This window comes from Alistipes sp. i18-0019-D1, assembly GCF_042852885.1.
In the GTDB taxonomy this organism is placed as follows: domain Bacteria; phylum Bacteroidota; class Bacteroidia; order Bacteroidales; family Rikenellaceae; genus Alistipes.
The window spans coordinates 403,701-461,371 of the sequence record NZ_AP031424.1; the positions used below are offsets into that span (position 1 = coordinate 403,701).

General features: G+C 61.3%; 50 protein-coding genes and 1 tRNA gene (2 of these 51 cut by a window edge). 30 read left to right on the plus strand and 21 right to left on the minus strand.

Features of this window, described 5'->3' with window-relative positions:
- On the plus strand, positions 1-1,312 hold the 3' portion of the coding sequence (locus ACGHP5_RS01640; protein ID WP_337656595.1) for a glycerol-3-phosphate dehydrogenase/oxidase. The gene continues 260 nt to the left of window position 1, outside the view; the window shows 1,312 of its 1,572 coding nt (coding positions 261-1,572); its start codon lies beyond the left edge, outside the window; it ends in the stop codon at positions 1,310-1,312.
- Positions 1,313-1,407: 95 nt separating this feature from the next.
- The gene (gene pgtP / locus ACGHP5_RS01645) at positions 1,408-2,796 is read left to right on the plus strand and encodes a phosphoglycerate transporter protein PgtP (protein WP_290531732.1); all 1,389 of its coding nucleotides are present in this window, start codon (positions 1,408-1,410) and stop codon (positions 2,794-2,796) included.
- Between the two features lie 19 nt (positions 2,797-2,815).
- Here the strand turns inward: pgtP and ACGHP5_RS01650 are convergent, their stop codons facing one another.
- From ACGHP5_RS01650 to abc-f, 4 genes are all read right to left on the minus strand, one after another.
- The gene (locus ACGHP5_RS01650) at positions 2,816-3,391 is read right to left on the minus strand and encodes a M48 family metallopeptidase (RefSeq protein ID WP_295901658.1); all 576 of its coding nucleotides are present in this window, start codon (positions 3,389-3,391) and stop codon (positions 2,816-2,818) included.
- Positions 3,388-5,121 (minus strand): DUF4153 domain-containing protein, encoded by a 1,734-nt coding sequence (locus ACGHP5_RS01655; RefSeq protein ID WP_390567895.1) that lies wholly within the window; start codon positions 5,119-5,121, stop codon positions 3,388-3,390. Before ACGHP5_RS01655 ends, ACGHP5_RS01650 begins: the two co-directional genes overlap by 4 nt.
- Before the next feature lie 146 nt (positions 5,122-5,267).
- A complete protein-coding gene (rlmB, locus tag ACGHP5_RS01660; RefSeq protein WP_295901652.1) occupies positions 5,268-6,008 on the minus strand; it encodes a 23S rRNA (guanosine(2251)-2'-O)-methyltransferase RlmB in 741 nt (246 codons plus the stop codon).
- Positions 6,009-6,123: 115 nt separating this feature from the next.
- The gene (gene abc-f / locus ACGHP5_RS01665; RefSeq protein WP_390567896.1) at positions 6,124-8,061 is read right to left on the minus strand and encodes a ribosomal protection-like ABC-F family protein; all 1,938 of its coding nucleotides are present in this window, start codon (positions 8,059-8,061) and stop codon (positions 6,124-6,126) included.
- 80 nt (positions 8,062-8,141) lie between these two features.
- Here abc-f and ACGHP5_RS01670 point away from each other — a divergent pair, with 80 nt between their 5' ends.
- Positions 8,142-8,702, plus strand: coding sequence for an HD domain-containing protein (locus ACGHP5_RS01670; RefSeq protein WP_015547195.1), 561 nt, complete (start codon positions 8,142-8,144; stop codon positions 8,700-8,702).
- Between the two features lie 55 nt (positions 8,703-8,757).
- On the opposite strand, the gene rpe is transcribed toward ACGHP5_RS01670, so the two are convergent.
- Positions 8,758-9,408 (minus strand): ribulose-phosphate 3-epimerase, encoded by a 651-nt coding sequence (gene rpe / locus ACGHP5_RS01675; protein WP_118406765.1) that lies wholly within the window; start codon positions 9,406-9,408, stop codon positions 8,758-8,760.
- 63 nt (positions 9,409-9,471) lie between these two features.
- Between rpe and ACGHP5_RS01680 the strand changes: the two genes are divergently transcribed.
- Both ACGHP5_RS01680 and ACGHP5_RS01685 read left to right on the plus strand, forming a co-directional pair.
- Complete coding sequence (locus ACGHP5_RS01680) at positions 9,472-10,833, plus strand: DNA recombination protein RmuC (protein WP_168949594.1); 1,362 nt, start codon at positions 9,472-9,474, stop codon at positions 10,831-10,833.
- 82 nt (positions 10,834-10,915) lie between these two features.
- Positions 10,916-13,531, plus strand: a complete 2,616-nt coding sequence (locus tag ACGHP5_RS01685) for a TIM-barrel domain-containing protein (protein ID WP_390567897.1) — start codon at positions 10,916-10,918, stop codon at positions 13,529-13,531.
- A gap of 63 nt (positions 13,532-13,594) precedes the next feature.
- On the opposite strand, the gene ACGHP5_RS01690 is transcribed toward ACGHP5_RS01685, so the two are convergent.
- The 5 genes from ACGHP5_RS01690 to dnaG form a co-directional block, all read right to left on the minus strand.
- On the minus strand, positions 13,595-14,149 hold the full coding sequence (locus ACGHP5_RS01690; RefSeq protein ID WP_337772017.1) for a hypothetical protein: 555 nt from the start codon (positions 14,147-14,149) through the stop codon (positions 13,595-13,597).
- An 8-nt stretch (positions 14,150-14,157) separates the two neighbouring features.
- On the minus strand, positions 14,158-14,865 hold the full coding sequence (gene tsaB, locus ACGHP5_RS01695) for a tRNA (adenosine(37)-N6)-threonylcarbamoyltransferase complex dimerization subunit type 1 TsaB (protein ID WP_337772015.1): 708 nt from the start codon (positions 14,863-14,865) through the stop codon (positions 14,158-14,160).
- A 5-nt stretch (positions 14,866-14,870) separates the two neighbouring features.
- Positions 14,871-15,656 (minus strand): Cof-type HAD-IIB family hydrolase, encoded by a 786-nt coding sequence (locus ACGHP5_RS01700; protein ID WP_337656582.1) that lies wholly within the window; start codon positions 15,654-15,656, stop codon positions 14,871-14,873.
- Complete coding sequence (gene smpB, locus ACGHP5_RS01705; RefSeq protein ID WP_295901627.1) at positions 15,653-16,117, minus strand: SsrA-binding protein SmpB; 465 nt, start codon at positions 16,115-16,117, stop codon at positions 15,653-15,655. Before smpB ends, ACGHP5_RS01700 begins: the two co-directional genes overlap by 4 nt.
- Positions 16,118-16,340: 223 nt before the next feature.
- Positions 16,341-18,314 carry a DNA primase gene (dnaG, locus tag ACGHP5_RS01710; protein WP_168949606.1) on the minus strand — a complete coding sequence of 658 codons (1,974 nt, stop codon included), beginning with the start codon at positions 18,312-18,314 and terminating at the stop codon, positions 16,341-16,343.
- Positions 18,315-18,491: 177 nt separating this feature from the next.
- On the opposite strand from dnaG, the gene uvrB reads away from it, so the two are divergent.
- Positions 18,492-20,537, plus strand: coding sequence for an excinuclease ABC subunit UvrB (uvrB, locus tag ACGHP5_RS01715; RefSeq protein WP_390567898.1), 2,046 nt, complete (start codon positions 18,492-18,494; stop codon positions 20,535-20,537).
- 48 nt (positions 20,538-20,585) lie between these two features.
- Here the strand turns inward: uvrB and ACGHP5_RS01720 are convergent, their stop codons facing one another.
- The 6 genes from ACGHP5_RS01720 to ACGHP5_RS01745 all read right to left on the minus strand — a co-directional run bounded on the left by ACGHP5_RS01720 (position 20,586) and on the right by ACGHP5_RS01745 (position 25,394).
- Entirely contained in the window at positions 20,586-21,077 is a 492-nt protein-coding gene (locus ACGHP5_RS01720) for a GtrA family protein (protein ID WP_290531855.1), read from the minus strand.
- Complete coding sequence (locus ACGHP5_RS01725) at positions 21,077-22,051, minus strand: hypothetical protein (protein WP_390567899.1); 975 nt, start codon at positions 22,049-22,051, stop codon at positions 21,077-21,079. The genes ACGHP5_RS01720 and ACGHP5_RS01725 overlap by 1 nt, the downstream gene beginning before the upstream one ends.
- Complete coding sequence (gene lgt / locus ACGHP5_RS01730) at positions 22,048-22,920, minus strand: prolipoprotein diacylglyceryl transferase (RefSeq protein ID WP_290531856.1); 873 nt, start codon at positions 22,918-22,920, stop codon at positions 22,048-22,050. The genes ACGHP5_RS01725 and lgt overlap by 4 nt, the downstream gene beginning before the upstream one ends.
- A 188-nt stretch (positions 22,921-23,108) precedes the next feature.
- Positions 23,109-24,158 carry a cell wall metabolism sensor histidine kinase WalK gene (locus tag ACGHP5_RS01735; protein ID WP_290531748.1) on the minus strand — a complete coding sequence of 350 codons (1,050 nt, stop codon included), beginning with the start codon at positions 24,156-24,158 and terminating at the stop codon, positions 23,109-23,111.
- Positions 24,159-24,162: 4 nt separating this feature from the next.
- Entirely contained in the window at positions 24,163-24,759 is a 597-nt protein-coding gene (locus ACGHP5_RS01740) for a riboflavin synthase (protein ID WP_390567900.1), read from the minus strand.
- 5 nt (positions 24,760-24,764) lie between these two features.
- A complete protein-coding gene (locus tag ACGHP5_RS01745) occupies positions 24,765-25,394 on the minus strand; it encodes a hypothetical protein (RefSeq protein ID WP_290531750.1) in 630 nt (209 codons plus the stop codon).
- A gap of 43 nt (positions 25,395-25,437) precedes the next feature.
- Here ACGHP5_RS01745 and ACGHP5_RS01750 point away from each other — a divergent pair.
- A tRNA-Arg gene (locus ACGHP5_RS01750) sits at positions 25,438-25,512 on the plus strand.
- Positions 25,513-25,757: 245 nt separating this feature from the next.
- On the opposite strand, the gene ACGHP5_RS01755 is transcribed toward ACGHP5_RS01750, so the two are convergent.
- Together ACGHP5_RS01755 and ACGHP5_RS01760 are read right to left on the minus strand one after the other, a co-directional pair.
- Positions 25,758-27,116 carry a hypothetical protein gene (locus ACGHP5_RS01755; protein ID WP_337772007.1) on the minus strand — a complete coding sequence of 453 codons (1,359 nt, stop codon included), beginning with the start codon at positions 27,114-27,116 and terminating at the stop codon, positions 25,758-25,760.
- A gap of 74 nt (positions 27,117-27,190) precedes the next feature.
- Positions 27,191-27,739, minus strand: a complete 549-nt coding sequence (locus ACGHP5_RS01760) for an RNA polymerase sigma factor (RefSeq protein WP_290531752.1) — start codon at positions 27,737-27,739, stop codon at positions 27,191-27,193.
- Positions 27,740-27,874: 135 nt separating this feature from the next.
- Here ACGHP5_RS01760 and ACGHP5_RS01765 point away from each other — a divergent pair, with 135 nt between their 5' ends.
- The 4 genes from ACGHP5_RS01765 to ACGHP5_RS01780 all read left to right on the plus strand — a co-directional run bounded on the left by ACGHP5_RS01765 (position 27,875) and on the right by ACGHP5_RS01780 (position 31,592).
- A complete protein-coding gene (locus ACGHP5_RS01765) occupies positions 27,875-28,585 on the plus strand; it encodes a NigD-like C-terminal domain-containing protein (protein ID WP_295901606.1) in 711 nt (236 codons plus the stop codon).
- A gap of 218 nt (positions 28,586-28,803) precedes the next feature.
- Entirely contained in the window at positions 28,804-29,811 is a 1,008-nt protein-coding gene (gene ruvB, locus ACGHP5_RS01770; protein WP_295901603.1) for a Holliday junction branch migration DNA helicase RuvB, read from the plus strand.
- Between the two features lie 69 nt (positions 29,812-29,880).
- Positions 29,881-30,243, plus strand: coding sequence for a hypothetical protein (locus ACGHP5_RS01775; protein WP_337658278.1), 363 nt, complete (start codon positions 29,881-29,883; stop codon positions 30,241-30,243).
- Positions 30,244-30,311: 68 nt separating this feature from the next.
- Positions 30,312-31,592, plus strand: coding sequence for a malic enzyme-like NAD(P)-binding protein (locus ACGHP5_RS01780; RefSeq protein ID WP_295901597.1), 1,281 nt, complete (start codon positions 30,312-30,314; stop codon positions 31,590-31,592).
- A gap of 80 nt (positions 31,593-31,672) precedes the next feature.
- Here the strand turns inward: ACGHP5_RS01780 and aroB are convergent, their stop codons facing one another.
- Positions 31,673-32,686, minus strand: a complete 1,014-nt coding sequence (gene aroB, locus ACGHP5_RS01785) for a 3-dehydroquinate synthase (RefSeq protein ID WP_337658220.1) — start codon at positions 32,684-32,686, stop codon at positions 31,673-31,675.
- An 80-nt stretch (positions 32,687-32,766) separates the two neighbouring features.
- On the opposite strand from aroB, the gene typA reads away from it, so the two are divergent.
- The 5 genes from typA (at position 32,767) to ACGHP5_RS01810 (ending at position 37,141) form a co-directional block, all read left to right on the plus strand.
- Positions 32,767-34,569, plus strand: coding sequence for a translational GTPase TypA (typA, locus tag ACGHP5_RS01790; protein WP_290531758.1), 1,803 nt, complete (start codon positions 32,767-32,769; stop codon positions 34,567-34,569).
- A gap of 2 nt (positions 34,570-34,571) precedes the next feature.
- Complete coding sequence (locus ACGHP5_RS01795) at positions 34,572-34,886, plus strand: hypothetical protein (protein ID WP_295901591.1); 315 nt, start codon at positions 34,572-34,574, stop codon at positions 34,884-34,886.
- Positions 34,887-35,083: 197 nt separating this feature from the next.
- On the plus strand, positions 35,084-35,335 hold the full coding sequence (locus ACGHP5_RS01800) for a hypothetical protein (RefSeq protein ID WP_390567901.1): 252 nt from the start codon (positions 35,084-35,086) through the stop codon (positions 35,333-35,335).
- Positions 35,329-36,375, plus strand: a complete 1,047-nt coding sequence (locus ACGHP5_RS01805; RefSeq protein WP_337756918.1) for a hypothetical protein — start codon at positions 35,329-35,331, stop codon at positions 36,373-36,375. The genes ACGHP5_RS01800 and ACGHP5_RS01805 overlap by 7 nt, the downstream gene beginning before the upstream one ends.
- Before the next feature lie 133 nt (positions 36,376-36,508).
- Positions 36,509-37,141: a DUF4377 domain-containing protein gene (locus tag ACGHP5_RS01810; protein WP_390567902.1), complete on the plus strand. Its 633-nt coding sequence runs from the start codon at positions 36,509-36,511 to the stop codon at positions 37,139-37,141.
- A 9-nt stretch (positions 37,142-37,150) separates the two neighbouring features.
- On the opposite strand, the gene ACGHP5_RS01815 is transcribed toward ACGHP5_RS01810, so the two are convergent.
- Complete coding sequence (locus tag ACGHP5_RS01815; RefSeq protein WP_290531763.1) at positions 37,151-37,516, minus strand: YbaN family protein; 366 nt, start codon at positions 37,514-37,516, stop codon at positions 37,151-37,153.
- Positions 37,517-37,611: 95 nt separating this feature from the next.
- Between ACGHP5_RS01815 and ACGHP5_RS01820 the strand changes: the two genes are divergently transcribed.
- Positions 37,612-38,055 (plus strand): RpiB/LacA/LacB family sugar-phosphate isomerase, encoded by a 444-nt coding sequence (locus ACGHP5_RS01820; RefSeq protein WP_290531764.1) that lies wholly within the window; start codon positions 37,612-37,614, stop codon positions 38,053-38,055.
- Positions 38,056-38,083: 28 nt separating this feature from the next.
- The gene (locus ACGHP5_RS01825) at positions 38,084-39,046 is read left to right on the plus strand and encodes a DUF3667 domain-containing protein (protein ID WP_390567903.1); all 963 of its coding nucleotides are present in this window, start codon (positions 38,084-38,086) and stop codon (positions 39,044-39,046) included.
- 34 nt (positions 39,047-39,080) lie between these two features.
- Here the strand turns inward: ACGHP5_RS01825 and ispE are convergent, their stop codons facing one another.
- Positions 39,081-39,893 carry a 4-(cytidine 5'-diphospho)-2-C-methyl-D-erythritol kinase gene (gene ispE / locus ACGHP5_RS01830; RefSeq protein ID WP_390567904.1) on the minus strand — a complete coding sequence of 271 codons (813 nt, stop codon included), beginning with the start codon at positions 39,891-39,893 and terminating at the stop codon, positions 39,081-39,083.
- A 36-nt stretch (positions 39,894-39,929) separates the two neighbouring features.
- On the opposite strand from ispE, the gene ACGHP5_RS01835 reads away from it, so the two are divergent.
- From ACGHP5_RS01835 to ACGHP5_RS01890, 12 genes are all read left to right on the plus strand, one after another.
- Complete coding sequence (locus ACGHP5_RS01835) at positions 39,930-40,895, plus strand: GSCFA domain-containing protein (protein WP_390567905.1); 966 nt, start codon at positions 39,930-39,932, stop codon at positions 40,893-40,895.
- A 24-nt stretch (positions 40,896-40,919) separates the two neighbouring features.
- Positions 40,920-42,485 carry an alkaline phosphatase family protein gene (locus ACGHP5_RS01840; protein WP_390567906.1) on the plus strand — a complete coding sequence of 522 codons (1,566 nt, stop codon included), beginning with the start codon at positions 40,920-40,922 and terminating at the stop codon, positions 42,483-42,485.
- A gap of 27 nt (positions 42,486-42,512) precedes the next feature.
- A complete protein-coding gene (locus ACGHP5_RS01845) occupies positions 42,513-42,929 on the plus strand; it encodes a SufE family protein (RefSeq protein WP_278433543.1) in 417 nt (138 codons plus the stop codon).
- A gap of 31 nt (positions 42,930-42,960) precedes the next feature.
- Entirely contained in the window at positions 42,961-43,281 is a 321-nt protein-coding gene (locus ACGHP5_RS01850) for a metal-sulfur cluster assembly factor (RefSeq protein ID WP_390567907.1), read from the plus strand.
- 1 nt (position 43,282) lies between these two features.
- Positions 43,283-44,233 (plus strand): DUF2851 family protein, encoded by a 951-nt coding sequence (locus ACGHP5_RS01855; RefSeq protein ID WP_278433548.1) that lies wholly within the window; start codon positions 43,283-43,285, stop codon positions 44,231-44,233.
- A 66-nt stretch (positions 44,234-44,299) separates the two neighbouring features.
- On the plus strand, positions 44,300-47,593 hold the full coding sequence (gene secA, locus ACGHP5_RS01860) for a preprotein translocase subunit SecA (RefSeq protein ID WP_390567908.1): 3,294 nt from the start codon (positions 44,300-44,302) through the stop codon (positions 47,591-47,593).
- A gap of 45 nt (positions 47,594-47,638) precedes the next feature.
- Entirely contained in the window at positions 47,639-48,067 is a 429-nt protein-coding gene (locus ACGHP5_RS01865) for a dCMP deaminase family protein (RefSeq protein ID WP_337657778.1), read from the plus strand.
- Positions 48,064-48,798, plus strand: a complete 735-nt coding sequence (locus ACGHP5_RS01870) for an SDR family NAD(P)-dependent oxidoreductase (protein ID WP_337756910.1) — start codon at positions 48,064-48,066, stop codon at positions 48,796-48,798. Before ACGHP5_RS01865 ends, ACGHP5_RS01870 begins: the two co-directional genes overlap by 4 nt.
- Positions 48,799-48,870: 72 nt before the next feature.
- Positions 48,871-50,412, plus strand: coding sequence for a histidine kinase (locus ACGHP5_RS01875; RefSeq protein WP_337658263.1), 1,542 nt, complete (start codon positions 48,871-48,873; stop codon positions 50,410-50,412).
- Between the two features lie 122 nt (positions 50,413-50,534).
- On the plus strand, positions 50,535-53,165 hold the full coding sequence (locus tag ACGHP5_RS01880; RefSeq protein ID WP_390567909.1) for a zinc-dependent metalloprotease: 2,631 nt from the start codon (positions 50,535-50,537) through the stop codon (positions 53,163-53,165).
- Positions 53,166-53,315: 150 nt separating this feature from the next.
- Positions 53,316-56,690 carry a SusC/RagA family TonB-linked outer membrane protein gene (locus ACGHP5_RS01885; RefSeq protein WP_337771985.1) on the plus strand — a complete coding sequence of 1,125 codons (3,375 nt, stop codon included), beginning with the start codon at positions 53,316-53,318 and terminating at the stop codon, positions 56,688-56,690.
- Between the two features lie 12 nt (positions 56,691-56,702).
- Positions 56,703-57,671, plus strand: the 5' portion of a protein-coding gene (locus ACGHP5_RS01890) for a RagB/SusD family nutrient uptake outer membrane protein (protein WP_321590106.1). The gene runs 405 nt beyond the window's last position; only the first 969 of its 1,374 coding nucleotides appear in the window; the start codon lies at positions 56,703-56,705; its stop codon lies beyond the right edge, outside the window.

Below are 57,671 nucleotides of genomic sequence, written 5' to 3' on the forward strand. Positions count from 1 at the left end.
GAAGGCCAACGCCCCGCACCTGGTGAAGGACCAGGCGTTCGTCATCTCGAACTACCGCTACTGGGACAACTTCCTCTACTTCTGCGGCCTGACCTTCTACGACCTGCTTTCGTTCGGCTTCGGCTACGGACGTTCGAAGTACATCTCCGCCAAGAAGGTGATGAAATACATCCCCACTTCGGTCGAAAAGGGACTGAAGGGCGGCGTGGTCTACCACGACGGTCAGTTCGACGACTCGCGCATGGCCATCAACCTCGCCCAGACCTGCGTCGAGAACGGCGGCACGGTCGTCAACGAGGCCACCGTGACGGGCATCCTGCACAATGAGGCGGGCAAGGTCGCCGGCGTGAAGTTCGTCGACAACACCACCGGCGAGGAGTATACGGTCAAGGCGCGCAGCGTCGTGAACGCCGCCGGCTGCTTCGTCGACGACATCATGCACATGGACAGCCCCGAACACCGCAAGATGGTCACCCCGAGCCAGGGCGTGCACATCGTACTGGACATGAAATTCCTGCAAAGCGACTATGCGATCATGGTTCCCAAGACCTCGGACGGCCGCGTGCTGTTCGCCGTGCCCTGGCACGACAAGGTCGTGGTCGGAACCACCGACATCGTGCGCCCCACTCCGGAGGAGGAGCCGCGTCCGCTGAAGGAGGAGATCGACTTCATCCTCGGTACGGCGGGACTCTACATGAACCCGGCCCCCACCTACAAGGACATCCTCTCGGTATTCGCGGGCCAGCGTCCGCTGGCGGCGCCCAAGAAAGAGGGCAAGAACACGAAGGAGATTTCGCGCAGCCACAAGGTCATCACCTCGGACAACGGCCTGGTGACGATCACCGGCGGCAAATGGACCTCCTACCGCCTGATGGCCGAGGACACGGTGGACAAGGCCATCGAGGTAGCGGGCCTTCCCGAGCGCAAGTGCGTGACCAAGAAATTCCATATCCACGGCTACCGCAAGAATCCCAACCTCGCCGACCATATGTACGTTTACGGTTCGGACGAGCCGAAGATCCTGAACCTGATCAAGGAGAACCCGGCGCTGGGCGAAAAACTCTCGCCGAAGTTCGGCTACACGCTGGCCGAGGTGGTATGGGCCGTGCGCGAAGAGATGGCCCTTTCGGTCGAGGACGTGCTGGCGCGCCGCGTGCGGCTGCTTTTCGTCGACGCCCGCGAGGCGATGGCCGCCGCCCCGAAGGTCGCCGAAACGATGGCCCGCGAACTGGGCCGCGACCAGGCATGGATCGATGCGCAGGTCGAAAGTTTCACGAAGATGGCAAAAAATTATATCTTTGAGGAAAATTAAAACCGCCTGAATCCCCGAAACCCGAATATCCCCGAAGCCCCGTCCTGCAAAGGAGGGGCTTTGGAGGTAAAAACCAAAACTATAACAACTTGAACATGTGGAAATTACTACAACCCCCTGCGTATAGACCGGAAATGGAGGCCGACAAGGTCGATGCGAAGTACAAACGCATGCGTCTGCAGGTATTCCTCGGCATCTTCATCGGATATGCCGGCTTCTACATCGTCCGGAAGAATTTCTCGATGGCGATTCCCGAGCTCACGCTGCTCGGATTCGACCAGAGCGAGTTGAGCATCGTCCTCTCGATGAACGCCGTGGCCTACGCCCTTTCCAAATTCCTGATGGGAAGCGTCTCCGACCGCAGCAATGCGCGCGTATTCCTGCCGCTGGGACTGGTCCTGGCCGCCGTGGCGATGATGTTCATGATCGTCCCGGTAACGCTGCTCGGCCCGGAGCACAAGCGGCTGGCCATCATCCTCATGGCGGTCCTGAACTTCCTGGTGGGCTGGTTCAACGGGATGGGCTGGCCTCCGTGCGGCCGCGTCATGACCCACTGGTTCTCGATCAAGGAACGCGGCACGAAGATGTCGATCTGGAACTGCGCCCACAATGTGGGCGGAGCGCTGGTAGGCCCGATGGCCGTTTACGGCGCCATCTGGTTCGGCTCCTGGTTCTACGGAAGCCACTCGGAATTCTACTTCCTGATAGGCACTTACCTCTTCCCGGCGGTCGTCGCCATCTTCATCGCCATCCTGGCCTACGTGCTGATCCGCGACACGCCGCAGTCGTGCAGCCTACCTTCGGTGGAGAAGTGGCGCAACGACTATCCGAAGAATTACAGCGCCAAGCAGGAAGAGGTGCTTTCGACGCGCGAAATTTTCTTCAAGTACGTTCTGAACAACAAACTGCTGTGGTTCATCGCCATCGCCAACGCCTTCGTCTACATGGTGCGCTACGGATGCCTCGACTGGGCGCCGACCTTTCTCCGCGACGCACAGGGCTACGACATCAAGCAGGCTGGCTGGGCCTATTTCGCCTACGAGTTCGCCGCCATTCCCGGCACGCTGGTCTGCGGCTGGTTGAGCGACAAGGTGTTCCACGGACGCCGGGCTGTCCCCACCATCCTTTTCATGGCGATCGTCGCAGTCTTCATCTTCCTCTACTGGCAGTTCTCGTCGAACTACGTCATCGTCACCATGTCGCTGATCGCCATCGGGTTCTTCATCTACGGCCCGGTCATGCTCATCGGCGTGCAGGCGCTCGACCTGGCCCCGAAAAACGCGGCCGGAACGGCGGCCGGACTGACCGGATTCTTCGGCTATTTCCTCGGAACGGCCATCCTGGCCAATATCGTGATCGGCTCCGTGGCCGAAAAGGCCGGCTGGGACTGGACATTCATCCTGCTCATCGCAGCCTGCTTCCTCTCGATCCTCTTCATGGCCTTCACATACAAGGGGGAAAAGGAAGTTCTCGGTCAGAAATAGCACGACCGCCCGAAGCGGCTCAACGAATTGCGAAACCCCTTAACTCCCGGTTAAGGGGTTTTTCGCACCCTCCGACCAGACGATCGACCAAGGCATGGAAACGGGGCGAATGGTCGTGGTGAACCGTGTGGCAGAGTTCGTGGACGATCACATAGTCGCGCAGGTGCTCCGGAAGGGTCATCAGAAAGAGGCTCAACGAGATGTTGTTGCACCCCGAACAGCTCCCCCACTTCGTGCGCGAGGCGCGGATCGAAAGTTTCCCGTACTTCAGCCCCGTCGCCTCCGACAGCCGCGCAATACGCCCCGGCAGATCGGCTTTCGCCGCGCGGCGCAGTTCTTCGATACGGGCCTCCTGCTCCTCGGGCGGCAGCTGCGGAGGCAGGGATGCCCGTTTGCGGGCCAGCCGTTCGCGCGCCGCCCCGATCCATGCCTCTTTTTGCTCCAGAAATCCCAAAGCCCGTTTTTGCGACACCCCGCAGGGAAACGCCAACCGCACGGCCCCCGTGGCGCGCACCGAAATGGAAATGCGGCGGGCGCGCACGGTCTGCGAGAGGGTCACCTCGCCCAGCCGGGGATGCACATAGACCGAGATCATCGCATCAGCACAGCATTGATCGACATTCCCTGTATTACAACGGCAGAGTCCGTACGTTCCAACTTAATATTTTCGAACAGAATCCGGCAACGGTCATCGCGGTAATCCAACAGCCGCAGCAACTGCTCCGGCGTAGGCTCGCACGCTTCGGCCGGATCGAATCCACTCCTTTCCAATTGGCGTTCCAGCAAATCCCGACAGGGAATCCCGTATACGGCTCGCTCCTCCCCCAAAAACAGACGAAGCGTATCGTTACTGATATCATAACTATTATCGTTGTACCAGTTCCGGAGATTCGTATAATAATGCGGATATTCCGCATTTACCTCGAACCGGACATTAATGGGTGCCTCCAGTTCAATGATATTGGTATCGACACATGTATCGACACAACACCAATCATAGCCCCACCTCACGTAATCGCGCATCCCTTCGGGGAAGATCGCGGCCAGATCGTCGAGGTCCTTCACACCGAACCGTGCGAAAGCCGCGCTGTCGCGGCGGATGTAGTCGAGCGACTCGTACAAGTGGCGGTACTGCTTTTTATATACCGTATCGGCAAGCGGAAACGGCGTCAGCAGAAGCCGTCCCCCGGCGTCGAGACGATCGAGCGACCGCGCGATCCGCTCGGCGCGATGCAGCTGCGACCGCACGGCGACCCTCTCCGGCTCGAAAGCCGGCACATAGGCGACCGCGGCGAAGCTCACCCACGCCGCAAGGCACACCCACAGGTAGCGGCCCGCGCGCCGCGACAGAAACAGCAGTACGCAGAAGGTCATCAGGCCGCCGCACACCACGAGGTAGACGCGCGGTTCGGTCAGCCCGTATTCGTTCGTACGGCGCACCACACCGATCCAGAACAGCACCAGCACGGGCAGCGACACCAGGCTGAAACGATTGAAGAACCAGTCGTAAATCCGCTTTTCAAGCAGTTGCCCCAGCGCCTTCACGGCCAGCGCCGTCATCGTGAATCCGAAGACCATGTAGGCCACGCCGCCCTCGGGCAGCGACCACGTGACGAGGATTTTGACCATGTAAAGGTAAAGGATCACGGCATAGATCAGCAGCGCGGGCGTCACGATGTAGTTCAGCAGCACTTCGAGGATGCGGTTGCCGCGCAGTTCGGCGCCCCGCCAACGGTCGGCCATCATCAGGAACAGCAGCGGCACGGCCAGTGTCTCGCAGATCGTCACGGCCCAGACCGCGACGTCCCCGATCCATTCGCCTTCAAGCCCGAAAATATAGGTCGTCGAGTAAAGTATGGCGTAAAACAGTCCCAGCGCGACATTGGCGAACAGCAGGGCCAGCGCACCCGAGCGCAGCCAGATGACCGTTCCGCTCACGAAAAGGTCGTTCCGCACGGTCCGCAGGCTCAACAGCAGCAGCAACGGAGCCAGTATGCCGAGCGAGATGTGAAAAGGTGCGCTTCCGACCCACGCCTCCAGCCCGCCCCAGAGCGACAGCGGCACGAGCGGGACCCACGAAACCCAGTAAACCCTCCGCCACGGTCCGCGGCCCGCCAGCACGTTGAGCGCAAGGGCCAGCGCGAAGAAGAGCGGCACAAGGGCCAGCTTCACGAGAAGCAGGTCGTCGTCCCATTGCTGTTCATAGGTCGCGAGACATCCCACGCAGGCATAAAGCGCCAGGAGCATTTCGACCGGGTACGACCGCACGACCCGCACGGCCCCTTCGCGGAGCCAGCGCAGGCAGGATTCGAGTTTCTTTTTCATAGGTTTATCAGTGTCTGTCTGGTTTATCGGATTCCGCGGACCGCAATCACAGCCCGCGGATGTATTTGCCCCGCCCTTCTTCCCGCAAAAGCGGCGTCCCGCACGGCGGCAGGCCGGCATTCCGGAGAATCGGTTCCGGGAAACGGCTATTCACCGCCTTCGCCGATGCGTTGGCGTACGACCTCGAACAGCATCACGGCCGCCGCGGCCGAGACGTTGAGCGACTCGATGTGGCCGATCAGCGGGATGGCCAGCTGCTCGTCGCAGAGTTTGAGCACCTCTTTCGAGATGCCCGTATCCTCGGCGCCCATCACGATCACCGTAGGACGGCGGAAATCGGCGTCGTAGAGCAGCTTGCGGCTCTTCTCCGTGGCGGCTACGACCTGGAAGCCCTCCGTCTGCAAAGCCTTGAGCGTGTTGCGGACCGAGCCGACACGGCACACCGGAATCGTCGTCAGCGCCCCGGCCGACGAACGGATCGCCTCGGCGTTCACGGGCGCAGAGTTCTTCAGCGGCGTGATCAGCCCGTGCGCCCCGGCGCACTCGGCCGAGCGGGCGATGGCCCCGAAATTCCGCACGTCGGTCACCCCGTCGAACAACACCACGAGCGGCGTCTCGTCTTCGGGCACACGTTCCAGAATGTCGGCCAGCTGCACATACTCGATAGCCGCGGTCTGCGCCACGACTCCCTGGTGGTTGCCGCGCGTCAGGCGGTTAAGCTTCTCGACCGGAACCTCCTGATAATGCAGGCGGTGGCGCATGCAAAGGTCTTTCAGCTCCTGCATCAGCTGCCCTTCGGCGCCCTTGCGGATGTAGAGTTTTTCGATCTGCTTTCCGGCCTCGATCGCTTCGGCCACGGGACGAATCCCGAAAATGATATTATCCATTGTGCAAAATTATTATCTGTTCATCGTAAAGTCCGGCGCGGATGGGACATACAAGACGTATTTCCCATTCGGGACGGACGAGGGATGGACGAAAAGAGCCGCATAAAATCGAAAATCACTGTTCTTCGACGAGTTCCAGCTCGTACGACGCCTTCTCCCACTCGTGCATCTGGTGGTCGTAGCGGGTTTTCAGTTCGTTGTAGGCCTTGTAGTCGGCCTCGTTGTATTCGGTCGCGGCGGCGAACCGCGCATCGTACTCCGCGATCCGCTTCTCGATCTCCGCCAGGTCGGCCTCCACGGCTTCGACGGCTTTCCGCAACTTGCGGACCTGCCTCTCCTGCTCCTTCCGCTGCTCGTAGGAGAGTTTTCCGGAGACAGCCGGCTCGTCGCCCTTCGCCGCGGTCTTGGCCGGAGCGTCCTTCCGCTCGATCTCCTGCAGCGACTCCAGCTTGCGCTTTTCGAGGAAATAGTAGATGCCGCCCAGGTACTCCTTCACCCCGCCGTCGCGGAATTCGTAGACCTTCTCGACCATGCCGTCGAGGAATTCGCGGTCGTGCGACACCACGACCACCGTCCCGTCGTATTTCATGATGGCGTTCTTGAGGATGTCCTTCGAACGCATGTCCATGTGGTTCGTCGGCTCGTCCAGCACCAGCAGGTTGCGCGGTTCGAGCATCATGCGGGCCATCGCCAGACGCGCCCGTTCACCGCCCGAGAGGACCTTGACCTTCTTGTCGATGTCCTCGCCGCGGAACAGGAACGCCCCCAGAATGTCGCGCAGGCGGGTGCGGATGTCACCCACAGCCACACGGTCCAGCGTGTCGTAGACCGTGAAATCGCCGTCCATCAAATCGTCCTGATTCTGGGCGTAATACCCGATATTGACGTTCGCCCCGAGGCGCACCGACCCTTCGGTGGGCGTCAGCTGGCCGATCAGCATGCGTGCGAGGGTCGTCTTGCCCTCGCCGTTGCGGCCCACCAACGCGATCCTGTCGCCCTTCTCGATGACGAAATTCGCGCCGCTGAAGACATGTTTCTCGCCGAACGACATGCCGGCCTCGCTGATCTCCGCGACGATCTGCCCCGAGCGGGGCGCGGGCGGGAACTTGATGTTGAGCGTGGCGAGATCCTCTTCCTCGATCTCGAGACGGTCCAGCCGCTCCAGCTGCTTGATGCGCGACTGCACCTGGTTCGACTTGGTGGGTTTGTAACGGAATTTCTCGATGAACTCCTCGGTCTTCTCGATCATCCGCTGCTGGTTCTCGTAGGCCGCCACCTGCTGCGCCCGGCGCTCGGCGCGCAGGACGACGTATTTCGAATAGGAGACCTTGTAATCGGTGATCTTGCCCAGCGACAGTTCGACCGTGCGGTTGGTGACGTTGTCCAGGAAGGCACGGTCGTGCGAAATGAGCAGCACCGCGCCGTTGTAATTCCGGAGATACTCTTCGAGCCACTGAATCGACTCGATGTCGAGGTGGTTCGTCGGCTCGTCCAGCAGGAAGATCGAGGGCCGCCTGAGCAGCAGCTTCGCCAGTTCGATACGCATGCGCCAGCCGCCCGAGAACTCGCTCGTGGCGCGCCCGAAGTCCTCGCGCTTGAACCCGAGGCCCAGCAGCGTCTTCTCGATGTCCGCGTCGCGGGTCTCGCCGCCGAGGATATGATAATGGTCCTGCGCGTCGTTCAGACGGTGCAGGAGCTGTTCGTATTCGGGGCTTTCGTAGTCGGTGCGCTCGGCGATCTCGCGCGTCAGGGCCTCGATCTCGGCCTCGAGCCGCAGCACCTCCTCGAAGGCCTTGGCGGTCTCCTCCGCGAGCGTCGTGGTGTCCGCCACGCGCATCGTCTGCGGCAGGTATCCGATCGTGCAGTCGCCGTTGAGCGTCACGGCGCCCGACGTGGGCTGCTGTTCGCCCGTAATGATGCGCAGGAGCGTGGTTTTGCCCGCTCCGTTCTTGCCCACCAGTCCGATGCGGTCCTTCGGGTTGATCAGGAACGAAATATTGTCGAAAAGGGTCCAGCCCCCATAACTGACGGTAAGGTTGTCTAATGAAATCATGGCGAATCTAAAAACACCGCAAAGTTAGCGATTTAATCCGACATATCGTATCTTTACGGTCCCGAAACAGAATCCCGGAGATGGAAAAACTGGAACGATACCTGCAATTCATGCGCGAAGCCGAACGGCTGAAAAACGTCCTGCGCTCGGCCCGCACCTCGACCGGACGGCACGAAAGCACCGCCGAACACACGTGGCGGCTGGCGCTGCTGGCCCTCGTCCTTGCGGACGAAAAACCGGAACTCGACCTGCCTCGGGTCCTTGCGATGTGCCTGGTCCACGACCTCGGGGAGGCTTACGAAGGCGACATCCCGGCCGTTGCGCAGTGCGACCCCGCCTCCAAGGCCGCGGCGGAACTTGCGGCCATGGAGCGGCTCACGCCCCTGCTGCCCGCAGAAGCCGCAGCACGCATCCGGACGCTCTGGGAGGAGTACGAAGCCTGCGCCACGCCCGAAGCCCGCTGGGTCAAGGCGCTCGACAAGGCCGAGACCATCCTCCAGCACAATCAGGGAGCCAATCCCGCCGATTTCGATTACGAATTCAACCTGACCTATGGCGCGGAGTGGTTCCGCGACGATGCGCTCCTGCGCCGACTGCGCCGCCTGCTCGACGCCGAGACGGCCCGGCACGCCGGACGCTGACGGAGTGTTTTTTCCGAAATGAAATCCCCTGCGCTCTTCCGGACGGACCCTCCGGTCAGGCGTTGAGCATCTTCACGACCTCGGCCTGCGGATCTTCGGCTCCGAAAACGCTGCTGCCGGCCACCAGCACGTCGGCGCCCGCCCCGTAAACCGCTCCGGCGTTGCGGGCCGAGATGCCTCCGTCGACCTCGATGATCGTTTCGAGACCCATCTCCCGGGCCATCGCCCGCAGCTGCGCGATCTTCTCCAGCGACCCCGGGATGAACGACTGTCCGCCGAATCCCGGCTCGACGCTCATCACCAGCACCAGATCCACCAGCGGCAGCACCTCGCGCAGCGCCTCCACCGGCGTCGCCGGCTTGACCGACACGCCCGCTTTGGCTCCGGCCCGGCGGATCAGCGCGACGCACCCCGCGGGGTCGTCCGTCGCTTCGAGGTGGAAGGTCACCAGATCGGCCCCCGCCTCGGCGAAGCGCGCGACGTATTTTTCCGGGCTGACGATCATCAGGTGCACGTCGAGAAATTTCGCCGTCGCCTTGCGGATGGCTTTCAGCACGGGAAACCCGAATGAAATGTTGGGGACGAAAACGCCGTCCATCACGTCGATATGGACCCATTCGGCCGCACTGGCGTCGACCATCCGGGTATCGCGCTCCAGATGGCCGAAGTCGGCCGAGAGCATCGAAGGGGCTACTATACGTTGCATGAATCAAAGAGTTTGTCGGTCAAAGATACGAAAAATTCCACGGAAAATTCTACCTTTGTCAGTATGAACACCGCATTCATTCTTGCAATCATCGTGCTCGGCGCCCTCTCGGCGGCGCTCGGGGCCATGCTCGCCGCCGCCCGCCGCGAAGCCGGCCACCTGCGTGCCGACAAGACCGCCGCCGAGCAGGCCCGCCTGCAAGCCGAAGCGGACATCCGCGTGCAGATCGAAACGCGGCTGCGCACCGAAACCGAACTGGCCGCCCTGCGCGCCTCGTCCCAGACGGAAATCGCCGGCCTGAAACAAAAGAACGCCGAGGAGCGCGCCGCCGAGAAAGCCGAACGCGAACAGCTCGAAGAGCGTTTCCGCCTGCAATTCAAAAACCTCGCGACGGAGATTCTGGGCGAGCAGTCGCAGCGGTTCAAGGAGACCAGCAGGGAGTCGATCGACATCCTGCTGAAACCGTTCAAGGAGAACATCGTCGACTTCCGCAAGCGCGTCGAGGAGATCTACACCACGCAGACCTCCCAGCGGGGCGAGCTGAAATCGGAACTCAAACGCCTGATGGAACTCAACCAGACGATCTCCACCGAGGCCCGGAACCTGACCGACGCCCTGAAAGGCAATTCGAAGGTGCAGGGCGACTGGGGCGAGATGCTGCTCGAAACGATCCTCGACAGTTCGGCCCTCTCGAAGGGCATCCACTACCAGACGCAGTGCAACATCAAGGACGAGGAGGGGCGCAACCTGCGGCCCGACGTGGTGCTGCATCTGCCCGAGAAGAAGGACATCGTCATCGACTCGAAAGTCTCGCTCACGGCCTTCGTGGGTTACTCCTCGGCCGACACGGAGGAGGAGCGGCGGCGTTATCTCGCGGCGCACATCGCCTCGGTGCGGCAGCACGTCACCGAACTGGGGCGCAAGGAGTACCAGCGGCGGCTCAATTCGCCCGATTTCGTCATCATGTTCATCCCCAACGAACCGGCGTTCCTCGCGGCGTTGCAGAACGACACGGCCATCTGGTCCGACGCCTACGACAAAAAGGTGATCATCTCGTCGCCGACGAACCTTTTCGCCCTGCTCAAACTCGTCGCCGACCTCTGGAAATACAACGACCAGGACAAGAACACCAAGGAGATCGCCGCCTGCGGACTGAAACTCTACGAACAGCTGGTGGCCTTCACCGCCTCGCTCGAAGGGGTCGGCACGGCGCTGGACAAGGCCCGCGACGCCTACGAAGACGCCCACAAACGCCTCTGCACGGGCAACGACAACATCATCCGCGTCGGCGAACGCCTGCGCAAAACCGCCCGCCTGCAAACCAAGCGGCAGCATGCCGCGCGCACGCTCGAAATCGCCGGCAGCGATGCGGATTCGGACGACCGTTCCGAGGCCCCCGCCGCCCTGCCGGACAGCGGCGCATAGCCCCTCCGCAAAAAAATCGCGCCGCAGGCTCATCGTTTTGCCTGCGGGATGTGTCTATTCAGCAAACTAACCCCATAAACTTATGAAAAGAGCGACAATTCTTTTTATGGTCCTGTGGCTGACGCTGGGCGCAGCCGCGGCCGGGAATCCCAAGGCCGACCCGCGGGCCGTCGTCGAGGCGGGCAACGCACGCTTCACGGTCCTCACCCCGCAGCTGATCCGCATGGAGTGGAGCGAGGACGGCCGTTTCGAGGACCGCGCCACGCTGACCTTCGTCAACCGTGAGACGCCCGTGCCGGACTTCAAGGTCCGCGACACGAAATCCCGGCTGACGATCACCACCCCGGCCCTGACGCTGACCTACACCAAAGGCGGCAAGTTTTCGGACAAAAACCTGAAAGCCGTCTTCCGGCTCAACGGCCGCGAGGTCGTATGGACCCCCGGCACGGAGGACCCGCAGAACCTCATGGGCACGACCCGCACGCTCGACGGATGCGACGGCAGGAAGCTGGGGCGCGAACCGATGGAGCAGGGGCTTCTTTCGCGCGCAGGATGGTCGGTGGTCGACGACAGCGGCCGCCACGTGCTGACGCCCGACGGCTCCGCCTGGAAAGAGTGGGTCGAGGCGCGCCCCGCGGGCGACCGCCAGGACCTCTACCTCTTCGCCTACGGGCACGACTACAAGCAGGCGCTCGCCGATTTCCAGCTCGTCGCAGGCCGCGCGCCGCTGCCTCCGAAGTACACCTTCGGCTACTGGTGGAGCCGCTACTGGCAGTATTCGGACAATGAGTTCGTCGACCTGGTGCAGAAACTCAAGTCGGTCGACATTCCGATCGACGTGCTGATCGTCGACATGGACTGGCACGAGACCTGGGGCCTGCGCAAGAAAAACCCCGCCAAGGACGAGTACGGACAGCGCATCGGCTGGACCGGCTACACCTGGCAGAAGGAGCTGTTCCCCTCGCCCGCGAATTTCCTCCGATGGACCGAAAACGAGCAGCTGAAAGTAGCGCTCAACCTCCACCCCGCCTCGGGCATCCAACCCTACGAAGACGTTTACGAGCCGTTCACCCGGGAGTACGGATGGACCGAAAAGGGCAAGAGCGTGCCGTTCCATATCGACGAACAAAAATGGGCCGACGCCTATTTCAAGACCGTGCTGAACCCGATGGAGCGCCAGGGCGTCGATTTCTGGTGGCTCGACTGGCAGCAGTGGATGGAGTCGAAGTTCACCCCGGGACTTTCGAACACCTTCTGGCTCAACTACACCTTCTTCCACCACGCCGAGCAACAGAACCCCGCGCTGCGGCCCTTCATCTACCACCGCTGGGGCGGCCTCGGATCGCACCGCTATCCGCTGGCATTCTCGGGCGACACCTACGCCAAGTGGGAGACGCTGGCCTTCCTGCCCTACTTCACGTCCACCTCGTCCAATGTCAACTACGGCTACTGGGGCCACGACATCGGGGGCCACATGTTCAAGAAGGAGACCCGCGAGACCGACCCCGAGCTTTACACCCGCTGGCTGCAATACGGCGTCTTCACCCCGATCTTCAAGACCCACTCGACCAAGGACCCGCGCATCGAGCGCTACCTCTGGTTCTTCCCCGACCACCTGTTCGTCATGCGCGACGCCATCCGCCTGCGCTACACGCTCGCACCCTATATCTATGCCGCGGCCCGCGAGAACTACGACACGGGCGTCGGCATGTGCCGCCCGATGTACTACGACCATCCCGAGCAGGACGAGGCCTACAACGTCCCCGAGCAGTTCATGTTCGGCGGCGACATCCTCGCCACGGCCGTCGTGGAGCCGGTCGACAGCGTCACGGGGCTCGCCGCACGCCGCATCTGGTTCCCCGAGGGGCGGTGGTACGACTGCGCCACGGGAGCGATGTACGAGGGCGGCCGCACCGAAGAACTGCACTACACCCTCTCGGAAAACCCCTGGTACGCCCGGGCCGGAGCCATCCTTCCGATGAACCCGCAGACGGTGAAAAACCTCCAGCAGCCGTGCGACACGCTGGTGCTGACCTTCATCCCCGGGGCCGACGGCGAACTTGTCCACTACGAGGACGACGGCGTCAGCCAGCAGTACGCCACGGCCTACGCCACCACGAAGGTCACCAAGACGCAGACGGGCAACACCCTGCGCGCCGTCATCGCGCCCCGCGAAGGCTCCTACGCGGGCGCTCCCGGCAGCCGCAGCTATGAACTGCGCTTCCCCGCCACCTTCCCGCCCCGCTCGGTGACGGTCGACGGACGCGAAATTCCTTACGCCCGCTTCCCCAAGGCCGGCGAGTGGACCTACGACGCCTATACGCTCGCCCCGGTCGTCTACACGGGCGAGGCCGCCTGCGACCGTCCGCTGGAGGTCGTGCTGACCTTCGACGACCATGCCGCGGCACACCAGTCCGACCTCTACGGCAAGAGCGGCGTCTTCAAACGCTGCGTCGGCCTGACCGTCGAATTCAAGACCGAGCAGGGCAAGACGGAACCCTACCTGATGCTGCCCGTCGAGTACCTCAACGTGTCGCAATGCCCCAACTTCATCCTCGAAGACCCGGGCCGTATCGCCGACTACCTCGCAGCCTACGAGAGGAACAAGGCCGCGCTGTTCGAGACCACGGACCGAATGACGATCATCGGCGACAATTTCAAGAAACGCCTCCGCGCGCAGATCGGCGGCGTGAAATAGCCGCCCGCCCGAAATGAAAAACCCCGCTGATACCAGCGGGGTTTTCATTTCATTCCGGTCCGGTTACGGCCTCGCCTTCCAGCTTTTGCGCATCCGGCTTTCGATGCCCGGCGTCGCGTCGAGAGCCATCGCCTCCACGATGTCGTCCCACGATTCGGCGACCCAGCCGATACGCTCCCGGCAGCGCTTCAGAACCTCCACGGCCCAGACCTTCACGGCGACTTTGGACTCCGGCGACACGGCCCATTCGGCGGCCGCCTCGGCGATCCGCTCCAGGTCGCCCGATTCGGGTGTATAACGTCCCAGCAGGTCGGCCATGATCTTGCCGAAATGACGCCGCGCGCTGGCATTGGCGCACGCCGCGAAATCCTGCCGGCAAAACTCCTCCGCATGGGGCATAAACGCCTCGGGGGCGCCGAACCAGATCCGTTCGAGCACATAGGCGCTGCGAAACAGCACCTTCTGCCGGACGGGCTTCGGCAACTCCGGATGCGGCGCGGTCGCCACCCCGTACAACAGGTCCACGGCCCCGGCATCGCGCACCCGCCGGGCCGTCTCGTCGGCGAAATTGCCATAGAACCGTTCCGACAGGAGTTTCACGAGGTCCGCTTCGGTCATACAACCGCTCAAAACAGTTTCTTGCGGGATGTCGTAACGACGAAATCCTTCAGGTAGAACGGCTCGAAATAGGCGATGTCCTCCGTGCGTCCTTCGTCGAGGGCCTGCTGGGCGAGACGGGCAAGCCCGCGGGCCGACGGAGTCACCTCCACGCATACCGCGTCGGGAAGGATGTCGGCACACTTGCGCGCTCCGCTGCCGAAGATCACGAACGGACGCCCCTGACCGCGGAACGCCGGGAAACTTCCAGCGTCGACCACCTCGGCCGAGACCTCGCTCTGCGGACGTCCTTCGACATCGAAAACCTGCGCGTAGACCTCCATGCGCCGGGCGTCGACCATCGGACAGAGGTAAGCCCCGTCCCAACCGTCGACCGCGAGAATCCCCGCCTCGTAGTCCTCGCGGGCCACCTCGGCCAGCGCGTCCAGCGACCCGACGGCCACCAGCGGTTTCCGCAGGCCGTAGCAAAGCCCCTTGGCGAACGACACACCGATGCGCAACCCCGTATACGATCCGGGACCTTTACCCACAGCCACGGCGTCGAGATCGTCGGGCGCAATGTCCGTCTCGCGCAGCAGTTCGTCGACGAACACGCCGACCTTGCGGGCGTGGTCGCGCCCCTCGTCGCTCTCGCGCAGCGACAGCAGTTCGCCGTCCTTGGCGATACCCACGGAACAGACGTCCGTTCCGGTCTCAATACATAGAATCAAAGACATATTCCTTATCGTTTATCAATCACCCCGAAATGCTCCAGCGCACGGCGAATCCCGTCGTCGTCGACCGAAGCCGTTATGTAGTCCGCGGCGGCGAGCGCCTCGTCGCACGCGTTGCCCATCGCCACGCCCACACCTGCGGCCCGCAGCATTGCCACGTCGTTGCCGCCGTCGCCGAAAGCCATCGTCTCGTCGTGCGCAAAGCCGAAATGCGCGGCGAACTCGGCCATGCCCGTCGCCTTGTCGACACCCCTCACGTTGATGTCGGCGAAAACCGGACACCAGCGCGTCGCCACGAGCGACGGCAGCTCGGCCATCACCCGGCGCTGGGTTTCGGGGTCGAAGAAGAAGCACATCTGGCAGCACCCGGCATTGTCGAACAGCTCGTAGAGATTCGTTTCGACCGGCATCGGATGCGCCACCATCCGCGCCCACTCCTCGGCGCCGGGCGACAGACGGTTGACGAACAGCCCCTCGTTCAGCTCGAAGGCCAGCGAGAACCCGTAACGGTCGGCAAGCTGCATGGCGCGCTCGAAATCGGACCGCGGAATCGGATGCCGGGCCACGACGCGGCCGTCGCGCATCAGGCAGTCGGCGCCGTTGAGCGCCGCCACGCCGTCGTAAGGAATTTCGCCCAGCTCGTCCAGGTCGGCAGCCGCGCGCCCCGTGGCGATAAAAAGCCGCACACCTCGTGCGTGGGCCTCACGCAGCGCAGCGAGCGCCGAGGCTGGCACTTCGTGGGTCTTGAAACTGATCAACGTCCCGTCGACGTCCAGAAACAGGGCTTTTTTCATCGCCTATAAGTCTTTAGGGCCTTGTCCATCTCGCGCTTGGCATCGTTCTCCTTCAGATACTCGCGCTTGTCGTACGACTTGCGGCCGCGGGCCAGCCCCACGACGACCTTCGCCAGGCCGCGCTCGTTCAGGAACAGCCGCAGGCCCACGATCGTGAGTCCCTTGTCCTGCGAGGCGCGCCGGAGTTTGTCCAGTTCACGGGCCGTGAGCAGCAGCTTGCGGTCGCGGCGCGGCACGTGGTTGTTGCACGTTCCCCAGGCGTATTCGGCGATGTTGATGCCGCGCACCCACAGTTCGCCCTTGTCGAAATAACAGAACGTATCGACCATCGAGGCCTTGCCGGCGCGGATGGACTTGATCTCCGTTCCGACGAGCACGATGCCCGCAACATATTCTTCCAGAATCTCATAGTCGAACGTCGCGCGCTTGTTCCGGATATTTATCTTTTTCTGTTCACTCATAATACTCAAAAACGGCACACAAATTGCGATTTTAATTGCGGGGGTGGGAATCGGTCAAGGTAACTAATTCTTTTATCTTTGATATGTTTTACACATCTTTCTGTTTATTTTCTGTTTGCACACGGTATGCGCAGTGATGCGTGTACGACCCGAGACCCGCCCCCTTTTTCTTTAAAAATCCTTATCCCGAAGTCTCCCTTCAATGCGGCCCGTCAAATACGGGTTATAAAATCAATCGTTGTATTTTATTTGCAATCGTTACTTTGACCTGATTGTAGGCCGTAAGCCGCTGCACCACGTCGCGCATCTCCTCGTCGGAAATGTTCTCGTCGCCCAGCCGGCCCTGCAACTCCTTGATCAGCGCCTCAATCACCTTCGACTTGTAGAGCGTCACGGCCTTCGGAACCCCCACGGCCAGCATCTCGGCGTCGGTGTCGATGTGGATCTCCTTACGCCGCCACAGCTCGCTGGCCACGTAGTTGTCGTCCGAGGTGAGGATGTCCACCGACATGTTGCATACCTCGGGGTCGATATGGTTCAGGAAGACGTGCGCCGGAACCTCCACCCCCGTCCCCAGCTGCGCCCACTGCTCGCGGTAGGCCGCCATGATCTTGTTGTAGACCGGATTGCGGAAGGCGATGTTGTCGTCGCTGAGCTCCGAGAAAATCACCTCCGCGACGTTGCACGCCACCATCGTCCGGCCCTCCTTGAAATCGAACGAGCAGTGCCCGTACTTGAGCAGGTATTTCACGATCTCGCGCTCCAGCGTCTCGAAACTGCTCCCCGCCTCGACCTGTTTGACGAACTCCACCCCGGGCTGCTGCGCCTCCCGCTGCCGGAGGGTCGTCTGACGGCGCAGGAACTCGTCGGTCTCGCGGTCGCCCGACGTGGTCATGCGCTTGCGCGCCACCTCCGAAATGAGTATCTGCTCGTCGATGTCCATGATCCGCGCGCACTCCTTGATGTAGACCGAGCGCTGAATCGGATCGGGAATCACCGACACCGACTGCACCATGTCGGCGATCAGCGCCGCTTTGCGGATCGGGTCGCCCTCGGCGTCCTGCAACAGCAGTTTGGCCTTGAACTCCAGGAAGTCCTGCTCGTTGGCGCGGATATACTCCTGCAACTCGGATGCCGTATGGCTGCGCGCGAACGAATCGGGGTCCTCCGGCTCGGGCAGCAGCACCACGCGCACGTTCATGCCCTCCTTCAAGATCATGTCGATACCGCGCAGCGAGGCGTGAATGCCCGCCGAGTCGCCGTCGTAGATCACCGTGATATTCTTCGTAAAGCGGTTCAGCAGGCGTATCTGCTCCGTCGTAAGCGACGTGCCGGACGAAGACACGACGTTCTCGACCCCTGCCTGATGCATCGAAATCACATCGGTGTATCCTTCGACCATGATGGCGAAATCCTGCTGCTGAATGGCCTTCTTGGCGAAATAGAGACCGTAAAGTTCGCGTTTCTTGCTGTATATCTCGCTCTCGGGGGAGTTCTGGTACTTGGCCACCTGCTTGTCGGTGCGCAGCGTGCGGCCTCCGAACGCCACGATGCGCCCCGAAATGTTGTGCACGGGGAAGATCACACGGTCGCGGAAGCGGTCGTAGAGCGACCCGTCGCTCTCGCGTTGCAGCGAAAGCCCCGTCGAGACGAGAAACTCCTGTTTGTAACCCGCCGCCAGGGCGTCCTTCGACATCCGGTCGCCCTTCGCCGGACAGAATCCCAGTCCGAATTTCCGGATCGTGGCGTCGGTCATGCCGCGCTTCTGACGGAAATAGGCCAGGCCCACGCTCTGCCCTTCGGTCTCGCGGTGGAGGTAATTGGCGAAGTACTCCGCAGCCCAGCCGTTCAGGGCGAACATCGACTCGCGGTCGTCGTTGCGTCGCACCTCCTCCTCGGTCATCTCCTTCTCCTTGACCTCGATGCCGTAGCGCTTGGCCACCATCTTCAGCGCCTCGGGATAGGTGATGTTCTCGTGTTCCATCAGGAAGGTCACGGCGTTGCCGCCCTTGCCGCATCCGAAACACTTGTAGACGCCCTTCGAGGGCGACACGACGAACGACGGGGTTTTCTCGTTGTGGAACGGACAGCACGCCTGGTAGTTCACGCCCTTACGTTTGAGCGTGACGTAATCGCCGATAATATCCACGATATTGGCGGCGGCGTAAATGCGGTCTACTGTTTCCCGGTCGATCATAGCCTACAAAGGTACGAATAATCGAATTAAGAATTAAAAATTAAGAATTAAAAATTATTCACCGCCCGCCGTCTTCCATCCGATGTCCCCGCACTTCTTCGGCATGAGATTCGAACACGAGGAAATAATTCGCGACTTTTAATTCTTAATTTTTAATTCTTCACTACCTTTGCATCTATGGATTTCAAGTTAGTATCGGACTATGCCCCGATGGGCGACCAGCCGGAGGCGATCGGGCAGCTCGTCAGCTCGATCGAACACGGGTCCAAACACAACACGCTGCTGGGCGTGACGGGTTCGGGAAAGACTTTCACGGTGGCCAACGTCATCGCGCGGCTGAACCGTCCGACGCTGGTCCTGAGCCACAACAAAACCCTCGCGGCGCAGTTGTACGGGGAGTTCCGCAACTTCTTCCCGGAGAACGCCGTGGAATATTTCGTGTCGTATTACGACTACTACCAGCCGGAGGCCTACCTGCCTTCGACGGACACCTATATCGAGAAAGACCTCCAGATCAACGCCGAGATCGAGAAGATGCGCCTCGGCACGGTCGCCACGCTGCTGTCGGGCCGCCGCGACGTGATCGTCGTGTCGAGCGTCTCGTGCCTCTACGGCGCGGGCAACCCGGCGGACTTCCACGCCACGGCCATCAACATCAAGGTGGGGCAGGTCGTCAGCTACAAGCATTTCCTCTACAAGCTGGTCGAGGCGCTCTACACCCGCACCGAACGCGAGCTGGAGCCTGCGACGTTCCGTGTCAACGGCGACACGGTGGACATCATGGCGGCCTTCGGCGAGTTCGGCAACCAGTGTTTCCGCGTGATGTTCTTCGACAACGAGGTGGAGGCCATCCAGTCGATCGACCCCGTCACGGGACAGCGCATCGCCTCGCTCGACAGCATCACGCTCTACGCCACGAACCTGTTCGTGACGACCAAAGAGCGCATCAACGCCGCCGTGCAGCAGATCTACCTCGACCTGGGCAAGCAGATCGAGTTCTTCGAACGCGCCGGGCGTCCGATGGAGGCGCAGCGCATCAAGCAGCGCGTGGAGTACGACCTCGAAATGATCAAGGAGCTGGGCTACTGCCCGGGCATCGAGAACTACTCGCGCTACTTCGACGGCCGCGCCGCCGGGACGCGCCCCTTCTGCCTGATCGACTATTTCCCGAAGGACTACCTGATGGTCGTGGACGAGAGCCACGTCACCCTGCCGCAGGTCCACGCCATGTTCGGCGGCGACCGCGCCCGCAAGGAGAACCTCGTGGAGTACGGCTTCCGCCTCCCGGCGGCCAAGGACAACCGCCCGTTGACCTTCTCGGAGTTCGAACAGTTGCAGGGCACGTCGATCTACGTGAGCGCCACGCCCGCGGACTACGAGCTGATGAAGAGCGAGGGCGTGATCGTCGAACAGCTGATCCGCCCCACGGGGCTGGTGGACCCGCCGCTGGAGGTGCGCGTGACGCTGAACCAGATCGACGACCTGATCGGGGAGATCGACAAGCGCGTGAAGAACGACGACAAGGTGCTCGTGACGACCATCACCAAACGCATGGCCGAGGAGCTTTCGAAATACTTCGACCGCGTGGGCGTGCGCAACCGCTACATCCACTCGGACGTCGACACGCTGGAGCGCATCCAGATTCTCGAAGACCTGCGGGCCGGGATGTTCGACGTGCTGGTGGGCGTGAACCTGCTGCGCGAGGGACTCGACCTGCCGGAGGTGGCGCTCGTGGCGATCCTCGACGCCGACAAGGAGGGATTCCTGCGCAACGTCCGGTCGCTCACGCAGATCGCCGGACGCGCCGCGCGCCACTCGCAGGGCAACGTGATCCTCTACGCCGACACCTGCACCGACTCGATGCGCTACGCCATCGAGCAGAGCAACCGCCGCCGCGAGAAGCAGGTGCGCTACAACATGGAGCACGAAATGCTGCCGCGGCAGGCGCAGAAGAGCGGCTCGGGACAGAGCGCGCTGCTGGCGGGCCGCGTCGACACGTCGGAGGTCAACATGACGGCCTACCCCATCGCCGAAGACCACTACGCGGCGGCGGCCGACGTACAGAAAAACTACACGGCCAGCGAGAACATCGACGCGCTGATCGACAAGGCCCGCGAGGAGATGGAACGCGCGGCCAAATCGCTGGACTTCCTCGCCGCGGCGAAATTCCGCGACCGGATGTACGAACTCCAGAAACTGCGGGAGGAGAACCGCAAGAAATAGAAAAAGGGACCGTCACCGGTCCCTTTCCGTTTTGCGCATCCGGCGGCCCTACGGCTTTTCGGCGTGCCGGAAGGTGAAGTATTTGGCCGCGAGGAAACTGTAAACCGTCGTCAGCAGCGTGGTCATCATCTTCGCCGGCGTAGGCCACACGCCGCAGACCTCCACGAAGAATTTCAGACCCGCATAGGTCAGCAGGACCGATCCCGCCACCGAAAGCAGGTAGCGCAGGAGCTGCGTCCCGGCGCCGATCGGCGACCGACGGAACGCCACGTAGCGGTTGAGCCAGAAGCCCACGAAGAAGGTGAACGGAAAGACGAGGATCATCGCCGCGATATGCGGGGAGACGACCACGAATCCCAGGTCGAAATAGCGGTGGGCTACGATGAAATTGTAAAAGAGGAAGTAACAGAAGGGGTCGAATAGGATGTAGGTCACACCCCCGCAGACCGCGTAACGGAACACCTGCCGGGGCAGGACCGCGGCGACGGGCCGGATGTAAAACCAGTCGACCGCCCGGGTTATCAACTCCGCAAGGGCCATCAGCGGGCGGTATAGGTCCACATGTCGGGGAAACGCCCGCCCTGTGCGCGGATGAACTGCGCACAGACCCCGGCATCGTCCGACGAGAAGGGCGAAACCATGAATTTCTCCCCGAAACGGTAAATCCGGCAACGGAACGCCGACTCTTTGCCCGCGGTCTCCCGCACGGCACGCCGGGCGTTCTCTTCGGTGCTGAAAACCCCCAGCACGACATAGTGGCGGCCCGAAAGCAACGCCATCGGAGCGCCCTGTTCTTCGGCCCGATGCGTTTCAGCGGTCTCCGGTTCCGGTGCGGCGGCGGGCCTCTCCGGAGCCGCGCTCCCCGCCTGCGCGGCGAATTCCCCGGCCACGGGCTGCACCGCCGGGGGAACCCCGACCGAAGCATCGGGCGCCTCGACGGTCCCGAGGCTGTCGGGGGCAACGGGAATTTCCGTCACGGCCGCCGCTTCCGGTGTCTCCGACGCCTCCGGATAGAGCAGCAGGAACTCCCGCCCGCCGTAAACCACCGCGATCCCGATTGCCGCGACGCCGACCCACAGCGGCCAGTCGAAACGGCGCTGCACACGAATCCGCACGGGTTCGTGCCCCTGCGGATTCAGCCGGAGGTCGAACGCCTCGTCGAGGATAAAATTCTTGAATTTCAGCTCCCCGACGCCCTCGACGGTCAGCAGGTTGGCCCGGTGCACCCGGGCGATCCAACGGTCGTAGACGGCCTGCGCCTCGGCTTCGGGATTCTCGTATCCGCCGTCCTCGCGCATGACGCGGGCGATCTCGTCGACCAGCGACACGCCCTGCTGCTGCGAGGTGAAGGCCACCGTGCGGCTCGGCGGCAGCACCAAGCGCCGGTTGAGCCGCCTGGCTCCCTGCCGCTCGGTGTAGAACGAACCTACGCCGGGCAGAAAAACCTCCCCGCCGCCGGCCAGCAGATTGCCTATAAGCCTGCCGATCTGCTCTTCCATCGGATTACCGTTCATTTTTTCTTCTTTTTAGGCGTTGCGGCCGGGGCTTTCGGAGCCGGGGCCGGAACCGTCTCGGGCCGGGTGGCACCCCGCCAGATCATATAGATTCCCAGCAGGATGAAGGGAATGCTGAGCCACTGGCCCATGTCGAGGGCCCAGCCCAGTTCGAAAGGCTCCTGCTCGGTTTTGATGTACTCGATGAAAAAGCGCGTGAGGAAGGTGCCGATCAGGCCGATTCCGAACAGGATGCCCGGACGGCGGCGCGCGGTGTCCTTCTTGTAATAGAGCCAGCAGAGGATGCCGAAAGTCGCCAGATAGCAGAGCGCCTCGTAAATCTGCGTCGGGTGCACCGCCGCAGGGGCGAACTCGGCCACCCACTTGTGCGAACGAACGAACTCGAAGCCCCACGGCAGGGTCGTCGCCTGGCCGAAAATCTCCGAGTTGAAGAGGTTGCCCAGCCGCACGATCGCGCCGCCGATGCCCACCGGAATCATGATGCGGTCCAGCGACCAGATGTAAGGCAGTCTGTTGCGGCGCGAGAAGAGCCACAGCCCGATCAGCAGGCCGATGGCCGCGCCGTGGCTGGCCATTCCTCCGTCGCGGAATCCCGTGATGATGGTCCACGGCTTCGAAAGGTATTCCATCGTGTCGTAGAACAGACAGTGGCCGAGCCGCGCTCCGAGGATCGTGGCGAGCGTTCCGTAAATGAAGATCGACTCCGAGACCTTTGCGGGAAGTCCTTCGCGTCTAACGAAGTTGTCGAAGAATTTCGCGCCGATCAGGATGGCCAGCGCCCACATCAGCCCATAGTAACGGATGTCGAGCGACCCGATGCTGAACAGCACCGGATCGAAATTCCAGACAATGGATAGCGGTTGTGACAGTAATATCATTTATTCAAGTTGTTACTCCATTCGGCCCCGATTCCCTTTCGCCCGGCCGCAGTCGCCGCCTTCGGTGCCGTATTCAAATCTGCCCCGCCCCGACCCTCCTTCAGGGAGGGAGGCGGCCTGCGTTCCGCACATCATCGTAGAAACCGATTCTTACGATAAAGAACGGCCAAACAACGCTTTTATTTTACCTCCTGCAAATTCACCTTCTTCAGCGTGAAGGAGAACGTGCTGCCCACGCCGAGTTCGCTGCGGACCGTGATCCGTTCGCCGTGCGCCTCGACGATATGTTTGACGATGGCCAGCCCGAGTCCCGTGCCGCCCTGCTCCCGCGACCGCCCCTTGTCCGTACGGTAGAAGCGCTCGAACACGCGCGGCAGATCCTCCTTGGCGATGCCCGAACCGTTGTCCTCGACCTCGACCAGAATTTTGTCCAGCATGTCGCGGAACCGGATGCGGGTCTGCCCGCCCTCCTTGCCGTAGCGGATCGAGTTGATGATCAGGTTGACGAACACCTGCCCGATGTAGTGTTTGTCGGCCAGCACCCAGAAGGGCGAAGGCAGGTTGTCGGCCCCCTTGACCGAAATCCGGATCTCCTTCCTGTCGGCCTCCATCTCGGCCTGCTCGGCGATCTCCCTGGCCAGCGCCACCACGTCGAATCGCTCCAGATTGAGCTTGTTCATGCTGCTTTCGAGCTTCGAAATGGTGTCGAGGTCATTGACGATGTTGATCAGGCGGTCGATGCTCTTCTCGGCGCGTTCGAGGTATTTGCGGTTGATCAGCTCGTCCTCCAGCCCGCCGTCCAGCAGCGTCGAAATATACCCCTGGATATTGAATATCGGGGTTTTCAGTTCGTGGGCCACGTTGCCCAGATACTGCTTGCGGAAGCACTCGGCCTCCTTCAGCCGGGCGATCTCCTTGTCGTTGGTGTCGGCCCAGGCCGTCAGTTCCTCGCCGATGTTCTCGACGCGCTTGTCCTTCAGTTCCGAGAAGATCTCGTTGGTGTGCACGTCGCGCGAAAGCACGATCGAATAGATCGGCTTGAGTTTGTAAGCCACGTACTTGCGGATAATGAACAGCGCCGCGAGCGCCACCACGACGAACACTCCGGCCGACGTGCAGAGCGTGATCCACCACGCCACGTCGAGCAGCGTCATGCCTACGGCGACGATCGCCGCGGCGAGCAGGGCGATCCACAGCGACGCCCCCTCCTTTGTCTTGATGTGCACCATAGGCTTACTTCATGTAGTTTTGCATCAGCCGGGCGATGTATTTGCCGACGATGTCGAATTCGAGGTTCACGACCGAGCCGACTTCGATGCGGCAGAAATTCGTGTGCTCGAAGGTGTAGGGAATGATCGCCACCCGGAAACTGCTCTCCTTCGAGTCGCAGACCGTGAGGCTCACGCCGTTGACCGTCACCGAACCCTTCTCGACCGTACAGAGTCCGGCTCCCTGCGGCTCGTACTCGAAGGTGAAGTACCAGCTTCCGTCGGCATCCTCCTTCGCCGTGCAGACCGCCGTCTGGTCGACGTGCCCCTGCACGATGTGCCCGTTGAGCAGGGCATCGGGTTTCATCGACCGTTCGAGGTTGACCAGATCGCCTTCGCGCAGCAGCCCGAGGTTGCTCCTGTCGAGCGTCTCCTTCATGGCCGTCACGGTGTAGGTGTCCTCCGTGATGTCCACAACTGTCAAACATACGCCGTTATGTGCTATGCTCTGGTCGATTTTCAACTCCTTGCAGAAATCCGCCCGAAGCGTGAAATCCTTGTTCTGACGGTCCGTACGGATCGAAACCACTTCCGCCGTACGTTCCACGATGCCTGAAAACATACTCTTCAACTGTTTATGATCAATTTGCCCTTCACGTTGTAGACCGAGACTATATCGCTGACATTCAAAACGATGTCATCGTAATTCTCCCGATCTCCGGCCACCAGGCGGACTTTGCCCTCCTCGTCGGCGGCCCGAACTATCCGCAAAGTTACAATTTTTCGGCAGACAATCACATATTCACCCCCGGGAATAATTGCATCGCGGTCCACGGCTTTCAGCAGCACGACCGTTCCGGGCGGCACGATGCTTCCCATCGCACGCCCCGTATAGCACATCGCCAGGTCGCACGCCCCCACCGGAGGCACGACGAGGTTGCTCTCGGCGTCGAGGTGTTCCAGGTGCGCGATGCCCTGTTCGACATCCACATTATAATAAGGTATCTGCGCGCCGCGTGTCCGCTCTTCGGAGAACATCTGTCCTTCGCCGGTCAGCAGCCAGAGTTTGTCCACCTGGGGGAATTTGCTGACGATACGGTCGGCAACATCCAGCGAAATACCGTTGTTGCCCCGCTTTATCTGATAGAGGTTCTCACCGCGCGCCAGGCCGATATATCGCGCAAAATAGTTGGTCGACATATTCGCCCACTTGATTACGGCCTCGATTCTTTGCCAATTATTCTGCTTTTCTCGCATTTTTTTTCGAATATTAAAATTTTTTTTGCATCTTTGCACACCCGGTCCCGTAGTTCAATGGATAGAATATAAGATTCCGGTTCTTACGATATGGGTTCGATTCCCGTCGGGACTACCAGGCACAGGTGCGCAACAAGCGCACTTGTGCTTTTTTTTATCGTATCTGGGCGAATGCAAGGTCGGGCGTCACTTAATTTATTCAACAAAAATAGTAACAAATTTCGATCATACAACAAAAAATAGCACTTTTGATCGCTTGAATACCACTTTTGGGCGCACCTATTTATAATAGGACAAAAGGAATCCGCACGTCCGGTGCGAACTCCTCCTATACAATAAATGTGCGATTTATAAAATCAGACTTTAAAAAGAGAGGCGCACGCCCAGTCTCAGGGTTAGCGTCAGGGGTGAATCCGTACGCGACGTACGCAATCCGGTTTCTGTGAAGTAATACGATCCTTCGGGTTCGAAATAGAGTCCCACCATACCGCCGACACGGTACTGTGCTCCCACGGCGGCAAGCGCCGACCACTGCACGCCGGGTTCGTCGACGGTCTTGGAGCCGAGTTTGGCCGAGACGCATTTCTCGACCATGCCCCCCGCACCCATATATAACGAGAAGCGGCCGCGTTCGAGGAACTGCCAGTTGAACCGGAGGGGAACCCCTATGAAATGGAGCTTTTGGCTCACGTCGTCCGAAGAGTACTGCATCCTTACGTCCGAACGCAGCAGGGTGTAGTTCACGCCGCTCTCCAACGACAGCCCGTGCGCGAACTCCTTGCGTACGGCGATGCCGAAACTCAACGGCTGGTGGTGGCGGAACGAACTCTCGCCGTATTCATTGCTGCGCAGGGGCGCCAGGTTGTTGCCGTTGCCGACCACCGACGAAGCGTCGTTCGCTATCGAATTGTAACGCAGCCGGGGAGCCAGCCCTTCGCCGTTTCCGCCTGCCACGCCGCCGCCGGCGAAAAGCGAGAACGACGCCTTCTTATGCGGTTTGGTGTAGGCCACGAACGGCTCGCCGGAGAGTGCCGTACGGCTGGCCGAACCTGCCGCCGACCGCGTCGCGGGCTGCCGGGCAGCCTGTTGCGGCGCCTTTCCGCCGGAGGCCGCCTCCGCGGTCTCTCCGGAGACCGTCCTTGCCCTTTCGCCGGAAGCCGCCTTTGCTGTTTCTCCGGCCACCGCCTTCGCTGTCTGTCCGGAACCTTCCGCCGCCTCTCCGGCCCGGACCGCAGGCTCACCGTCCGCCCGGACATTTTCCAGGGCCGCCTTCCGCGCAGACTGCCCTGCGGCCGCAGCGAGAAGTGTCCGCCGCCCCGCGGAGGATACGTCCCCGGCGGCCTGCACCCGAGGCAGTCCCACCGCCTTTGCAAGGGCGTCCCGCACGGTTTCCGGCTCCGCGGGCTGCGGTATGGCAACCGCGGCTGCCCCGTCTTCCGCCACCGATGCGATAACAGTCCCATCATTCTCCAACGCCTTGTCCGGCCGAAGCAGGAATTCACCCGCAACGACACAGATCAGCACGGCAGCGGCTGCGGCGGCAATCCGCGGCCAGTAGATCCGCCATACGGACCCGCGGGGTTTAGCCTCGGGAGCCACCGCCCCCGGAACCGCACCGCCCAACTCGCGTTGCAGACGCTCCCATCCCCCCGCCGGAGGCGGGAGTTCGGCGTCGCGAAGCGCGTTCCGCATGGCATCGATCCAATCCTTGTCTTGTTTCATAATCCTATGTGAGTCCGGCAGCACCGGATGATTCACCTTTATTAATTATCCCGGAGCCACACACTGCCAAATTTCTAATGCGTCTCCAAATAAGCCCTGACCCTGCGGGCCAGCATGGCCCGGGCGCGGAACAACTGCGAAGAGGAGCTTTTCTCGTTGATTCCCAGCATCCGGGCGATGTCGCGGTGGGAATACTCCTCGATGCAGTAGAGGTTGAATACCGCCCGGTAACCCTCGGGCAGCTCACCGATGAACCGCATCAGCACGTCGCGCGGAACGCGGGCCATCTCCGACACGTCCGGCTCCGCCACCTCCGCTGCGGCCTTTCCCTCGTCGAGCGTCACGCTTCCCAGCTTGCTGCGGCTGCGGATCCACTCCAGCGCCACGTTGACCGTGACCCGCTCGATCCAGGCGCGCAGCGAACCGGGTCCCCGGTAGGTGAAGCGGTCGAACGCCCCGTAGATCTTCAGGAAAGCGTCGTGGAGCAGGTCCTCGGCCGTCGCGCGGTCTCCGGCATAACGCATGCAAATCGATAACAGACGGCCTGCATAGCGGTCGTACAGCTCCTTGCGGGCCGTATCGTCCCCCTTCCTGCACCCTTCGGCCAGTATCTGTTCCTCCATTTGCATTACACACTACACTCTATAAATGCGGCGGAAGGCAAAAGACTGCATGGCGTGAAAAAAATTTATTTCACATGCAGTATTCCGCCCTGCCGGACGTTTTAAGAGCGAAAGGTAACATAAAATATGGATATTATGAAAAAATTCGGTTTATTCCTTATCGCAGCGACACTCGTCATGGCCTTTGTTTCATGCAATGACGACGACAGCAAACCACTCCGTACACTCATCACCACCGTCCGCACGCTCGACGGCGGAGACTACTATTTCCAACGCGACAACGGGGAGACGCTCTACCCCGGCAACAAGTCCCGCGTCCCGGGCTACAAGCCCGATCCCGACAAAACACAGCGGGTCATCATCTTGTTCACATTGGAGAACGGCATTGCCAATTACGATTACAACATCGACCTTTACGCCGTCGAGAACATCTACACCGGCACTTCGGAGGTCGTGACCGACGCAGCGCGGCTCGAAGAGCTGGGCAGCGCCAAAACGGGCTTCCAGAGCAACACGTTCAACCTCACGAAAGAGTGGCTGACCTTCTATGCGCTCTATCCCGTATCGGACAATTCGAAACACACGTTCACGGTGATCGTCAACGAGGTGAAAGACGGGGACGAAGGTGCCGAACAGGCCGAAGCGGCCGATGCGGATTACCTGCAACTGGAGTTGCGCCACAACCCCGGGGGCGACACGCAGGGCTATACCGACGGCTACTACGTTTCGTTCGACCTCACGCCGCTCGCCGAGTTGCTCGAAGGCAAGAAAGGCGTCGTCCTGCATATCGAAACCTACGAAAACGGTTCCCAGGAGATCGAACTCGACCTGCCGCAGGAGAAGTAGCCACTCCCTCACGGCAGCTGTTCCGGTCCGCCACTCTGCGGGCCGGATTTTTTTCGCCCTGCCGCGACATGCCCCCGGGCGAAGCGGAACCGCCGCTCCCGGACCATGCGCCGGATCGCCGCTTCGACACACGAACCGTTCCGCCCCGGCCCGCCTCCCGGCACATTGTTTTTTCGCCCGAAGGGCGCGGATTTGCCGAAAATCGCTATCTTTGCATCATGTCAATCGTACGCAACACGGAGAGCGATCTCGAATTCGAAAACAAAATCCGTCCGCAGGAGCTGGAAACCTTCTCCGGGCAGGACAAGATCGTCGATAACCTCCATATCTTCATCAAGGCGGCGCTCATGCGCGGCGACTCGCTCGACCACGTCCTGCTGCACGGCCCCCCGGGACTGGGCAAGACGACGCTGGCGAACATCATCGCCAACGAAATGGGGGCGCAATTGCGCGTCACGTCGGGTCCCGTGCTCGACAAGCCGGGCGACCTGGCGGGCCTGCTGACCAACCTCAACCCGGGCGACGTGCTTTTCATCGACGAGATCCACCGCCTCAGCCCGATCGTCGAGGAGTACCTCTACTCGGCGATGGAGGACTATAAAATCGACATCGTGCTGGACAAAGGCCCCTCGGCCCGTTCGATCCAGATCGAGCTGGCTCCCTTCACGTTGATCGGCGCCACAACGCGCAGCGGCCTGCTGACCTCGCCCCTCAGGGCACGCTTCGGCATCCAGTGCCACCTCGAATACTACGACGCTCCGGTGCTCGCTGGCATCGTACGGCGTTCGGCGCGCATCCTCGACGTCTCGATCGACGACGACGCGGCCCACGAAGTGGCCCTGCGCTCGCGCGGCACGCCGCGCATCGCCAACGCCCTGCTGCGCCGCGTGCGCGACTTCGCGATGGTCAAGGGCGAAGGGCACATCGACCTCGAAATCACCCGCATCGCCCTCAAGGCGCTGAACATCGACTCGCGCGGCCTGGACCAGATGGACAACAAGATCCTCGGAACGATCATCGAGAAATTCAACGGCGGTCCCGTGGGTCTGAACACCGTGGCCACGGCCGTGGGCGAAGAAGCCGGGACGATCGAAGAGGTCTACGAGCCGTTCCTGATCAAGGAGGGTTTTCTCAAACGCACGCCCCGCGGCCGCGAAGCGACGCCGCTGGCCTACGAACACCTCGGATTCACCCGTCCGCGCGACGGGGAGGCCTCGCTCTTCTGAACGCAGGGAGACTGCCAGCGCGCCTGGAATACCCCGCCCGCCACGCAGTTCATCGCCGGCGCACACTGTGTGAAATCGTTCGCCTCGTTCAAAAGCGAAGGCAAAGACTGCCGGGCCCGCGGCGATTGCATCGGTCCGGAGGCAGGCGGCAGCCTGACGGTGAACGAACGGCTGATCGTGCCGCTCGTGACCGGATTCGGCTGCCTGCATTATACGGACAATTACGACAAACTCTCCATCGGCGACTTCGGCGTGCATCTCGACATCGGCCGCGAATCCCGCACTCCTACCGCGTCGGCGTCAGTTACACGTTCTACGCCGGTTCCTACCGACTCCCGAGCGTCAAAAGCTCCACCCGCACCCGGTCGAGCGCCGACGGCGGACTGCGGCTTTATTTCTAAAAAAATTTCCGAAAATTCTAAAATTTGTTAAGATCGGAGCAATTTTTGTGTTATATTTGCCGTTACAGGTTAACAGGTTACTAACGGAAAATGAGAGAGATGAACACAAAAACGCAACTCGACGACGCGGCGCTGCGCTACCACAGCGAAGGTCGTCCCGGAAAAATCGGGATCGTACCGACCAAACCCTATCACACGCAATACGATCTGTCGCTGGCCTACTCGCCCGGCGTGGCGGCCCCGTCGCTGGCCATCGCCGAAGAGCCGGACGACGTTTACAAGTACACGGGCAAGGGCAACCTCGTAGCCGTGATCTCGAACGGCACGGCCGTGCTCGGACTGGGCAACATCGGTCCGCTGGCGGCCAAGCCCGTCATGGAGGGCAAGAGCATGCTTTTCAAGACCTATGCGGGCATCGACGCCTTCGACATCGAGGTCGACACGACCGATCCCGAGGAGTTCATCCGCACGGTGAAAGCCATCGCGCCCACCTTCGGGGGCATCAATCTCGAAGACATCAAGGCTCCGGAGTGCTTCGAGATCGAGAGCCGCCTGCGCGAGGAACTGGACATCCCCCTGATGCACGACGACCAGCACGGCACGGCGATCATCTCCTCGGCGGCACTTCTGAACGGCGCGAAAATCGCCGGCAAGGAGCTGGACAAAATGCGCGTCGTGGTCAACGGCGCGGGAGCCGCCGCCATCGCCTGCGCGCGCCTGTTCGTGGAACTCGGCATCCGCCGCGAAAACGTGGTGCTTTGCGACAGTCATGGAGCCGTCACGGTCTACCGCGAGGACATCAACCCGATGAAGCGTGAATTCGCCACCACGCGGCGCATCACGACGCTGGCCGAGGCGCTGCACGGCGCCGACGTGTTCCTGGGCGTCTCGAAGGCCGACACGCTGACGCCCGAGATGCTGCGCACGATGTCCGGCAATCCGATCGTCATGGCCCTCGCCAACCCCGATCCCGAAATCGCCTACGACACGGCGATCGTCTCGCGTCCCGACATCATCTTCGCCACGGGCCGCTCGGACTACCCCAACCAGGTCAACAACGTACTGGGCTTCCCCTATATCTTCCGGGGTGCGCTCGACGTGCGGGCCACGAAGATCAACGAGGAGATGAAACTCGCCGCGGCGCACGCGCTGGCCGAACTGACGCGCCAACCGGTTCCGGCCATGGTCCTGCGCGCCTACGGGGTCGAGAAGCTCGAATTCGGGCGCACCTACCTGATTCCCAAACCGCTCGATCCGCGCCTGCTGTGCACCGTCGCCCCCGCCGTTGCGAGGGCCGCCGTCGAATCGGGCGTCGCCAAAAAGCCCATCACGGACTGGGAGGCCTACGCGGAGAGCCTCCGGAAACGCTATCAGGAATAAAAAAATCCGGTCGGTTCGACCGGATTTTTATTGTATTGACCGCCGCTTCGGCCCTTTTTGCCGGAAGCGCCGAGCCGTCTCTAAAACAACGCCGCGAAGGCCTCCATCTTCATCGGCCGCACCTCGCAGTCGCCGATGCCCACCGGCAGGACGATCCGCAGCATGCCGTCTTCGTTTTTCTTGTCCTTGCCGACCTCTTTCAGCAGGCGCTTCACCTCCACGGGCGGCGTCAGGTCGAAGCCCAGCGCCGTCAGCACATGCACGATCCGGTCGCAGTCGGCCTGGGCCAGCACACCCAGCTTCACGGCCGCCCCGGCGATCAGCGCCGTTCCCACCGCCACGGCTTCGCCGTGGTTCATGCGGTTCGAACATTTCTCGATGGCATGCGCCAGCGTGTGCCCGAGGTTCAGTTTGCGGCGGTCGCCCGACTCGCGTTCGTCGCGCTCGACGATGTCGGCCTTGACGCGGATCGCCGCCGAAACGGCATCCGACAGCAGGTCGGTGTCCGTTCGCAGCGCCCCGAATGTCGTCCGCTCGATGCGTCCGAACAGGTCGGCATCGGCGATGATCGCCGCCTTGACCACTTCGGCCAGTCCGGCCCGGAACTCCCGCTCGGGAAGCGTGCGCAGCAGCGCGGGGTCGCAGATGACGAACTGCGGCTGGGTGAAGGTTCCGGCCATGTTCTTGTAGCCGTCGACGTTCACGCCGTTCTTGCCGCCCACCGAAGCGTCCACCTGCCCCAGCAGCGTCGTCGAGACGAATCCGAATTTCACACCGCGCATGTAGGTCGATGCGGCGAATCCCGCCACATCGGTAACGATACCGCCTCCGACCGCCAGCACGAAAGTCGAGCGGTCCACGCCCAGCTCGATGAAACGGCGGTAGATCATCTCGACGGTCTGCATCGTCTTGATGCTCTCGCCCAGGCCGATCAGCACGGTGTCGTACTGCGCCAGCACCGAATGGTACAGCCGGTCGATCGTGGAGTCGGAGACCACCACCACGCGCCCCTCGGGGAGCGCTCCGGGGAGAATGTCGGCCACCGGACCTATGAAAATTTCGCTCTGCTGGCGAACGTTGAAGGCAGGTTTCATTATTTAACTTTTTAAGAAACGAGCAAATTTAGTATAATTTCCCGAGAATTTGTTACCTTTGCACCACAAAATATACTTTTATGCGAAAACTGCGCAATATTGCGATTATTGCCCACGTCGACCACGGCAAGACGACACTCGTCGACAAAATGATCCTGGCGGGACACATCCTCCGCGACAACGCCAAGCCGGCCGGCGAACTCATACTGGACAACAACGACCTGGAACGCGAACGCGGCATCACGATCCTCTCGAAAAACGTTTCGGTCATCTACAAGGACTACAAAATCAACATCATCGACACCCCGGGCCACGCCGACTTCGGCGGCGAGGTCGAGCGTGTGCTGAACATGTGCGACGGCGTGCTGCTGCTGGTCGACGCCTTCGAGGGCACGATGCCGCAGACGCGTTTCGTGCTTCAGAAAGCCCTGGCGCTAGGCAAGAAGCCCATCGTCGTAATCAACAAGGTCGACAAGCCCAACTGCCGTCCCGAGGTGGTCAACGAGCAGGTTTTCGACCTGATGTTTTCCCTGGACGCCACCGAGGAGCAGCTCGACTACAAGACCATCTACGGCTCGGCCAAGCAGGGCTGGATGTCGCACAAGTGGAACGAACCGACCGACTCGATCGTTCCGCTGCTCGACGCCATCATCGACGAGATTCCCGAGCCGAAGATCGTCGAGGGTACGCCCCAGATGCTCATCACGTCGCTCGAATATTCGGCCTACACGGGCCGTATCGCCGTGGGCAAGGTCACGCGCGGTTCGCTCAAGGCGGGCCAGATGGTTACGCTCGCCAAGCGCGACGGGGTGACGATGCAGAAAACCCGGATCAAGGAGCTGATGATCTTCGAGGGCCTCGGCAAGAAGAAGGTCGAGGAGGTTCCCTGCGGGGAGATCTGCGCCATCATGGGCATCGACGGCTTCGAAATCGGCGATACGGTCTGCGACTACGAGAATCCCGAACCGCTGCCCCCCATCGCCATCGACGAGCCTACGATGTCGATGCTCTTCACGATCAACAACTCGCCGTTCTTCGGCAAGGACGGCAAATACGTCACCTCGCGCCACATCAAGGAGCGTCTCGACCGCGAGCTGGAGAAGAACCTCGCCCTGCGCGTGACGCCCGGTCCTTCGGCCGACTCGTTCAACGTCTTCGGGCGCGGCGTACTGCACCTCTCGGTGCTGATCGAGACCATGCGCCGCGAAGGCTACGAGCTGCAGGTGGGCCAGCCCCACGTCATCGTCAAGGAGATCGGCGGCAAGAAGTGCGAGCCGATCGAGGAGATGACCGTCGACTGCCCCGAGGAGTATTCGGGCACGGTGATCGACCTCACGACGCGCCGCAAGGGCACGCTGACGAACATGTCCTCCGACGGCGAGCGCACGCGCCTGGAATTCGACATCCCCTCGCGCGGCATCATCGGCCTGCGGTCTAACATGCTGACGGCCACGGCCGGCGAGGCGATCATGACCCACCGCCTCAAGGGCTTCGAACCGTGGGTCGGCGAGATCGAGATGCGCACCAACGGCTCGATCATCTCGGGCGAGACCGGCACGGCCTATGCCTACTCGATCGACAAGCTGCAGGACCGCGGCCGCTTCTTCATCAGCCCGATGGAGCAGGTCTACGCCGGGCAGGTCATCGGCGAGCACACGCGCCAGAACGACATCACGGTCAACGTCACCAAGGCCAAGCAGCTCACGAACATGCGCGCTTCGGGGTCGGACGACAAGACGTCGATCGCACCCCCGAAGGTCTTCACGCTCGAAGAGGCGCTCGAATACATCCAGGGCGACGAGTATGTCGAGGTTACGCCGCACTCGATGCGCCTGCGCAAAATCCTGCTCGACGAGAACGACCGCAAGCGCGCGGCGAAATAGCGATGGACCGCTTTACCCTTTCACTTGCCGTGGGCGCCGCTGCCGGGGCGCTGGTAGCGATTCCGATGATCGCCCAGAAAGCGTCGTTCCGAAGTTGCAGTGCGGCATTCTGCACCTACCTGTTCGCCGCAGTCATCACCTTTTACAGCGACCTGCCCTACCTCCCCTGGTGGGCCGACGGCATGGGCGTCGCGCTGATGACCGCCATTCCTGCGGCCACCGTCGGTTCGGGCAAGGAGAGCCGCCCCGTGCCGACGCTTCTGAACGCCCTCCTGGTAGGTTTTCTGATCAGCGTCGCGGAACGTTACCTGGCCTGAACGAAATTCCCGGGGCTGAAAGCCAAGGCAAAGACATCCACAAAAACGGGCTAAAAGCCCGTTTTTTTTATCCAGAACGAGCCATATCAATATTCGCGCAACAGCAATATTATTTAAAATCATAAATAAAAAATCGCACAATACAGATTATTGTTCTATATTAGGACTCAAATAACCAACCTAAACACCTCTCTCCTATGAAAAAACTCTTTATCGGGTCAGCTATCTCCGCTTTATTCCTGACAAGCGGATTCATTCTTTACCAATCTCAACACAGCAACTCCTTATCTGATTTAATCGAGGCCAACGTCGAAGCGCTATCCCGCGAAGAAAGTCCCTGTGATAATTTCAATGGCCATCGAAGGATACTGAACGGAAATGAGCGTATATACGATTGTTGCCATGCCGAAAAAACCGGCAGAGGCAGAGAAGACTGCAAACGATGGTAAGCAGGTTTCCCAAACCGGGAATCATTGCGTGGCTGCTCCTGCTGTCGACGTTGACAGGTTGTACTAAAAAAAGTGGAACCGGAATCGTTTTCCGCGAGAAGGCAGATCTTCCGCCCGTCGTCTGCAAGGCCGATTCGATCACCCTGCCGTTCCTATTCTATTCCGAACGTTGGTTTCTCTCGCAGGGAGATCTTTATGTGCTCAACAGCCGGGCAGCACCTTTTCTAACCGTATACTCCCTCCCGGAACGAAGGGTGCGGGTACAATGGGGAAATATAGGACGCGGACCGCATGAGGTTCCGATCCCTTCGCTCGGCGAGATGCGCGACAAGAACCGTGTAGCCATCTATTCGAACAGCCTGAACCAAATAGAACTATTCGAACTGCGTGCGGACAGTTTGGCCTATCTGTCGACCTTTCATTTCCCGATCTGGATAAAAAGGCAGCGCAGTCTACCCAAACCTTATACCCGTCTCGTGCAGTATAACGACACACTATTCGTCGGGACAAGTTTTTTGCCACGTCAAATCGCCGTGGAACTGCTCGATATACAGAACGAGCAGATTATCGATGTCGTCGATTTTCAACTGCAACCAACCGAAGGCGGCTACTCCGCCCCCTTCGAATGCAAGGCCGCACTCGGTGCGGACCGGATGGTGGTGGCATACCGTTACATAAACCGCATTGAATTATACGACCTCTCACCTGAAGGATTTCGTCTGACGCACGTACTGGGAAGCGGTGCCACCCAAGAAGAGCTATACGCCCAAGAACGCGACAATGAAATGTATTTCTACTATTCGGACGTCGTCTGCGGCCAACGATGCGTCTATGCGCTTTGGCAAGGAGTTCCGACCGGCGATCTCGGGAAAAAGGCGTCCTGCATCGAAATTATTGATATCGAAAACGGCGAAACACGCTGCATCCTGTCGTCCGACCGCTACCTGACCGACATTGTTGTCGACGAAAAAAACGGAGTTATCTACGGACACGATCCGCTGAACGAGGACTGCCTGTACGTATACCGAATCCCCGTATAGTTCCGCTTCGGCAACCCCGCTGCGCAGAACGTTACCTGGCCTGAACGAAAAAACGGACTCCGGTCCGTTTTTTTCGTATAGTCGGTGCAGTATCAGGCCATTGCCGCCGTTTAAAGAGAAACCTCCGGCTCCTATGAAAAAACTCCTTACCTTACTGCTTCTGCCGCTTCTCTTCGGCGGCTGTGAATTGGGCGACGAAGACGAATCGCACACCGAAATCTGGACCGTGGCCTCCGAAAAGGGCGTCGCAGGTATCGCGATGGACTTCGGCCACACTCCGGCCTATATCGTAAAAAAAGGTTCCGCCGCCGCTTGGGAAATATTCTCGGGCAGCGTCGTGGGCTTCATCTTCGAAAAAGGATACGAATCGACGATCCGCGTCCGCATCGACGCGATCGCCGATCCTCCGGCCGACGGCCCCGGACGCCGCTACACGATGGAACAGCTGATCTCGCGCACGCAGATGCAGTCGGCCGTCGACCCGCTGCAATTCAGCCCGGAGTTCGACGTCACCATCGCCTCCCGGCGCGCCGACAGTCCGGCGACGAGCGGTTATTGGTTCAAGGACATGCGCTATCCCGATCCGCGTTGGGAGCCGTTCCCGTGGGAGATCGAAGGCTTCGGCTTTAAGCCCGGCTTCGAAGCCCGCATCCGGATACGGCCCGTCGCCGAATACGACGATACAAAGAGCGACTACGAGGTAAAATACTACCAGACGGAGCTGATTTCCAGCGAGGAAAAGGCCTCCGAAGATATACCGGAATAACCTTGCGAATCACTTCCGCAGGGTTGCGAACGAAAGGATGTGCCACGTGACCCCGACGGCCACGGCCAGCAGGCCGGCCTGCGCCCACCGCCATCCGGCGAGCGGCCCGAAGATGCAGTAAAGCATCGTGCCCCACATCAGGGCGATGGAAACGACCTTGGCGCGCATGGGTATGGCGCGGTTTTCGCGGAAGTTGCGTATATACTCGCCGAAACAGCGGTGTGCCAGCAGCCACTCGTAGAGCCGCGGCGAGGAGCGGACCCAGAGGGCTGCGGCCAGCAGCAGGAACGGCGTCGTGGGCAGGAGCGGCACGAAGATACCGACGACACCCAGCGCAAGCGCCGCGCAGCCCAGTATGGCGAGAAAAATTTTCACGGTGCAAAAATAACACAAATTCGGAGCCGCACCGCACTGCCAAACCGCAATTTTCACTACCTTTGTTGTACGGAACACTATAAAACCGAAATACGATGAAAAAAATAGGTATCGCCAGCGACCACGCCGGCTACGAAATGAAAGAATTCCTGGTGGGCTACCTCAGCGCCATGGGCTACGAGGTGCTCGATTTCGGCGCACACTCGCCCGAGAGCGTCGACTACGCCGACTTCGCCCATCCGCTGGCCGAGGCGATCGAAAACGGCGAACTGGAACGCGGCGTCGCACTCTGCGGCTCGGGCGAAGGGATGACCATGACGCTCAACAAGCACCAGGGCATCCGCGCCGGTCTGAGCTGGGAACCGGAGATCGCCTCGCTGATCCGCCGCCACAACGACGCGAACATCATCGTCTTCCCGGCGCGCTTCATCACCAACGACGAAGCCGTCAAGATGCTCGACGCCTATTTTGCCGCCGAGTTCGAGGGCGGACGCCATATCGCGCGCATCGCCAAGATGCCTGTGGCGGGCTGCAAATAGAGCCGCCCGCACAAAGAACCTCCGCCGAATGCCCAAACACCAGCTCTGCCGCAACTGCGGCCATACGGTCGACAGCAACTATTGTCCGGTCTGCGGACAACGCACCTCGACACGCCGCCTGGGATGGGCATCGCTCGCGGAGAGCGTCACCTCGACCTTCATCGGCGACGAAGCCTACGGACTGCGGGGCATCGACATGCGCAAGGGAGCCGCGACGACCTGGCTTTCGATCCTGTTCCGGCCCCACCGGGTGATCCCGGAGTTCATCGCCGGCCGCCGCCGCAAGTACTTCAACCCGGTCGCCATCCTGTTGCTGCTGTCGACCTTTTACGCCGTGGTTTTCCTGCTCGTGGGCAAAGAATACACGCCGCTGGCCTCCGACGGCCAGCCGATGTTCCGGTGGCTCGTGAGCACCTACATCGACTACGCCACGCTCCACCCCGCGGGCTACCTGCTGCTGATGCTGCCGTTTTTCGCGCTGGCCATGAAGACGGTCTTCCGCCGGAAAGCCGACCTGCGCTATGTCGAATACCTCTACGTCGGGATTTTCCTCGCGATCTTCGAAATCACGCTGATGATCGCGGCCCTGCCGGCCGAACTGCTCCTTCCGTGGTACAGCAGTTTCTACATGATGACGCTGCCGCTGTTCCTTTACACGGCGTTCGTTTTCCGGAATATCTTCGGGCTGAAAAAGAAGCGGTCGGCCCTGCTGCGCACACTGCTGACCGACCTGCTCCAATACGTTTACATGTTCCTGATCACGCTGGCGGTCGCGTCGTGCGCCGTCGGCTGTTACTACTTCATCGCACCCGAGCAGTTCAAAAAGGAGTTCTCCTTCGACCGGGGCGCCCGCGCCGGACAGCCGGACGACGCGGAAACGACCGCCTTTCAGGACATTATCGACGGCATCGTCGACGTCTTCAACGAGGAGGACGAAGCGGACGGGACGGAAACGGCACGGCAGCCCGCGGATTCGCTCCCAGCGAAATGAGAGGAACCGCCGCCGGAAACTCCGGAACGACGGTTTACAATCCGAATACGAAAGGCGAAAGGCTGCGCAGCCTTTCGCCTTTTTCATGCCCCTCGAACAGCCCGAAAACCGCCGAGCCGCTGCCCGACATCGAGGCGTAAACGGCCCCTTCGGCCAGCAGACGCTCTTTGGCGTCACGGATGGCCGGATGCGCGGCAAAGATATGCTCTTCGAAATCGTTGGTCACCAGCCCCTGCCACTCGGTGACGGGCCGCCCGAGACGCTCCGCGAGCGGCACCTCCGGAATCCGCGGCCGCACCCCGGCATAGGCCTCGCGGGTCGAAACCCCCTCTCCGGGCTTGACAATGACGAGCGTCATCCCTTTCAGGTTCAGCGCAAAAGGCTCCATCACCTCACCTCTTCCTTTACATAGCTGCGGCGTGTTGCGCACGAAAAACGCCGTGTCGCTGCCCAGCTCTGCGGCCCGCGCGATCAGTTCCGCTTCGGACAGCCCCAGCGCAAACAACTCGTTGACAGCCAACAACACCGCCGTACCGTCGGCCGATCCCCCGCCCAGCCCCGCGCCGAACGGCACGCGCTTGTCGAGACGGATCGCCACCCCGTCCACGCCGTAATGCCGCTGCATCAGCCGGAAGGCCCGCAGACAGATATTCTCCTCGGGAGGGCAGTCCACGGCCAGCCCGTCGGTGCGGAACGCCGCGCCGGGCGCAGCGGTGCGCACCACCTCCACCTCGTCGTAAAGACCCGCAACGGGAAACATGACGGTTTCCAGATCGTGAAACCCGTCCGCACGGCGGCGCAGGATGTCGAGACCCAGATTTATTTTGCAGTTCGCTTTCAGAATCATGGAACAAAGGTAAGAAATTTTGTACATTTGTACGCCATGAAATTCCGCACCGAAATCGAAACAGCGCCCCTCGGGGTGCAGATCGGCTACGAAAACCGGGTACTCGCGCTCGGGTCGTGCTTCGCCGCGCACATCGCCCGAAAACTCGCCGGCGCCAAATTCCGCGTCACGGAAAACCCCTCGGGCATTCTGTTCAACCCGCTCTCGATCGCCGCGGCGATCCGCAGTTACGCCGACCCGGCGCCCGTGACGCGCGGAGAACTGGGCTTCGACGGCGAAGTGTGGTACCATTTCGGGTTCCACGGCGACTTCTCGGCCCCGACGGCCGAGGAGGCCCTCGGGCGGATGAACGCCGCACGGCAGGCCGGGGCCGACGCGCTCCGCACGGCCGACCGCGTCGTCCTCACCTTCGGCACGGCATGGGTCTACGAGCATGCGGGCGAGGCGGTCGCCAACTGCCACCGCCGGCCCGCCGCGGAATTTGCCAGAAGGCGGCTTTCGGTGGAGGAGATCGCGGAGACATTCGCGGAACTGATCGAAGGGCCGCTCGCCGGAAAGCAAATCATCCTGACGGTCAGCCCGGTACGGCACATCGGCGACTCCCTGGCGGGCAACGCCGTGAGCAAGGCGACGCTGCGGCTGGCCGCCGAGCAGCTGACCGAAAGGTTTAAGTGCACGGCGTATTTCCCTGCGTACGAAATACTTACCGACGATCTGCGCGACTACCGCTTCTACGCCGACGACCTGGTGCACCCCGCGCCGCAGGCCGTGGACTACGTCTGGGAGAAATTCGCCCCGGCAGTCCTGACGGACGAGGCCCTGCGCCTGCTTCCGGAGGCCGAAGCCATCGTCGCGGCGGCGGCCCACCGCCCCCGCAACCCGCAGGGCGAAGCGCACCGCGCCTTCTGCCGCCGCTGTCTGGAACGTATCGCCGCACTTCCGGAGATGGATTTTCAATCGGAAACGGCCCATTTCCGCCAATGTCTCGAAATAAATTCGTAAATTTGCGGCCAACTCACGACACAGATGACAAAAAAATTCTTCCTATACGCCATAGCCGCTCTCGCGGCGCTCCAGAGCGTCGCGGCACAGCCCCGGCTGATCGTGCAGATCGTCGTCGGCTCGATGCGCGGCGAGGACCTCGACCGCTACGCCGCAAACTTCGGCGAAGGCGGCTTCCGCCGCCTCACGGAGAGCGGCACGGTCTATGCCGACAGCCGCTACGACTATTTGCAGACCACCACGCCCGTCTCGCTGGCCACGCTCACCACGGGAGCCATGCCCTCGACCCACGGCGTGATCGGCTCGCGCTGGGTGGACTACACCACCAACCGGACCGTCGAGCTGACCGCAGGCCGCAAAGGCCCCGGCGCCTACCACCTGATCGCCCCGACGCTCGCGGAGACGCTGTTGCAGCACGCCCCGGGCAGCCGCGCCGTCACGATCGCCCCGGAGGCCGTTTCGGCCGTGGTGATGGCCGGGCACGGCGGGGAGGTGTTCTGGCTCGACTCGGCGCGCTGCGACTGGGTGACCTCGCCCTACTATGCCGCCGAAGTGCCCGAATGGATCGCCCGCAGCAACCGCGAACGCTACAACCTTTCATACATCGCCAATGAATGGCGTACGCTCCACGAACGCGGCCGCTACCTCAACACCCGCAACTACGACATCGCGCTGGCCGGAAAGAGCAGGAAGGAGCAGGATCAGAACGGCGTGGGACGCCTCCGCCTGCGGAGCGATTTCGAACGCATGCTCTACACCCCGGCGGGCAACACGGCCGTACTGGGACTGGCCAAGCAGGCCATCGCGCAATACCGCCTCGGGGACGACAAGATTCCCGACCTGCTGAACGTCTGCCTCGACTCGCCGCGCCGCATCAGCGAGGCCTACGGACCCGAATCGGTCGAGGTCGAGGACATGTACTACCGCCTGGACCGCGACCTGGCCGACTTCCTGACCTTCGTATTCGCACAGGTCAAGGACGGCAGCGTGACGGTGGTGCTCACCTCCGACCACGGAACCAGCCCTGCGTTCGACGCCGGGGCGGCGGAGGCCGACCGCTTCAACCCGCGGCAGTTCGAAGTGATCGTCAACGGATTCCTGAACGTCCGCTACGGCGTGGGCGACTGGGTGGTGGATTACAGCGACAAGTGCCTGTGGCTCAACCACAACCTGATCTACGAACGGGGATTGAATCTCGCCGAGGTGCAGAACGAGGTGGCCATCTTCGCCATGCAGTTCAGCGGCATCTCCCACGCGCTGGCCGCCACGGCCATGCGCACGAGCTATTTCGGCAGCGGCTATGCGCGCCGGATGCAGAACAGTTTCTATCCCCGCCGTTCGGGCGACGTGATCCTGAACCTGATGCCCGGCTGGATCGAGGAGCAGGAGCGCTGCTGGTCGATGTCGGGGTCGATGTACGGCTACGACACCGAAGTGCCGCTGGTCTTCTACGGCAAGGGCGCAGGCATGCAGCGGGTCAACCGCCGCGTGGACATGACGTCGGTGGCCCCGACGCTGGCGCGCCTGGCGGGCATCCGCGAACCGGCGGCATCGGAGGGCGGGGTGCTGGAAGAAATAGTTGAGAATTGAAACTTGAGAGTTGAAAGTTAAAATACCATGGACAAGATACAAGACGAGATCATCGAAGAGTTCTCCGTATTCGACGACTGGCTCGACAAATACGACTACCTGATCGGCCTGAGCGAGACGCTCCCCCCGATCGCTCCGGAACACCGCACCGAACAGTACCTGATCGAGGGCTGCCAGTCGCGGGTGTGGGTGGATGCGAAACTGGAGGAGGGCCGGGTGTACTACGCGGCCGACAGCGACGCCATAATAACCAAGGGCATTATCGCGTTATTGATCCGCGTACTGAACGGGCGCACGCCGCAGGAGATTCTCGACACGCAGCTCTACTTCATCGACGCCATCGGGCTTTCGGCCAACCTCTCGCCCACGCGGGCCAACGGGCTGGCGGCGATGGTCAAGCAGATGCGGCTCTACGCGCTGGCGTTTCAGGCCAAGGCCGATTAAAGATTGAAAAACAAAAATTAAAATTTAGGGTATGACACCTGAAGAGATACTTCAAGTCGAGAAGGACATCGTCGCGACCCTCAAGAACATATACGACCCGGAAATCCCGGTCAACATCTACGACCTGGGGCTGATCTACGAAATCGACTACACGCCCGACGGCGTGGCGACGATCCGCATGACGCTCACGGCCCCCAACTGCCCGATGGCCGACATGCTCGTCGAGGACGTAAACATACAGGTCGGCAAGGTCAAGGGCGTGAAATCGGTGAACGTCATCCTCACGTTCGACCCCGTGTGGAACAAGAGCATGATGTCCGAAGAGGCCCTGCTGGAACTCAACCTGTTCTGATATGACGGAGGCGGAGGCACGGACGATCGAGCGGCTGCGGGCCGGAGCCGGGACTTACGCCTGCGGCGGCTATCTGGCCGCACTCGACGGACTGCAACGCACCGAAATCGGCACGGCGCTGATCTTCGACCGCCTGCAACGGAAAATGCGCACGGTCGAGGCCCTGCACGGCGAAGCCGACGGAAACTGGAACCAGACTTTCTACCTGCTCTATTTCCGCACGCTGGGCGACCGTCAGAATCAGGAAGCCTTCCTGCGGCTGGCCCGGAAGGTCCCCTACAAAACCGTGCTGCGCGAACGGCTGGCTCCGCATGCCGTCGAAGCGATGCTTTTCGGCGCCTCGGGGCTTCTGGAACTCTACCGCAGCGACGCCTACACGCTCGATCTGCGGCGCAGTTTCGAGTACCTCGCGGCCAAATACGGGATCGAGGCGATGGACGCCTCGGAGTGGACGCTCACGGAGATTCGTCCGGCCAACCACCCCGTGCTGCGGCTGGCGCAGGCCGCGGAGTTCTTCGCACAGGACGAGTTCGTCATGGAACGCGCCATGGCATGCCGCACGGAAGAAGACGTCCGGCGGCTTTTCTGCATCGAAGCGCCCTCCTACTGGCGCACGCACCACGTCCCCGGCGCCGAGAGCGACGAAAGCCCCAAACGCATCGGGGCGTTCAAGGCCAACATCATCGGAATCAACCTCGTCGCCGTCCTTCAGTTCGCCTACGGAAGCTACACAGCCAGCGAGCGTTTGCGCGACAGCGCCCTGACACTCCTCGAACGCCTGCCGGCCGAAGACAACCGCTACATGCGCGCATGGCAGTCCGCCGGCGTGCGGCCGCACAACGCCTTCGAATCGCAGGCCCTGCTGCAACTGGCCACCGAATACTGCGCCGCGCGCCGCTGCGCGGAATGTCCCGTCGGGCGGCGGATCGCAAAAAGCCTCCCCGAAGATTGACAAATCGCAAAAAATAAGTATCTTTGTAAGATTTAGAATCCGAACCGAGAAAACAATAAACGCATTATGGATATAGTTGCAAGTATAATCAAAGCCCTCTTCGGCTCGAAAGCCGACAAGGACCGCAAGCAGATCGAGCCTTATCTGGAGAAGATCAAGGCCGTCTACCCCTCGATCGAGAAACTCACCAACGACGAGCTGCGCGCGCACAGCGAAGCGCTGAAAAAGCAGATCGCCGACTTCATCGCCGCGGACGAGGCCCGCATCGTCGAGCTGAAAGCCATACTCGAAAAGCCCGAAACGCAGCTCGAAGAGAAGGAGAAAATTTCGAAGGAGATCGACGAAACGACCAAGCGCATCGACGAGAAAATCGAGGAGGTGCTCGACAAGATCCTTCCCGAGGCATTCGCCATTATGAAGGACACGGCGCGCCGTTTCGCACAGAACGAGACGGTCGTGGTGACGGCAAACGACTTCGACCGCAACCTGGCGGCGACGAAGGATTTCGTTACCATCGAGGGCGACAAGGCCGTTTACGCGACACACTGGCTCGCCGGCGGCAACGACACGAAATGGGACATGATCCACTACGACGTACAGCTGTTCGGCGGCGTGGTGCTCCACCAGGGCAAGATCGCCGAGATGGCGACGGGCGAGGGCAAGACCCTCGTGGCGACGCTCCCCGTATTCCTCAACGCGCTGGCCAAGAAGGGTGTGCACATGGTGACGGTGAACAATTACCTGGCCAAGCGCGACTCCGAGTGGATGGGGCCGATGTACCAGTTCCACGGCCTGTCGGTGGCCTGCATCGACGACACGCAGCCCAACTCCGACGCCCGCCGCGAGGCCTACATGGCCGACATCACGTTCGGTACCAACAACGAATACGGCTTCGACTACCTGCGCGACAACATGGCTTCGTCGCCCAAGGACCTCGTGCAGCGCAAGCACCATTTCGCCATCGTCGACGAGGTCGACTCCGTGCTGATCGACGACGCCCGAACGCCGCTCATCATCTCGGGACCCGTACCCAAGGGCGACGACCAGATGTTCGAGCAGTACCGCCCGGCCATCGAAAGCCTCTACAACCTGCAAAAGAACCTTGTGACGGCCCTGCTGGCCGAGGCGCGCCAGCTGATCTCGGAGGGCAAGAACGACGAGGGCGGCGTGAAGCTCTACCGCGCCCACAAGGGTCTGCCGAAGTACAAACCGCTGATCAAATACCTCTCGGAACAGGGCGTCAAGGCGCTGATGCAGAAGACCGAGAACACCTACATGCAGGACAACAACCGCCGCATGCCCGAGATCACCGACGACCTCTACTTCGTCATCGACGAGAAACTCAACTCGGTGGAACTCACGGACAAGGGCCATGAGGCGCTGTCGAAATACTTCAACGAAGACGGATTCTTCGTGATGCCCGACATCGGCGCCGAAGTCGCAGAACTGGAGAAAAGCAGCCTGACGCCCGAGGAGAAGGCGCAGAAACGCGACGAGGTGATCAACGACTACTCGATCAAGTCGGAGCGCGTGCACACGGTCATCCAGCTGCTGAAAGCCTTCGCCATGTTCGAAAAGGACATCGAGTATGTGGTGATGGACAACAAGGTGAAGATCGTCGACGAGCAGACGGGCCGTATCCTCGAAGGACGCCGCTACTCGGACGGACTCCACCAGGCCATCGAGGCCAAGGAGCACGTGAAGGTCGAGGCCGCGACGCAGACCTTCGCCACCATCACGTTGCAGAACTACTTCCGCATGTACCACAAGCTGGGCGGCATGACCGGTACGGCCGAGACGGAGGCATCGGAGTTCTGGAGCATCTACAAACTGGACGTCGTGGTGATCCCGACCAACCGCAAGGTGGTCCGCGACGACCGTCAGGACCTGATCTACAAAACCAAGCGCGAGAAATACAACGCCGTGATCGAGGAGATCGTCAAACTCGTCGAGGCGGGACGTCCGGTGCTGGTCGGCACCACGTCGGTCGAGATCTCGGAGCTGTTGAGCCGCATGCTCAAACTGCGCGGCATCAGGCACAACGTGCTGAACGCCAAGCAGCACGCGCTGGAGGCGCAGGTCGTGGCCGAGGCAGGACGCTCGGGACAGGTGACCATCGCGACCAACATGGCCGGCCGCGGTACCGACATCAAGCTGACGCCCGAGGTGAAGGCCGCGGGAGGTCTGGCGATCATCGGTACCGAGCGCCACGAGAGCCGCCGCGTCGACCGCCAGCTGCGCGGACGCGCCGGACGCCAGGGAGACCCCGGATCGTCGCAGTTCTTCGTATCGCTCGAAGACGACCTGATGCGTCTGTTCGGTTCGGGCCGTATCGCCTCGATGATGGACCGCATGGGTCTGAAGGAGGGCGAGGTGATTCAGGCCGGCATGATGACCAAGGCCATCGAGCGCGCCCAGAAGAAGGTCGAGGAGAACAACTTCGGCATCCGCAAGCGTCTGCTGGAGTACGACGACGTGATGAACTCGCAGCGCGAGGTGATCTACACCCGCCGCCGCCACGCACTCTACGGCGAGCGCATCGAGATCGACCTGAACAACATCATGTACGACTACGCCGACAACTTCGTGGAGGAGAACCGCGGCATCGAGTTCGAGGATTTCCGCATGGAACTGATCCGCGAGGTGGCCGTCGAACCGGAGATCAACGAGGCGGCCTACAAGGACGCGAAACCCGGCGAACTGGTCGAGGCGATCGTCAAGGCCCTCAAGGAGGCCTACGCACGCCGCGCAAAGGCCGTGGCCGACACGGTGCGTCCGGTGATGGAGCGCATCTACGAAGACCGCAAGGACCAGCTGGATTCGAATATTTACTTCCCGCTGACCGACGGACACCTGGGCTACAACGTGCCGGTCAACCTGCTGAAATGCCAGAGCACGGACGGCGCGGAGATTTACAAGGTATTCTCGAAAGTGGTGATGTTCACCACCATCGACGACGCCTGGCGCGAACACCTGCGCGAGATGGACGACCTGCGCCAGAGCGTGCAGAACGCCACCTACGAACAGAAAGACCCGCTGCTGATCTACAAGTTCGAGTCGTTCGGACTGTTCTCGAAAATGATCATCAAGGTCAACCGCGACGTGCTGGCCATCCTGAACAAGGCCTATATTCCCGTGCGCGACCAGAATGCCGAAGCGGTACAGCGCCAGCAGCAGGAGCGCGCCAAGGTCGACGTCAACAAGCTGCAGGCCTCGCGCATGCAGGCTGCGGCACAGGCCGGGCAGCAGGAACGGCAGAAACCCATGCCCCTGCACGCCGAGAAGAAGGCCGGACGCAACGACCCGTGTCCCTGCGGATCGGGCAAGAAGTACAAGAACTGTCACGGCAAAGGGCTTTAACCCTTTTCCGTGACAATTCCAATTCATAACCAAGAATTCAAAAGTATGGGTTACCAGGAGGAGAAACAGCGCCAGCTGGACATGCGTTACCTGCGCATGGCGAGTATCTGGGCCGAAAATTCATACTGCGTACGCCGCAAAGTCGGGGCGCTGATCGTCAAGGACAAGATGATCATTTCGGACGGCTACAACGGCACGCCGTCGGGCTTCGAAAACGTCTGCGAGGACGACGAGGGCCACACCAAGCCCTACGTGCTCCACGCCGAGGCCAACGCCATCACCAAGGTCGCCAAGTCGGCCAACAACTGCGACGGGTCGACGCTCTACATCACCGCCGCACCCTGCATCGAATGTTCGAAGTTGATCATCCAGGCCGGAATCCGGCGGGTGGTCTACTCGGACGATTACCGTTCGGAAGAGGGCCTGGACCTGCTGCGCCGCGTGGGCATCGAGTGCGTGCAGTATCCGTTATGAAACGGATCGTCATCGCAGGCGCCACGTCGGGCATCGGACTCGAAGTCGCCCGGCTCTGCATCCGCGCAGGATGGCGGGTCGGGGCGGCGGGACGCCGTCAGGAAGCCCTCGAAGCGCTCCGCGCCGAAGCCCCCGGGCAGGTCGAGACCCAAACCATCGACATCACCCGCAACGACGCTCCCGAACGCCTCGGACAGTTGATCGAACGGCTGGGCGGCATGGACATCTATTTCCACGCATCGGGGATCGGCAGCCGCAACACCGCGCTGCGGCCCGACATCGAACTGAACACCCTGCGCACCAACGGCGAAGGCTTCGTCAGGATGGTCACGGCCGCCTTCGGCTATTTCCGCAGCCACGGCGGCGGACGGATCGCCGTCATCAGCTCGATCGCCGGCACGAAGGGGCTCGGGTCGGCCCCGGCCTACTCGGCGACCAAACGGATGCAGAACACCTACATCGACGCACTGGCGCAACTCGCCCGAATGGAAGGTTACGGCATCCGCTTTACGGACATCCGCCCGGGATTCGTCGCAACGCCGCTGCTCTCCGGCGACGGCCGCTACCCGATGCTGATGCGCACGGAAAAGGTCGCGGCACGCATCATGCACGTACTGCGGCATCCCCGCCGCCGTGTGGTCATCGACCGCCGCTACGCCCTCATGGTCTTCTTCTGGAAACTGATTCCGGAATGGCTCTGGGAACGGCTGAAAATACGCAAGGACGATTAGACAAGGCCCCGCAGGAAGATTTCCGCGGGGTTTTGCTTCGCAGGGGCGAAAAAATCACTACATTTGTTCCGCATGGCACGACGGCGACATACCCCAAAAGGACGGCTTCTGATAACGGGAACGGCTCTGCTGGTCCTGCTCGTGGCAGGCATCCTGATCGCCGGACGCACGATCAACGGCGTGGCCGTGCAGATGAGCGGCCGTATCGTCACGCACATCAGCGAATACCATTACAGGCTGTTGCAGGTCGAATTCGAGCGCTCGGAGGGGGTGCTGGACGCCTCGGTGCAATTCATGCGCGAGCACCCCGCGCCGACGGACGGCGAACTGCACGCGCTCGCGGCGACGCTGATGCGGATGGACCCCAAAGCCGGGTGCGTCTGGTTCGCGGAAGCCGGGGGCCGCACGATCCGCAGCTACCCGCGCGGAGCAGCGCCCCGCACCACGGAGGCAGCCGGGGATTTCCGGCAGCGGCTCATCGCCGCAACGGACGGCGACTCGGTCCGCAGCCATGTGGCCAATTCGGGGCGGGTTCAGGTCTGGAGCATGGCCTGCCCGGTGACGGACCGGGCGGGGTGCAGGCACGTCTGCGGCGTCGACTTTCCGCTGCCCGAAATCTATACCTGCATGACGCAGAGCCCGGCCAGCAGCGGATACGCCACGCTGTTCGATCCCGAAGGGGTGATCGTCTACCATCCCGACAGCCTCAAACTGGGCCGTCCGGCGAGCGACCCGACGGGACTGGCGGCGTTCCGGAAGGTCGCGGCAACCGGACAGCGCGTCACCGTTCATGCGATCTCGGACTATCTAGGCATCGACGAGGAGCGCATCTACTACCCCATTCAGCTGGGCGGACGCCGCTGGGTGGCGGGCATCGGCATCCCCCGGCTGGTCATCGAGCAGGAGATCGACGATTTCCACTTCTACACGGTTTTCGCCGCCGTGATCTCGGTGCTGTTCTTCGCCGTGCTGCTCGTCCTGGCCCAGCGCCGCTGGCGCCGCGAATACGACCTGCGCCGCCATTCGGAACGGGAGTCGGCACAGCTCCACCTGCAACAGGTACTGGAGCAGATCGACCCCCACTTCCTGTTCAACTCGCTCAATTCGCTCTACGCGCTGATCCGCCGCAGCCCCGACCAGGCCCGGGAGTTCACGCTCACCCTCTCGCGCGTCTACCGCCGGGTGCTGGAGCGCCGCAAACAGATACTCTCGACGCTCTCCGAGGAGATCGACTTCACGTGGCAGTACTACACGCTTCAGAAAATCCGCTTCGACAACCGCATCGAGCTCACCACGGCCATCGACCCCGCGCTGCGCAACTGGCGGATTCCCTCGATGAGCCTCCAGACGCTGGTCGAGAACGCCGTGAAGCACAACCGCATCACGGACGGCAACCCGCTGCACATCCGCATCCGCACCGAGGGCGAAAGCCTCCTGATCGAGAACAACTACACGCCGCGCAGCGACGGCGACAAGGAGTCGCTCGGCGTGGGACTGGAACGAATCCGCTCGGTATACCGGTTCTACACCGAAGAGAACATCTCGATTTCGGTCGCCGACGGAACCTTCCGATGCCGCCTGCCGCTGCTGCCGCCCGAAAAACAATCCGCCTGATTGCGGCATTCACTCCCCCGATCCGGGCATTCGCCCCCGATCGTTTTTCTCTGAAAAATATAAATTTTATTATTGCATCGTGCGGATTTTACCGATTCGCGCGATAACTGCACTAATAAACGATGAATAAAAGACGATTGACCGGAGCGATGCTTGCCCTGACGGCACTCCTGCTGCTGACGGCCCCGACGGCCGAAGCGAAGGGAAAGCCGGGCCGCAAGTCGAAGAAAACCGAAGCCGCGGCCGTGAAGGCCGACACGACCAAAAAGGAGAAGAAAGGGTACGAACAACTGCTGAAAGGCGCCGTGACCGACAAGGGCATGTTCGACGTGCACCGCAAGGGAACCGACTTCCTGTTCGAGATACCCGACTCGCTGATGGGCCGCGAAATACTGATCGTCAACAAGATATCGGGCGTCCCCTACGCCCTGAACGATGCGGGTGTCAACAAGGGCATGGGATACGGCGAGAAGATCGTGCGTTTCCGCAAGGACACCCTCTATAAAAAGGTATGGGTCATGACCTACGACCCGCGCATCACCTCGCCCGAAGGCGACCGCATCACCCGCTCCGTGAAGGACAACTACCGCGAAACGGCGATCGAACAATTCCCGATCGAAGCCTACGGCAAGGATTCGGCGTCGGTGGTCATCAAGGTCAACAAGGTCTTCGACGGCAGCGAAAAGAGTTTCAACAACGTTTTCGGCTCCATCGGGCTGCCCGGATCCCCCAAGAAAGACCTTTCGAAGATCGAATCCGTCAAGTCGTTCCCCGAAAACATCATCGTCAAATCGCTCCTCTCGACCTCGCACACCGAGGAGGGCACGACGGTGCCCCTGACCGTGGACATCACCTCGAACCTGGTGCTGCTCGACAGGGAGCCGATGCGCCCGCGTTTCTCCGACGACCGCGTGGGTTATTTCGAGATCGGGCACCTCTACTTCAACGACGAACAGCAGAAAGCCGAGGAGCGCGCGTTCATCAACCGCTGGCGGCTGGAGCCGAAACCCGAGGACGTGGAGCGTTACAAGCGCGGCGAACTGGTCGAACCGCAGAAGCCCATCGTGCTCTGGATCGACCCGGCGACCCCGCCCGTATGGGTTCCCTACATCAAGAAAGGCATCGTCGAGTGGCAGGAGGCCTTCGAGGCCGCGGGCTTCAAAAACGCCATCGTGGCCCGGGAGGTCACACCCGACGACCGGGAGTTCGACATCGACGACGTGCGCTACTCGGTGGTGACCTACGCCGCTTCGGAGATGGCCAACGCCATGGGACCCTCGGTGATCGACCCCCGCAGCGGCGAGATCATCGAGGCCGACATCATCTGGTGGCACAACGTGATGAGCATTCTCCACGCCTGGATCCGTCTTCAGACCGGCGCCGTGGACCCCGCAGCCCGCGGCAATACGCTGCCGACGGAGGTGATGGGCAACGCCGTGCGCTTCGTATCGTCGCACGAACTGGGCCACAGCCTCGGACTGAAGCACAACTTCGGGGCTTCCTACTCCGTGCCGGTGGATTCGCTCCGCTCGAAGACCTACACCGCAACGAACGGCACGGCCAGTTCGATCATGGACTACGCCCGCTTCAACTACGTGGCACAACCCGAGGACGGCATCACGCAGCTGACACCCAAGATCGGGACCTACGACAAACACGCCATCAACTGGGGCTACCGCTGGCTCGACGTGAAGGACCCGCACGAGGAGCTGCCGACGCTCAACGCCTGGCTGCGCGAGCACGAGAACGATCCCGAATACTGGTACGGCGAGCAGTCGCGCGAAGGCATCGACCCCCGGTCGCAGTCGGAAGACTTGAGCAACGACGCCGTGCAGGCCGGCATATACGGCACGAAGAACCTTCAGCGCATCATTCCCCACGTGACGGACTGGACCTCGGAGGAAGGCAAACTGCAATATGAAGGCGGCCGGCTGCTGATGGCCATCGTCTTCCAGTGGCTGGCCTATGCCGACCACGTGAAGACCAACGTCGGCGGTTTCCACCTCAACAACGTCGTGGCGGGGCACGACATCGACCGCTACGTACCCGTTCCGGCCGACTACCAGCGCCGAAGCGTCAAATACCTCATCGACGAGGTGTTCACCACCCCCGAATGGCTGTTCGGCGCCAAGGCGTGGGACAAGGCCTATGCGCAGCGTTCGTCGCCCGTGGGACAGATGGAGTACGCCCCCTACAACTTCGCGCGCGAACTCCAGTACAAGACCTACTACGAACTGCTGGCCGACCAGCGGCTGGTGCGCATGTACGAGGTCGAGGCGCGGCAGGGACGCGGGGCGAAGACCTATACGCCCGAGCAGATGCTGGACGACATCACGCGCGCCGTCTTCATCCGCCCCGGGGGCCGCTCGCTCTCGATCTGGGAGCGGATGAGCCAGAAAAACTACGTCGACGCGCTGATCGTCTCGTCGAACATCACGATGGTGAAGACCACCAAGATGGGATCGACGCTCCGCGACCATGCGCACGACGGGCGCGGGTGCGCCTGCTCGCTGATGCAGGAGGCCCCCGAGCTGAACCTCGAACCGCTGCCGAGACCCGAGGACATCGGCTTGCGCACGGCACGCAACTACGACATGATGCAGCGTGTGAGCGAAACCACGTCGGCCAAGCGGGCCGAAATGCGGAGGCTGCTGACCGTCGTGCAGGGCCGCTTCCAAAGCGGCGACCCGGCGACCCGGAACCATTACCGCGATCTCGAACTGAGGCTGAAAGAAGCCCTGCGAATGTTATAAACCCCAACGCTGCAAAGCCGTCTTCCACCCCGGAAAGACGGCTTTGCGGCAACTGAAAGGAGATTCAACGAAGTTACAATCTCGAATCAATATCCGGAAAACGACTTCGATTCAACAGAAAAACAACTCAAACACATCCATATTTGTAACATGAAAAAATTCCTTACGCTATTCGTTCTGGTCTGTCCCCTGCTGGCAATGGCGCAGCAGACCCGGCAGATCACGGGCCAGGTGCTCGACCGCGCCGACGGAACGCCGCTCGTGGGAGCAACCGTCTTCATCGCACCCGAAGAGACCCAGGCCAAAGACTACAACCCGCAGGGAACAATCGCCTACGAGCAGGGACGCTTCGCCTTCAAACTGCCCGCGAGCGTCCGGAAAGTCGTGGTCAGCTACCTCGGCTACGAAGCCCGGACCCTCGATATTTCGGGCAAGAGCGACTTCACGATCTACCTCTCGGCGTCGGACAACAAGGTGGACGCCGTGGTGGTGACCGGATACCAGCGCATCGAGAAGCGCAAGCTGACCTCGTCGATCTCTTCGGTCAAGATGTCGGACATCTCGCGCGACGGCGTGGCGAGCGTCGACGAAATGCTCTCGGGGTCGATCGCAGGTCTCGTGTCGACCCCCACCACGGGCGGACCGGGCGCGGCCAGCAAGATCAAGATCCGAAGCACCGTGACGCTGAACGGCAACACCGACCCGCTGTGGGTGCTCGACGGCATGCCGCTCGAAGGCAACGACATCCCGAAGGACTGGTCGTCGAAGGAGAGCGTCGACAACCTCTACAACATGTCGATCGCGGGACTCAACCCGTCGGACATCGAGGACATCACCGTGCTGAAAGACGCCGCCGCGACGGCCATCTACGGCGCACGCGCGGCGAACGGCGTGATCATCATCACCACCAAGAAAGGCGTCCGCAACCAGGCGATGCGCGTCAACGTTTCGGCCTCGCTGTTCGTGACCGACCGTCCCGACCTCTCGCGCCTCAACCTGATGAACGCCTCGCAGAAGGTCGACCTGGAGCTGGGGCTGGCGGCGAACGGCCGGCTCAACTTCCTGCCGGGCATGGGCGGCGTCGCCCGCATCCTGGACAAGGCCGGGGAGCGTCAGGCGCTCGTCGGCGGCGGAGGCCCCGCATCGCTCTCCCCCGAGACGCGGAGCGCGATCGACGCCCTGCGCAGCAACGGCACCGACTGGGGCCGCGAAATCTACCGGACCGCGCTCAACCAGCAGTACAGCGTCAGCATTTCGGGCGGCAGCGGCAAGACCGGCTACTACTTCTCGGGCGGCTACTACAACGAGCAGGGAACGACCGTCGGAACGGGATTCGAGCGTCTGAACCTCACGATGAAGACCGACTACGACCTGCTGCAGAACCTGCGCTTCGGCGCTTCGGTGTTCGTGGGGCAGAACAAGAACGACTCTTACCTCTCCGACACAGACGTATTCACCAACCCGTCGCGCTACACCCGCACGGTGAACCCCTACCTGAACGCCTACAACCCCGACGGCAGCTACGTGTACGACCCCGACATGACGGTCAACACGGGCAATGCCGACGTGCTCGATTTCAACTTCCTGGAGGAGCGCGCCCGCACGGAGTACACGCTCAAGACCCGTTCGATCAAGACGATCTTCGACCTGGATTACCGTCCGGTGAAGGGACTGAAACTCTACACGCAGTTCGGCCTGCAGGTCGATAACTCCGCGACCGAGAAAATGGCGCAGGAAAACACCTACTTCACCCGCAAATATCAGCTCAAATCGATGGTGGATCAGGTGGTGCGCCTGCCGAAGGGCGGCGTAATCCAGAACTGGAACGGCGACCTCTCGCAGTACAACTGGAAAGCGCAGGCCGAGTATGCGGGCACGTTCGGCGGAAAGCACGAACTGGACCTGATGGCCGGTCTGGAAATGCGCGGCGTAACCAACACGACCGTACATACCAAGGGCTTCGGATACGACCACAAAACGATGACGAGCAAACCGATCAACGTTCCCGAGGACAGCGACCTGCTGGACGACGAGAGCTTCAGGCAGTATACGAAAAGCTTCTACGAAAACCGCTACCTGTCGTACTTCTTCACCGGGTCGTACACCTACGACAACCGCTACACCGTTTTCGGTTCGATGCGCTACGACGGCACGAACCTCTTCGGCGTGGATCCCAAATACAAATTCAACCCGATGTGGTCCATCTCGGGCGCATGGAGCATCAACCGCGAACGTTTCCTGCGCGACGCCCGGTGGCTCGACAACCTGCGCCTGCGGGTATCCTACGGCGCCCAGGGCAATATCGACCGCACCACCTCGCCCTACATCCTCGGCACGTGGAACAGCACCTCGCTCGGCGGGGCGAGCGAAGACCGCATCGACGTAACGTCGCCGCCCAACCAGAACCTGCGCTGGGAGACGACCTATTCGTGGAACACGGCTCTCGATTTCGCTGCGTTCGAACACCGTCTCGGCTTCACGTTCGAACTCTACGGACGCCGGAGCAAAGACCTGATCACCACGCGCACGATTCCCTCGGAAACGGGATTCATCTCGACATCGAGCAACTACGGCGAAATCTCAAGCAAAGGTATCGAATTCACGCTCAACACGGTGAACATCCGCACGCGCGACTTCCGCTGGGAGACTTCGATCAACATCGCCCACAACACCGACAAGGTCGAAAAGGTGCGTATCGACGACAACAGCTGGAGCCCCTCGCTGCAAGGCTATTCGTCGGGCGCCGTGTTCGCCATCAAAACCGCTGGGCTGGACGAAAACGGCATTCCGATGTTCTGGCGCGACGGGGAGAAGATCTCGCTCCAGGAGTTCGTCGGCTTCCGCGTGGAAGCCAGCGACCCCTGGGGACTGGGAATTCCGGAATACTTCGAATACGGACCGGCGATGAATGTATCGCAGAAGGACGTGCGCAGCTACCTGACCTACGCCGGCTCCCGCAACCCGGATGTGACGGGAGGTTTCAACAACCGGTTCTACTACAAGAATTTCGACCTGGCGATCTCGTGCAACTTCGTTTTGGGACAGCTCATGACGCGCTCGCCCTTCTACAACCCCGCGCAGACCAACCCCGGACAAAACTACACCACCGAAATGAACAAGGTGTGGTCGCCGTCCAACACCTCGGGAACCTACCCTTCGCTCACGGGCAACCTGCAGGCCGACGGTTCGGCCTGGGGCGACTGGGACGAGAACCCCGACCCGTACAGGGTCTATTACTGGATCATGGATAATTTCCCGACAAACGTCAACCTGTTCAACAGCCTCGACATCTGGAACCAGAAGGTCAACTACTTCCGCGTGAACAGCATCCGGCTGGGATACTCCTTCCCGCAGCGAATCACGCGCAAACTCCACATGGCCGGATTGCGCGTGCACTTCGAAGCCCGCAACCCGCTGGTGATCGCCACGAACTACGACGGCTATTTCGATCCTGAGACCTACGGCAACATCTATGCGCAGCCGATGGCACGCACCTACTCGGTCGGACTGAACATTACCTTCTAATACGTTGAAAAAATGAGAAAAAACGCATATATCCTGCTTGCCGCACTGGGTCTCGCCTCGTGCAACTACCTGGAAATCGAGCCTGTCGGAAAGGTGATTCCCCACAAGACCTCGGAATACCGGGCACTGCTCACCGAAGGTTACAGCCGGTTTCCCTACACCAGTTCGAAGGCCTACACCGGACTGCTGTCCGATGAAGTCGGCACGTTCCACGAAGGCAACTTCTTCGACAGCAGCGACGCCATAGCCCTCTCCTACAACTACACCTGGCAATACGAAACGCAGATGTGGGAGTATCCCTACCAATACTATTACCGCGCCGCCTTCCAGGCCAATGCCGTGATCGACGGCGTGGCGGACGCGGACGACGACGCGTCGGGAGAATCGAAAAGTCAGATTCTCGGCGAGGCATACGCCTTGCGCGCTTACGCCCACTTCGATCTGGTGAACCTCTACGGAAAGCCCTACGATCCGCAGACCGCTCCGACCGACCGGGGCGTACCCCTGTCCACCTACATCGACATCGAACAGAAATACCGCCCGACGAACGTCGCGGCCGTCTACGAACAGATCGTCGAAGACATCGAAGCGGCCGAAGGGGCGATGACCCTGGAGAAACAGGAGAGTCCGACGCTCAACTACCGGTTCTCGCTCGATGCCCTCGCCGCCTTCAAGGCACGCGTCATGCTCTACATGCGCAACTGGCAAGCGGCTTACGATGCAGCGACGAGCCTGCTCCCCAAATACGAACTGGTGGATTTCAACGCCTCTCCCGAAAGCGCCGACCTGCCCTGGAAGGCGACCTCTCCCGAGGCCATATTGGCCTGGGAACGCCCGTTCGGCGGCGGAAACGGCGACCTGCGGGGCGCCAGCATCCTGTCGGACAAGATCCTCGGGCTGCTGGACGAAGCGACGGACAACCGCCGCAACTACCTCAATCCGGTGAATGCCTACGACGAAAACTGGACGCCGACGCTGCTG

Coding starts and splice junctions, on each gene's coding strand:
- pgtP (WP_290531732.1), top strand. CDS start 1,408: ATGTGGAAATTACTACAACCCCCTGCGTATAGACCGGAAATGGAGGCC.
- ACGHP5_RS01650 (WP_295901658.1), bottom strand. CDS start 3,391: ATGATCTCGGTCTATGTGCATCCCCGGCTGGGCGAGGTGACCCTCTCG.
- ACGHP5_RS01655 (WP_390567895.1), bottom strand. CDS start 5,121: ATGAAAAAGAAACTCGAATCCTGCCTGCGCTGGCTCCGCGAAGGGGCC.
- rlmB (WP_295901652.1), bottom strand. CDS start 6,008: ATGGATAATATCATTTTCGGGATTCGTCCCGTGGCCGAAGCGATCGAG.
- abc-f (WP_390567896.1), bottom strand. CDS start 8,061: ATGATTTCATTAGACAACCTTACCGTCAGTTATGGGGGCTGGACCCTT.
- ACGHP5_RS01670 (WP_015547195.1), top strand. CDS start 8,142: ATGGAAAAACTGGAACGATACCTGCAATTCATGCGCGAAGCCGAACGG.
- rpe (WP_118406765.1), bottom strand. CDS start 9,408: ATGCAACGTATAGTAGCCCCTTCGATGCTCTCGGCCGACTTCGGCCAT.
- ACGHP5_RS01680 (WP_168949594.1), top strand. CDS start 9,472: ATGAACACCGCATTCATTCTTGCAATCATCGTGCTCGGCGCCCTCTCG.
- ACGHP5_RS01685 (WP_390567897.1), top strand. CDS start 10,916: ATGAAAAGAGCGACAATTCTTTTTATGGTCCTGTGGCTGACGCTGGGC.
- ACGHP5_RS01690 (WP_337772017.1), bottom strand. CDS start 14,149: ATGACCGAAGCGGACCTCGTGAAACTCCTGTCGGAACGGTTCTATGGC.
- tsaB (WP_337772015.1), bottom strand. CDS start 14,865: ATGTCTTTGATTCTATGTATTGAGACCGGAACGGACGTCTGTTCCGTG.
- ACGHP5_RS01700 (WP_337656582.1), bottom strand. CDS start 15,656: ATGAAAAAAGCCCTGTTTCTGGACGTCGACGGGACGTTGATCAGTTTC.
- smpB (WP_295901627.1), bottom strand. CDS start 16,117: ATGAGTGAACAGAAAAAGATAAATATCCGGAACAAGCGCGCGACGTTC.
- dnaG (WP_168949606.1), bottom strand. CDS start 18,314: ATGATCGACCGGGAAACAGTAGACCGCATTTACGCCGCCGCCAATATC.
- uvrB (WP_390567898.1), top strand. CDS start 18,492: ATGGATTTCAAGTTAGTATCGGACTATGCCCCGATGGGCGACCAGCCG.
- ACGHP5_RS01720 (WP_290531855.1), bottom strand. CDS start 21,077: ATGGCCCTTGCGGAGTTGATAACCCGGGCGGTCGACTGGTTTTACATC.
- ACGHP5_RS01725 (WP_390567899.1), bottom strand. CDS start 22,051: ATGAACGGTAATCCGATGGAAGAGCAGATCGGCAGGCTTATAGGCAAT.
- ACGHP5_RS01735 (WP_290531748.1), bottom strand. CDS start 24,158: ATGGTGCACATCAAGACAAAGGAGGGGGCGTCGCTGTGGATCGCCCTG.
- ACGHP5_RS01740 (WP_390567900.1), bottom strand. CDS start 24,759: ATGTTTTCAGGCATCGTGGAACGTACGGCGGAAGTGGTTTCGATCCGT.
- ACGHP5_RS01745 (WP_290531750.1), bottom strand. CDS start 25,394: ATGCGAGAAAAGCAGAATAATTGGCAAAGAATCGAGGCCGTAATCAAG.
- ACGHP5_RS01755 (WP_337772007.1), bottom strand. CDS start 27,116: ATGAAACAAGACAAGGATTGGATCGATGCCATGCGGAACGCGCTTCGC.
- ACGHP5_RS01760 (WP_290531752.1), bottom strand. CDS start 27,739: ATGGAGGAACAGATACTGGCCGAAGGGTGCAGGAAGGGGGACGATACG.
- ACGHP5_RS01765 (WP_295901606.1), top strand. CDS start 27,875: ATGAAAAAATTCGGTTTATTCCTTATCGCAGCGACACTCGTCATGGCC.
- ruvB (WP_295901603.1), top strand. CDS start 28,804: ATGTCAATCGTACGCAACACGGAGAGCGATCTCGAATTCGAAAACAAA.
- ACGHP5_RS01780 (WP_295901597.1), top strand. CDS start 30,312: ATGAACACAAAAACGCAACTCGACGACGCGGCGCTGCGCTACCACAGC.
- aroB (WP_337658220.1), bottom strand. CDS start 32,686: ATGAAACCTGCCTTCAACGTTCGCCAGCAGAGCGAAATTTTCATAGGT.
- typA (WP_290531758.1), top strand. CDS start 32,767: ATGCGAAAACTGCGCAATATTGCGATTATTGCCCACGTCGACCACGGC.
- ACGHP5_RS01795 (WP_295901591.1), top strand. CDS start 34,572: ATGGACCGCTTTACCCTTTCACTTGCCGTGGGCGCCGCTGCCGGGGCG.
- ACGHP5_RS01800 (WP_390567901.1), top strand. CDS start 35,084: ATGAAAAAACTCTTTATCGGGTCAGCTATCTCCGCTTTATTCCTGACA.
- ACGHP5_RS01805 (WP_337756918.1), top strand. CDS start 35,329: ATGGTAAGCAGGTTTCCCAAACCGGGAATCATTGCGTGGCTGCTCCTG.
- ACGHP5_RS01810 (WP_390567902.1), top strand. CDS start 36,509: ATGAAAAAACTCCTTACCTTACTGCTTCTGCCGCTTCTCTTCGGCGGC.
- ACGHP5_RS01820 (WP_290531764.1), top strand. CDS start 37,612: ATGAAAAAAATAGGTATCGCCAGCGACCACGCCGGCTACGAAATGAAA.
- ACGHP5_RS01825 (WP_390567903.1), top strand. CDS start 38,084: ATGCCCAAACACCAGCTCTGCCGCAACTGCGGCCATACGGTCGACAGC.
- ispE (WP_390567904.1), bottom strand. CDS start 39,893: ATGATTCTGAAAGCGAACTGCAAAATAAATCTGGGTCTCGACATCCTG.
- ACGHP5_RS01835 (WP_390567905.1), top strand. CDS start 39,930: ATGAAATTCCGCACCGAAATCGAAACAGCGCCCCTCGGGGTGCAGATC.
- ACGHP5_RS01840 (WP_390567906.1), top strand. CDS start 40,920: ATGACAAAAAAATTCTTCCTATACGCCATAGCCGCTCTCGCGGCGCTC.
- ACGHP5_RS01845 (WP_278433543.1), top strand. CDS start 42,513: ATGGACAAGATACAAGACGAGATCATCGAAGAGTTCTCCGTATTCGAC.
- ACGHP5_RS01850 (WP_390567907.1), top strand. CDS start 42,961: ATGACACCTGAAGAGATACTTCAAGTCGAGAAGGACATCGTCGCGACC.
- ACGHP5_RS01855 (WP_278433548.1), top strand. CDS start 43,283: ATGACGGAGGCGGAGGCACGGACGATCGAGCGGCTGCGGGCCGGAGCC.
- secA (WP_390567908.1), top strand. CDS start 44,300: ATGGATATAGTTGCAAGTATAATCAAAGCCCTCTTCGGCTCGAAAGCC.
- ACGHP5_RS01865 (WP_337657778.1), top strand. CDS start 47,639: ATGGGTTACCAGGAGGAGAAACAGCGCCAGCTGGACATGCGTTACCTG.
- ACGHP5_RS01870 (WP_337756910.1), top strand. CDS start 48,064: ATGAAACGGATCGTCATCGCAGGCGCCACGTCGGGCATCGGACTCGAA.
- ACGHP5_RS01875 (WP_337658263.1), top strand. CDS start 48,871: ATGGCACGACGGCGACATACCCCAAAAGGACGGCTTCTGATAACGGGA.
- ACGHP5_RS01880 (WP_390567909.1), top strand. CDS start 50,535: ATGAATAAAAGACGATTGACCGGAGCGATGCTTGCCCTGACGGCACTC.
- ACGHP5_RS01885 (WP_337771985.1), top strand. CDS start 53,316: ATGAAAAAATTCCTTACGCTATTCGTTCTGGTCTGTCCCCTGCTGGCA.